Genomic DNA, 57671 nt, shown 5'->3' with positions numbered 1-57671 from the left:
GGAGGCCACCCTCGGCGAGATCTGCGGAGTCCTCCGCGAAGAGTGGGGCGAATACACAGAACCCCCCGTCTTCTGACGACCCCGCGACGGTCCCGCTGCCGCGGGAGGGCCCCGCCTCCTTCCGCCGCAGCGGCGAGCGGCCGAGCGGCGCTGGCCGGCGGTGTCAGCGCGAGCCGCGCTCTTACCGCCGGGCGGGCCCGCGGTGGTCACGCGCCGTCGCGGCGGAGAAGAAGGCGGGACCGTCCCGGGCGGGGTGAGTTGAAGAGCGTCGCTCTTCCTTCCCGCCGCAGCGGCGATCTGCTGAGCGGCGCTGGTCGGCGGTGTCAGCGCGAGCCGCGCTCTTACCGCCGGGCGGGCCCGTCCCGGGCGTGGTGAGTTGAAGAGCTTCGCTCTTCCTTTCCGCCGCAGCGGCGAGCTGTTGAGCGGCGCTGGTCGGCGGTGTCAGCGCGAGCCGCGCTCTTACCGCCGGCCGCGCCCGCGGTGGTCACCCGCCGTCGCGGCGGGAGGAGTTGTCTGTCTCCCCGCCGCAGCGGCACCGCCTGGCGGCGTCAGCGCGAGCCGCGTTCTCGCCGTCGGGCGGGCCCGTCCCGGGCGTGGTGAGTTGAAGAGCTTCGCTCTTCCTTTCCGCCGCAGCGGCGAGCTGTTGAGCGGCGCTGGTCGGCGGTGTCGGCGTGAGCCGCGCTCTTACCGCCGGGCGGGCCCGCGGTGGTCATCCGCCGTCGCGGCGGATAAGAAGGCGGCCCTCACTCCGTGGGCCCCTCCCGGGGGAAGCGGAGGCGGAACAGGGCGCCGCCTTCTGCGGCCTGTTCGGCCGTGAGGGTCGCTTCGTGGGCTCGGGCGATTTGGCGGGCCATGGCGAGGCCGAGGCCGGAGCCGGGGAGGGTGCGGGCCGTGGGCGCGCGGTAGAAGCGGTCGAAGACATGGGGCAGGTCCTCCGCGGCGAGCCCCGGCCCGTGGTCCCGTACGGTCAGCTCCGGCGCCCCGTCGCGCAGCGCCAGGGCGACCTCCACCACCCCGCCCTCGGGGCTGAACTTGGCCGCGTTGTCCAGCAGGTTGGAGAGCAGCCGGGACAGCCGCGCGGGCACGCCCGGCACGGTGCGCCCCGCCACAGCGGGATCCGCCTCGTACGCGAAGGACGTGCGCGGCCAGTGCCCGCGCGCCGTCTCCACCGCGTGCGCGGCCAGCGACGCGAGCGGGACCTGCTCCACGAGCGGCACCGGCTCCTCGTCCCGGGCGAGCTCGATCAGGTCGTTGACCATCGTGGTGACCTCGCGAAGCTGCCGCTGCAGCGCCCCCGCCGCACGGTCGCGCTGCGCGTCCGTCAACCGGTCGGCGCGGGCGAGCAGTTCGGTGTTGGTCCGCAGCGCGGTGAGCGGCGTCCGCAGTTCGTGGGAGGCGTCCGCGACCAGCCGGCGCTGTGCCGTGACGGACTGTTCCAGCGCGCCGAGCATGGTGTTGAAGCTGGCCGCGAGCCGGGTGACCTCGTCCTCCCGCTCCGGAGGGCCGGGCGGCAGCTCGATGCGGTGCGCCGGGTCGCGCGTGGCGGTGATCCGTTCGGCGGCCGCGGTGAGCCGGGCGACGGGGGAGAGGCCCGTACGCGAGACCCAGTAGCCCAGCCCGCCCGCGAGCAGCACGCCCGCGCCGCCGACGACGCCCAGCATCCACGCGGCCTGCCGCACCCCCTGCTGCACGGTGTCGGACCGCAGCGCGACCTGGAGCGCGTGATCGGTGCCGCGGATACGGGTGGTGAGCATCCGCGCGGGATGCCCGTGCACGCTCAACTCGCTGTAGTACGCGTCCCGTTCGCCGGACGCCACCGCGCGGGTGCCGTCGGATACGGGCAGCGGGTAGCCGGACCGCGGGTCGTCGGCCGCGTCGGCCGGGACGATCTGCGAGCAGGCGGGCGCGGCCAGATAGCGGCACTCGGCCGACAGCGCCTGCGGCTGCTCGTCGCGGTGCTGCTGCGTGGCGAGCGTGGCGGACTGCTTGAGGTTCAGCTCCAGTTGGTGGTTCAGCTCGAAGCGGATGACGACGAACGCCGCCGCGCACACCCCGATCACGACCAGGGCCACGGCCGCCGTCGCGACCGCGGAGAGCTGGGTGCGCAGCGGCCGGCGCCGCCGCCAGGCCGGCACCCCGCGCTCCCCGCCGCCGGACCCGCGGGTGCCGCGCGCCACCCCGCTCACGACGTGCTGCCCAGCCGGTACCCGACGCCGTGCACCGTGTGCACCAGCCGCGGCTCGCCGCCCGCTTCCAGCTTCCGGCGCAGATAACCGATGTAGACGGCGAGGGAGTTGGAGTCGGGTCCGAAGTCCCGCCCCCACACCTGCTCCAGCAGCACCTCACGGGGCACGGTCTGCCCGGGGTTCCGCAACAGCAGCTCCAGCAGCGCGCATTCGGTACGGCTGAACTCCAGCTTCCGCCCGTCCCGCCGGCCGCTGCGCGTCTCCGGGTCGAGTTCGAGGTCCCCGTACGCGAGCAGCCCGCTCTCCCCGGGCGTCTCCTGCACGGTACGGCGCAGCAGGGCCCGTACCCGCGCCGCCAGCTCGTCCAGCGCGAACGGCTTCACCAGATAGTCGTCGGCCCCGGCGTCCAGCCCGTCGACCCGCTCGCTGACCGCGTCGAGCGCGGTCAGCACCAGCACCGGCGTACGGTCGCCGACCCCGCGCAGCCTGCGGCAGACCGCGAGGCCGTCCAGTACGGGCATCATCACGTCCAGTACGAGGACGTCCGGTTCCCAGCGCGCCACCACCGTCAGCGCGGACAGCCCGTCGGCCGCGGCCCGCACCTCGTATCCCTCGACGGCCAGCGCGTCCCGCACGGCGGCACGGACCTCCGCGTCGTCGTCGACCACCAGCACCTTCGACCTCGTCATGGGCACAGGCTGTCAAAAGCGTTCTGAGAACCCTCTTATGAGAACGACCACCAGCGTGGCGGCCGTACGGAATCCCCACACACGCGGGCAGCACCGTGGCCCGGCCCGGAAAGGGGCGCGGGGAACTGCGCAAACCACAGGGAAACCGCACCCGCCGAGCTCAACACAGGGGCCGCGGGGACCTGCGCCCAATAAGGGGCGCGGGGAACTGCGCATCCCCCGCAACTAGCTCAGCGCTCAGCGCCCCCGCTCAGCGGGAACGCTGGCCGCAGAGAGACCACTGAGCAGCAGCGTGGTGAAGCGCCGAGCCCACTCCGCGTCCACCGCCTCCGCGCTGACCAGCGAACGGTGCACCACCGCACCGGCGATCACGTCGAAGATGAGGTCGATGATGCGGACGGTCTCCCGCGCGTCGGGGGAGTCCGAGGGCAGCTCCCCGCGCCCCTGGGCCCGCCTCCGGCCCTCCAGTACGAGCCGTTTCTGCCGCCCCACGATGGCGTCCCTGATCCGGTCCCGCAGTGCCGGGTCGTGCGTGGACTCGGCGACGACGTGCATCAGGGAGGTCTTCGTCTCGGGGCGGTCGAGCAGCGCGGCGAAGGACAGCACCACGCCCTCGATGTCGGCCCGCAGGCTGCCCCGGTCCGGCAGCTCCAGCTCGTCGAAGAGCACCGCGACGGCGTCGACGACCAGTTCGCTCTTGCCGGCCCAGCGCCGGTAGAGCGTCGTCTTGGCGACCCCGGCCCGCGCCGCGACATGGCCCATCGTCAGCTTTCCCCAGCCGAGCTCCACCAGCGCGCCCCGCGTCGCGTCGAGGATCGCGTCGTCGGCCTCGGTGCTGCGGGGTCTGCCGGGACGGGACCGGGGCGTGGGGGCTGTGGGCGGGGTGGGCATAAGGCGACCATACCGGCCGGTAGGGGCCGCGCCGTGAGGCGGATCACGTCCCCGGCCCCGGGGGTTCCTTCGCGTCGGCGGGGCGACGGCAGTTACGCTACGACCCGTAGCGGAATGAAGGTGATCATCTCCGCTGCGGCGACAACCACGAGTGCCGGGTGGGGACCCGGCACACAACGCCGCGGGAAAGGGGGAGACTGGTTCCCATGCAGCCACGCAATATGTCCATGAGCGGAGTGGTCGACCTCTCCGCGGTGAAGGCGGCCGGTGAGGCCAAGGAGAAGGCGGAGCAGGCGCGCGCCCGCTCCGCGGACGGGAGCGGTGCCCCCGCTCCCGTGAGCCTGGTGATCGATGTCGACGAGGCGGGCTTCGAGGCGGACGTACTCCAGCGTTCCGCCGAGGTCCCGGTCATCATCGATTTCTGGGCCGAGTGGTGTGAGCCGTGCAAGCAGCTCTCGCCGCTCCTCGAACGCGTCACGCGCGCGTACGGAGGCAAGGTCCTCCTCGCGAAGATCGACGTGGACAAGAACCAGATGCTCATGCAGCAGTTCGGCGTGCAGGGCATCCCCGCGGTGTTCGCCGTGGTCGCCGGGCAGGCGCTGCCGCTCTTCCAGGGGGCCGCTCCGGAGCAGCAGATCCGGGAGACCTTCGACCAGTTGATCCAGGTCGCCGAGCAGCGCTTCGGCATCACGGGTCTGCAGGGTGTCGAGGACGCCGGCGACGGGCAGGCCGAGGCCGAGGCGGAGGAGGAGCCGGCGGAGCCGGAGGACCCCGCGCTGGCCGCCGCCCAGCAGGCCCTGGACTCGGGCGACTTGAACGGTGCGGTGCAGGCGTACAGGAACGTGCTCTCCGACGACCCCGCGAACAGCGAGGCGAAGGTCGGGCTGGCGATGTCCGAACTCCTCGTCCGGGTCTCGGAGTTGGACGAGGTCTCCGCGCAGCAGGCGCGCAAGGACGCGGCGGACGGCCCGACCGATGTCGCGGCGCAGCTGAAGGCCGCGGACCTGGACATGGCCGGCGGCCACGTCGAGGACGCGTTCGGACGTCTCGTGGAGACCGTGAAACGGACTGCCGGAGATGACCGGGAGAGTGCGCGCGTGCGGCTCCTGGAGCTGTTCGAGGTGATTGGTGCGGACGATCCGCGGGTAGTTTCGGCCCGCGGCGCACTGGCGCGAGTGCTGTTCTGAGTCACGGCCGGTCCGTGGCTGCGACGGGTCCGAGTCGTGCTGATATGCAGCGGAAGCTGATGCACAGCAGAACTCAACAGCCTCACGCGACACATTGATTTAGCGACAACAGCGACCGCGTTTTGCCAAAACTTGGCAATCGCGGTCGCTGTTACTCCAAGTAAGGGGCGGTCGGAGCTTTCTCCGGTGTTGTCCGAATGATCCAGCGGGTGTGACCCCTGTGACGGCGACCCTCCGTGCCCGCCCTATGCTGTTCGGCCGCCGGCCGGTTATCTCGCCGTTACTCGTAAGTAACGGAACCCCTTGTGCCCAGCTTCGAGATGGACCACGATCGGCCAAGCTCGGTCCATGGCTCTCAGCCCGGCACCCATCCGGCGCCCCGTGACCATGGGTCCCCACCGAGCGGACCGGCACCCGTACCTGGCAACACCCGCACCGCCGCCGGTCCTTCCGGGCAGGGGGGTCCCCGTCGTGAGACAGGGCCTGTCCGAACAAAGCAGGTTGCGCGAGAGCGTGGCCAGTGGTTGTCGCTCGGGGGTGATCGCCGACAGCTCGGATGAGGCGCCAAGGTGCGCCCCGTACGACGGCGCTCTCCTTCCCGAGGACGTAGCACTTCTCCCATCCCAGGCAGGGAGCGGTCCGTAGAGGAGCGGACCGGACCAGGCCGGAGATGTACGTCCGAGAAGGAGGAAAGGTCATGGAGTCCCTGGCTCGTGGCGGGACCAGATGGAAGCGCTTCGCCGTCGTCATGGTGCCGAGCGTTGCAGCGACGGCGGCGATCGGAGTCGCGCTGTCGCAGGGTGCACTGGCGGCGTCGTTCAGCGTCTCCGGTCAGCAGTTCAAGGTGGCGGCCGACAGGCTGGACGGACAGGGTTTCGTCCAGTACGGCGCGGTCGACAGCACCAAGAAGGGCAAGAAGCCGGTCGCGGTGGTCGGGTTCGAGTCCGCCCAGATCCGCAACCTTTGTCAGTCCGTCGTCGTGCCGGTTCCGGCGTTCGGCGACATGACGATGAAGCTGACGGCCGGCACCTCGGGTCCGAAGGTCGAGGCGAAGAAGCTCTACATCGACGCCGACGACCTCGGCGCGAACGCGACCTTCAACAAGATCGACATTGGTGTCTCCGCGGACGACACCACCAAGGGCCCCGGAACGTCGCCCGGCGACAACTACGCCAAGGGGTCGTTCGCACAGCAGGCGCAGAGCGCGACGTTCACGGACGTCCAGCAGCGTGCCTGGGCGACCACCGCCGGAACGTTCAAGCTCAGCGGCCTCAAGATGGCCGTCAAGAAGGGCAAGCAAGAGTGCTACTGACGCACTCGGGGTCCTTCCAGAAGAACCGCTGACCGTTCGGGCGCGGAGCGGCGGGGGCCGGCAGCCGTCCGGCCCCCTCCGTGTCCGTACGGGAACACCGCTCCAAATGCAAGCAAGCTTCGTGCCAGTCCCGAGGAGCCGTACGACATGAGCGCCGACACGCGACACGGCCTGAAGAACACATTCGGCCAGAAGCGCAGTGAGTTCCGGGCATGGCGCGGTCAGCGCCCGTTCTGGGGCGGCATGCTGACGCTGCTCGCCGGCATCCCCATCATGTGGATCCCCTACCAGAACATCACCCTGGGCTCGCTGACGATCCGGATGTCGACGACCGCGGGCGCCGGTTCGCTGATCATCGGCGTACTGCTGGTCGTCCTCGGCCTGACGATGTGGTTCCAGCCGCACTCACGGGTGTTCGCCGGTATCGCGGCGATTCTGCTGTCCCTGGTGTCCCTGGTCGTCTCCAACGTGGGCGCCTTCATGATCGGCTTCCTGCTGGGGCTGCTCGGTGGTGCGCTCGGTGTCGCCTGGGCGCCCGGCAAGGCCGCGGCACGCGGCGAGGACAGCGGCACGGAAGGCGACGGCGAACCGGAGAGGGCTCCCTCGAGCCCCGTCTACTCCGCGGACTCCGCGCCGGACCTGCCCAAGCGGACCCCCGGCGGCGGTGGCGGCACAGGCCGGAGCACGGGCGCCAACGGTGCCCTGGACGACCTTTCAGTCTTCGGATCGGCTTCGTCGACCGGAGCCGAATCGAACCACGGGAACGGGAGGCACCGTGCCGGGTGACGAGCTGAACGAGGAGGCAGGCGGGTCGGTGAAAGCCGCACCGGACGCCGGCCACGCGAGAACCGGGGCGCGCCACGCCGCCCCCAGGAAGCATCTGCTGAACCGTCTGCACGTACCGGCGGGCAAGGCGATAGCCATCGCGGCGATGCCCTCCGCCGTCCTGATGGGCATGGGGCTCACGCCGCAGCTGGCGAACGCGAAGCCGATGCCCAAGAACCCCTTCAAGTCCGGCCCTTGCGTCTCCCAGGAGGACCGGGAGAACGCGGAGGAGCAGAAGGAGCGGGAGAAGGAGCAGAAGGCCGACGCGGCGAAGGCCGAGAAGGCCAAGGAGGCCGCCCAGAAGAAGCTCGCGGCCGCCAAGGCCAAGAAGGAGCAGGAGCGCAAGGCGGAGGCGGACGAGAAGTCCGGCTCCGGCGACTCGGGCTCCGGCTCCGGCAGCGCGGATTCGGGCACGGCGGACTCCGGCACCCAGGACTCCGGCACCCAGGACTCCGGCACTCAGGACTCCGGTGCTCAGGACACTGAGAAGAAGGACCCGCTGGACCCGCTGGGTCTCGGCGACGCGCTGCACGACACCCTCACCCCGGACGACAAGCAGGACACCCAGGACCAGGAGACCAAGTCCGGTACGGACGCCGCCGGTTCGGCTGACAGCTCCGGTACGGACTCCGGCTCCGGTTCCTCGGACAGCCCCACCAAGCCGGTTGAGGACACCGTCAACAAGGTCGGCGACGGGGTCAAGGACACCACCGACAAGCTGGGCGACGGCGTCAAGGACACGACCGACAAGGTCGGCAAGGAAGTCGGCAAGACGCAGGACAAGCTCCCGGCCGTCGGCGGTGCCAACAAGGCGGACGAGAGCGGCAAGAAGGCGTTCCCGTGCGTCGAGGAGAAGAAGACCGACGGGAAGGACGAGCAGACCCCTGCCACGCTTCCCGACGACCCGTGGACGCTGGAGTCCTCGAAGCTCAGCCTGCACGGCCTGAACTACGAGGGCGTCGTCAACGTCAAGACGGCGAACGGCAGCACGAAGCAGACCCTCAAGTTCACCGCGGACAGCATCGACATCAAGGACCTGCACCAGATCGTGAAGGGTCCCGCCGGCACCAACACCCACGTGCGGACGCCCGAGGGCTCCAACTCCACGGTGGACGGCGGCAAGGTGACGATGTACACCGACCGGCTGCAGGGGAACCTCTTCGGCCTGATCCCGATCGTCTTCGACCCGGAGCACCCGCCGCCGCTGAACGTCCCCGAGGCGATGTTCACCAAGGTGAAGGTCACCCAGGCCGGCCAGTTCGGCGGCAACCTCACGGTGCCCGGTCTGAAGACCACCGTCGAGTAACAGCCCCCGCCCGGCTCCCCGTTCCGGCCTTCCGGAACCCCGGACCTCGCCGGGAGCCGAGAGACGTCAGGGCCCGCCCCGCAATCGCGGGGCGGGCCCTGACGTTCGTCCGCGCCCGTCACCGGGCCGCTGTGCGCCTTACTGCTCTTCGCTGCCCAGGTGGTGGACCCGCACCATGTTGGTGGTGCCGGGGACGCCGGGGGGCGAGCCGGCCGTGATGATCATGGTGTCGCCGGCGTCGTACCGGTGCAGCTTGGAGAGCTCCGCGTCCACCAGCTCGACCATCTCGTCGGTGTGGTCGACGTGCGGCACCACGTACGTCTCCACGCCCCAGCTCAGCGTGAGCTGACTGCGCGTCGACGGGTCGGTGGTGAAGGCCAGGATGGGCTGGGCCGCGCGGTAGCGGGACAGCCGGCGGGCCGTGTCACCGGACTTGGTGAAGGCGACGAGGGACTTGGCGTCCAGGAAGTCCGCCATCTCGCAGGCCGCGCGGGCCACCGAACCGCCCTGCGTACGCGGCTTCTTGCCGGGCACCAGCGGCTGCAGGCCGCGGCCGAGGAGCTCCTCCTCCGCCGCCTCGACGATCTTCGACATGGTCTTGACCGTCTCGATCGGGTACTTGCCGACCGAGGACTCGGCGGACAGCATCACCGCGTCCGCGCCGTCCAGGATGGCGTTCGCGACGTCGCTCGCCTCGGCGCGCGTGGGCCGCGAGTTCTCGATCATGGACTCCATCATCTGGGTCGCCACGATCACCGGCTTGGCGTTGCGGCGGCACAGCTCGATGAGCCGCTTCTGCACCATCGGGACCTTCTCCAGCGGGTACTCCACCGCCAGGTCGCCGCGCGCCACCATGATCGCGTCGAACGCGTCGACGACCTCTTCCATGTTGTTGACCGCCTGCGGCTTCTCCACCTTGGCGATCACCGGCACCCGGCGGCCGACCTCGTCCATGACCCGGTGCACGTCGCGCACGTCGGAGGCGTCCCGGACGAAGGACAGCGCGACCATGTCGCAGCCCATCCGCAGCGCGAACTTGAGGTCCTCGACGTCCTTCTCGGACAGCGCCGGGACGTTCACCGCCGCACCGGGCAGGTTGATGCCCTTGTGGTCGGAGATCACGCCGCCCTCGATGACGATGGTCCGCACGCGCGGCCCGTCGACCTCGATGACCTGGAGCGCGACATTGCCGTCGTTGATCAGGATCGGGTCGCCCTTGGTGACATCGCCGGGCAGGCCCTTATAGGTTGTGCCGCAGATGGTCTTGTCGCCGGCCACGTCCTCGGCGGTGATGGTGAACTCCTCACCGCGGACCAGCTCGACGGGACCCTCGGCGAAGGTCTCCAGGCGGATCTTCGGTCCCTGGAGGTCGGCCAGGACGCCGACCGCGCGGCCGGTCTCCTCGGAGGCCTTGCGGACGCGGTGGTACCGCTCCTCGTGTTCCGGGTGGGATCCGTGGCTCATGTTGAAGCGGGCCACGTTCATGCCGGCCTCGATCAGCGTCTTCAGCTGGTCGTAGGAGTCGACGGCTGGGCCCAGGGTGCAGACGATTTTGGAACGGCGCATAGGGCGATCCTATCGGGTTTGTTTATTAGCGGAACGAAGGGGGGTGAACTGCGTCACCGTACGGCGGACCGTCAGCCGGCGGACTCCTCCGACGGTCCGTCCGCCACCAGGGCGTAGGTCTGCTGTGCGATCTCCAACTCCTCGTCGGTCGGGACGACGGCCACCGCGACCCGTGCGTACTCCGGGGAGATCAGCCGCGGCTCGTCCCCGCGTACGGCGTTCAGCTCACTGTCGACCGCCAGTCCCAGCTCCTCAAGTCCGGCCACGGCGGCTTCCCGTACCGGTGCGGAATTCTCGCCCACGCCCGCCGTGAACGCGATGGCGTCCACCCGGCCGAGCACGGCGTAGTAGGCGCCGATGTACTTCTTCAGCCGGTGGATGTAGATCTCGAAGGCGAGCGCGGCCTGCTTGTCGCCCTCGTCGATGCGGCGGCGGATCTGGCGCATGTCGTTGTCGCCGCACAGGCCGACGAGGCCGCTCTTCTTGTTGAGCAGCGTGTCCACCTCGTCCAGCGACATCCCGGCGACCCGGCCCAGGTGGAAGACCACGGCCGGGTCCACGTCGCCGGAGCGGGTGCCCATCACGAGGCCCTCCAGCGGCGTGAGCCCCATCGAGGTGTCCACGCACTGCCCGCCGCGCACGGCGGACGCCGAGGCCCCGTTGCCCAGGTGCAGCACGATCACATTGACGTCGGCCGGGTCCTTGTCGAGCAGCAGCGCGGTCTTCCGCGAGACGTACGCGTGCGACGTGCCGTGGAAGCCGTACCGCCGCACACGGTGCTCGTCGGCCGTCTCCGTGTCGATCGCGTAGCGCGCCGCGGACTCCGGCATCGTCGAGTGGAAGGCCGTGTCGAAGACGGCGACCTGCGGCAGCCCCGGGTTCAGCGCCTGTGCCGTACGGATGCCCGTCAGGTTCGCCGGATTGTGCAGCGGCGCCACCGGCACCAGCCGCTCGATCTCCGCCAGCACCGCGTCGTCGATCAGCGTGGGCTGGGTGAACTTCAGCCCGCCGTGCACCACCCGGTGCCCGATCGCGGCCAGTTCGGGCGAGTCCAGGCCGAGGCCGTCCGAACTCAGCTCCTCGGCCACGGCCTTCAGCGCCTCCTCGTGGTCCGCGATCCGCCCCGTGTGCTCCCGCTCGGCGCCGCCCGTGGACAGTGGCGTGTGCTCCAGCCGGGACGTCTCCTCACCGATCCGCTCGACCAGGCCGACGGCCAGCCGGGAGCCGTCGGTCATGTCGAGGAGCTGGTACTTCACGGAGGAGGAACCGGAGTTGAGGACGAGGATGCGGGAGGCGCTCACGGGTGTTTCTGCTTTCTTGCGCGGGTGTGGGGGTGTGGGGGACCGGGCGGGCGCGGCTCAGCCGCCGGCCTTCTCGCCCTGGGCCTGGATGGCGGTGATCGCGACGGTGTTGACGATGTCCTGCACCAGCGCGCCGCGCGACAGGTCGTTGACCGGCTTGCGCAGGCCCTGCAGCACCGGGCCCACGGCCACGGCCCCCGCCGAACGCTGCACCGCCTTGTACGTGTTGTTGCCGGTGTTCAGGTCGGGGAAGACCAGCACGGTGGCCTGCCCGGCGACCTTCGAGTCCGGCAGCTTCGTCTTCGCGACCGACGGCTCGACCGCGGCGTCGTACTGGATGGGGCCCTCCACCAGGAGGTCCGGACGCCGCTCGCGGACCAGCTCGGTCGCCTGCCGGACCTTGTCCACGCCGGAGCCGGAGCCCGAGGTGCCCGTCGAGTACGACAGCATCGCGATCCGCGGCTCGACGCCGAACTGCGCGGCGGTGGTGGACGACTGGATGGCGATGTCCGCCAGCTGCTCCGCGTCCGGGTCCGGGTTCACCGCGCAGTCGCCGTACACCAGGACCTTGTCCGCGAGGCACATGAAGAAGACCGAGGACACGATCGACGCGTCCGGCTTCGTCTTGATCACCTCGAAGGCGGGCCGGATCGTCGCCGCCGTCGAGTGCACGGCACCGGAGACCATCCCGTCGGCCAGGCCCTCCTGCACCATCAGCGTCCCGAAGTACGACACGTCCGCGACGACGTCGTGCGCCAGCTCGAAGGTGACGCCCTTGTGGGAGCGGAGCTTGGCGTACAGCTCGGCGAACCGCTCACGCAGCGGCGAGGTCTGCGGGTCGACGGCACGCGCCGTCGCGCCGCCGCCCTCGGCCACCTCGTCGTCGCTCAGCAGCGCCAGATCGATGCCCAGCTCGGCGGACCGCTTCCGTACGGTGTCCGGGTCGCCCAGCAGCGTCAGATCGCAGATGTTGCGGCGCAGCAGCACCTCGGCGGCGCGCAGCACCCGCTCCTCGGTGCCCTCGGGCAGCACGATGTGCCGGCGGCCCGCACGGGACCGCTCCACGAGCTGGTGCTCGAACATCATCGGCGTCACGCGCTCGCTGCGGTTCACCGACAGCAGCCCGGTGAGCCGTTCCGTGTCCACATGGGTCTCGAAGAGGCCGAGCGCGATCTCCGCCTTGCGGGGCGTCGCCGCGGTCAGCTTGCCCTCCAGCGCGAAGAGTTCGGCCGCGGTGGGGAAGGAGCCGGCCGGCACCGACAGCACCGGCGTACCGGGCGCCAGCCGCGACGCGAGCTCCATGGTGCGGGCCCCGGGGGTCTCGTCCAGCGTCAGCAGCACACCGGCGATCGCGGGGGAGCCCGCCGAGTGCGCGGCGAGCGAGCCGACGATCAAGTCGGCCCGGTCTCCCGGGGTGATGACCAGACAGCCCTCGGTCAGCTGCGGCAGGAAGGTCGGCAGGTGCGCGCCGCCGAACACGAAGTCCCGTACGTCGCGGGCCAGTCCGGAGTGATCGCCCAGCAGCACCTCGGCGCCCAGCCGGTCCTTCACCTGGGACACCGTCGGCGCCGACAGTGCCGGCTCCTCCGGCAGTACGTACACCGGCTCCGGCAGCACCTCGTCCAGGCCGCGCACGGCGTCCTGCGCGTGCGCGTCGTTCACACGGTTCGCGATCATCGCCACGACCTCGCAGCCGAGCGAGGTGAAGGCGTGGTGCGCGTTGCGGACCTCGGCGACCACCGACTCGGCGGGCTGGTCCTGGCCGGCCACGACGGGGAGCACAGCGGCGCCGAACTCGTTGGCCAGCCGGGCGTTGAAGGAGAGCTCGTTGGGGAGCTGGGTGTCGGCGTAGTCGGTGCCGAGCACGAGCACCGCCTCGTAGTCCTTCGCCACGGCGTGGAAGCGGTCGAGCAGCCGGGCGAGCAGCTCGTCCATGCCCTTCTCGGCCTGGAGTGCCATGGCCTCGTCATAGCTCATCCCGAAGACGGTGCCGGCCGGCTGTGCGAGCCGGTACCGGCTGCGCAGCAGGTCGTAGAGCCGGTCCGGACCGTCGTGCACCAGGGGCCGGAACACTCCGACACGGTCCACCTGACGGGTCAACAGCTCCATGACTCCCAGCTCGACGACCTGCCGGCCGTCGCTCCGGCCGATGCCGGTCACGTACACGCTGCGCGTCACGTGTGCTCTCCCTCTCTCCGTCGTGGACATCCGTGCGGTGTGGGCGATTTCCCGCACAGGATCACCTGAAAAGCGCCCGTAATGGTGCACCTATACCCTTGACAATACCTGCGCATCTGGCTATATCGCTCGCCTGGTCTCTGACCGGGGCAGTGTCCGCGGAGTGGCCCGGCGGTGCCGGGTGCATTCAAGACGTGAAACAATCCCCCCGGCTCACCACATGGATCAGCAGGCAACTCACCTGGCAGGAGAAGCGAACCCCATGCGTATCGGAGTCCTCACCGCTGGCGGCGACTGTCCCGGTCTGAACGCTGTGATCCGTTCCGTCGTGCACCGCGCCGTGCACGACCGGGGCGACGAGGTGATCGGTTTCGAGGACGGATTCAAGGGGCTGCTCGACGGCCGCTACCGTCCCCTGGACATCAACTCGGTTTCCGGCATCCTCGCCCGCGGCGGCACGATCCTCGGCTCGGCCCGCCTGGAGCGCGACCGGCTGCAGGCCGCCTGCGACAACTCCGAGGAGCTCATCGAGCGGCTCGGCCTGGACGCGCTGATCCCGATCGGCGGCGAGGGCACCCTGACCGCGGCGCGGATGCTCGCGGACGCCGGCCTTCCGGTGGTGGGTGTGCCCAAGACCATCGACAACGACATCTCGGCCACCGACCGCACCTTCGGCTTCGACACCGCGGTCGGTGTCGCCTCCGAGGCGATGGACCGGCTGAAGACCACTGCGGAATCGCACCAGCGGGTCATGGTCGTGGAGGTCATGGGCCGGCACGCGGGATGGATCGCGCTGGAGGCCGGCATGGCGGCCGGCGCGCACGGGATCTGCATCCCGGAGCGCCCCTTCGAGATCGACGACCTGGCCAAGATGGTCGAGGAGCGGTTCTCGCGGGGCAAGAAGTTCGCGATCGTCTGCGTCGCCGAGGGCGCCCGCCCCGCGGTCGGCTCGATGGCGTACCAGAAGGGCACCATCGACCAGTACGGGCACGAGCGGTTCGTCGGCATCGGCAACATGCTCGCCGCCGAGCTGGAGCACCGCCTCGGCAAGGAGGCCAAGCCCGTCATCCTCGGCCATGTGCAGCGCGGCGGTACGCCGACCGCCTACGACCGGGTGCTCGCCACCCGCTTCGGCTGGCACGCCGTGGAGGCCGCGCACCGCGGGGACTTCGGCCACATGACCTCGCTGCGCGGCACCGAGATCGTGATGGCGCCGCTCGCCGATGCGGTGACGGTGCTGAAGACGGTGCCGCAGGACCGGATGGACGAGGCCGAGGCGGTCTTCTAGCCGAAGCGGCTTTCCGGGGCGTGGATTTCCGGGCCTGCGGCCCGCACCTGGCCGGGAAGGCATGGGACCTTGCTGCCGAGTGGTTCCGGGCTGTCAGCCGCTGTCGGGGCGGGGCCTGGCGCGGCGCCAGAAGTGGTCCAGGATTCCCGCGAGGAACTCGCGGCCTGCCGCGCCCGTGTCCTCGGGCGTCCCTGGCGCCTGCGGCGCGCCCCAGTTGAGCGAGCCCGCCGTCGTCGACTGGTAGGAGCCGTGCATCGCGCGGAGCACCGTCTCCAGCTCACGGCGGGGCAGCGGCACCAGCTTGCCGACCGGCCGTACGTACGGCTGCCAGCGTCCCGTGACCGCGCTGCGGAGCAGCTCCGCCAGGTCCTCCGCCTTGCCGGTGAGCTCCAGCAGCACGTCCGGGGGCAGATCGAGGGCCGCGGCCAGGGCGCTCGCCTGCCGGTCGGTGCCGGGCCATTCGCCGGTGGCCTCGGCCTGTTCGTACGTGGCGGTGTCCATGCTCGCCGCGAGGGCCGCGTCGGCCGGTGCGACGCCCTTCGCCAGCCGGTACTCGCGCAGCGTGCCCGGGCTGCCCAGCAGGTCGGCGGGGGAGCACCACAACGCGCCCGCCAGCGCGCCGAGTTCCGTCTCGTCCGGGGCGCCGACGCCCCGCTCCCAGGCGGCGACGGTGTGCGGGGAGACGCGGGTGCCGTACGCGGCCCACATGCCGTACGCGACGTGGCCCGGTGTCAGGCCCAGCTCCTCGCGGAGCCGTCTTGCCGCCGCGGCGTCGAACGGGCTGGGAGCCGGTGTGCCGGCGGAGGTGGTGCGGTCGCGCATCGGCTCACCGTAGGGGCGGAGGCCGTGGCGTTCTACGGTGCGAACAGCCGAAGACGGACGTTGTGGGAATCTCCAGGGGCCGGTGGCCGGATCCGGCGGGTCCGGGGCCGGGTTCAGCCCTTTATCGCGCCGCCCAGGGTGAAGCCCCCGCCGAGCCTGCGGGAGATCAGGATGTAGAGGACCAGCACCGGCGTGGAGTAGAGCAGCGAGAAGGCGGCGAGCTGGCCGTAGACGACGGAGCCGTAGCTGCCGAAGAAGGTGAAGATGCTCACCGACGCCGGGAGTTGGTCGGGGGAGAGCAGCAGCATGAACGGGACGAAGAAGTTGCCCCACATGATCACGAAGCTGTAGACGGCGACGACGGCGACGCCCGGGCCCATCAGCGGCAGCACGACCCGTACCAGCGACTGGAACCAGGACGCGCCGTCCGTCCAGGCCGCCTCCTCCAGGATCTCCGGCACGCCGTCCATGAAGTTCTTCATCAGCCAGACGGCGAAGGGGAGTTGGGACGCGGCGAGGAACAGGGACGTGCCGTACATCGTGTCGATCAGGTTGATCTGCACGAACAGGCCGTAGACCGGGACCATCACGGCGGTGATGGGCAGGCACGTGGTGAACAGGACGGTCAGCAGATACGGGCGGGAGAAGCGCGAGCGGTAGCGGGACAGGGGGTAGGCGGCCAGCGAAGCGCAGACGATGGTCAGCAGGGTCGCACTGCCGCACAGCAGCAGGCTGTTGGCCATCGGGGTGAACGTGATCTCGTCGGTGAGCACCGCGGAGAAGTTGTCCAGGGTGGGGGAGCCGGGGGCGCTGATGCGCACGGTGGCGTGGTCGTCGACGGAGGCGAGGAGCAGCCAGACGAGCGGGACCGCGAACGCGGCCGCCACGGCGAGCAGTCCGGCGTCGGCGGCGAGCCGCTCCCGGGTGCGGCGCTGGAGCACGATCAGACCTCTTCCCGCATCAGACGGAGATAGACCACGGAGAACAGGCCGCCGACCACCAGGAGCAGCAGCGCGACGGCGGTGCCGTAGCCGATCAGGGACTTGTTGAAGGCCTGGTCGTACATGAAGACCGGGAGGGTCTGGCTGCGGTTGCCGGGGCCACCGCGGGTCATGGCCCAGATCAGCCCGAACACCGAGAGCGTCTGCAGGGTGTTGAGCATCAGATTGGTGGCGATGGAACGGCGGATCATCGGCAGGGTGATGTGCCACAGCCGCTGCCGGGAGCCCGCGCCGTCCACTTGCGCCGACTCCGACACCTCCCGGGGGATCTCGGACAGCGCCGCCGAGTAGACCAGCATCGAGAAGGCCGTGCCGCGCCATACGTTCGCGAACGACACGGCGAGGATGGGCACGGTGAACAGCCAGTTCTGGCCGGGCAGATGGAGCCAGTCCAGCACGGCGTTGAGGGTGCCCTGCCGGGCGAAGAAGGTGTAGAGCAGGAAGCCCGCCACGATCTCCGGCAGCACCCAGGCGCTGATGACGATCGTGCCCGTCAGGGTGCGTACCGCCTTCGAGGCGCGCTGCATCAGTGCCGCCAGCGCCAGGCCCAGGGTGTTCTGCCCGATCAGCGACGAGATCAGGGTGAACACCAGGGTGAGGACGACCGCGTTGAGGAAGTCCGGGTCGCCGAAGGCGCGGGTGAAGTTGTCCAGGCCGACGAAGGCCGCCGACTCCTGGCCGGTCAGCTGGAGATCGGTGAAGGCGATGTAGACGCAGTAGGCGATGGGGCCGAGCAGGAAGAGCAGCATCAGCGCCGTGGCGGGGGTGATCGGGAGCCACCGCCACCCGCCCCGGCGGCCGTGCGCCGCCGGGGACTTGGCGGCCGGTGCCGCGGGGCCGGCCGTTTCCGTGGTGTCGAGGGTGCTCACTTGGAGGTGACCGCCCCGCTGGTGATGGAGTTCAGCTGCTGGTCGTACGTCTTCGCCGCCTCGCCCACCGTGCTGTCGCCCGTGGTGACGCCCTCCATGGCCTCGGTGAGGGCCGTGGACACCTGCGGGTAGACGGGCAGCGCCGGGCGGTAGTTGCTGTGCTCGACGCGGTCGGTGAAGAACTTCACGCCGGGCATGGACGACTTGTAGCGCGGGTCGGCCGCGACGTCGTCCCGTACGGCGATCTGGGCGTTGCTGACGCAGAACTCGACGGCGTTCTTCTTGCTCTGGAGCGTCTGGATCAGCTTCCAGGCGAGGTCGGGCTTCTGCGACTTGGCGGAGATCGACCAGGTCCAGCCGCCGGACATGCTGACCTCACCGGGGGCCTCGCCGTTCTGCGTGGGCATCTTGGCGAGGCCCATCGTCTTCTCCCACTCGGGCCACGGGCTGCCGCCGCTCTTCAGCCACTGCTGGCCGAGCCAGGAGCCGTCCAGGTCGATCGCCAGCTTCTCCTGCGGGAGCAGTTCGGTGGGGACCTTCGTCTGGATGGCCGGGCTGAGAGCCTCGTCGACGTCCGGGCCGAGCTTCTCGCCGTACACCGTCTTCACGAAATTCAAGCTGTCCCGGAAGCCCTTGTTGCTCTTCACCCATTTCTTCGACTGCGGGTCGTAGAGCGGGTCCTGGCCGGTGCCGTACAGCAGCATCTCGAAGCCCTGCATGGCGGCCGCCTCGCCGGCGGCCTTTCCGGTGAAGATGTTGAACGGGATGACGCCCGGCACTTCTTTCTTGAGGGTGCGGGCGGCTTTGAGAATGTCGTTCCAGTTCTTCGGCTGCCAGTCGGTGGGCAGGCCCGCTTTCTTGAAGAGCTTCTTGTTGAACCAGAGGGCGCGGGTGTCGGTGCCGTCGGGGATGCCGTACGTCTTGCCGTCCGCCGCCTTGGCCGCGGTCTTCGCCGTGGGCTCGAACCGGTCCCAGGACTTCCACTTGTTCAGGTAGTCGTCCAGCGGGCGCAGATAGCCGCTCTTGATGTCGGAGTTGATGAGGAAGGTGTCCTCGTAGACCACGTCGGGGGTGGTTCTCGGCGAGCGCATCATCTGCTGGAGCTTGGTGTAGTAGTCCTGCGGCGACGCCTTGATCGGGATGAGCTCGACCTTCTTGCCCTTGTTCTCCCGCTCGAACTCCTTCGCCACCTTCTTCACGAAGTCGTCCCGGACGGTGACGTCGGCCTTGGTGTCCTTGTTGAAGGCGATCTTGACGGTGTCCTTGTCGCCGCCGCTTCCTCCGCCGCAGCCGCTGAGCGCGGTCGCGGCGAGGGCCGCTGCGGTGGCGAGGACGAGCGGCGGGGTGGTGCGGCGGCGCGTGGTGCTGTGGCGCGCGGTGCGGAAGGGGGAGCGCACGGGACATGACCTCCTCGGCCACGGCCGGGGGCGGCCCCGCGGGGGGATGGCCGCCGGCCACAGGGGCTGCTGCGTGACCGTACGGTGGCCCGGCGGTGTGACAGGGGTCAATGCCCGTGCAGTGACGCAGCCTGACGTTGTGACAACGTTGTTATTCCCCGGGCGAAACGTGGGCGCGTCGCGGGGTGTCGGGGGTTGCGCAGTTCCTCGCGCCTCTGGGGTTTCCGCACTCCTCGTGCGGGCGTCAGAACTTCCAGCGGTAGCAGAACTCCGGGCGGCCGACCTGGCCGTATTGCGGGCGGCGGTCGGCGCGGGAGGCCGTGACGAGGTGCTCCAGATAGCGGCGTGCGGTGATGCGGTTGACGCCGAGTTCCTCGGCGGCAGTGCTCGCGGTGAGCCCGTCGCCGCCCGACGCGCGGAGCGCGTCCACGACCCGTTCCAGGGTCGGCGCGCTCAACCCTTTGGGCAGGGTGGGCTGTTGGGGCGTGCGCAGCACGGACAGGGCGCGGTCCACATCGGCCTGGCTGCTCACCCGCGCCGAGTCGTCCGCCGTGCTGTTGCGGAACTCCGCGTACTGGAGCAGCCGGTCGCGCAGGACCGCGAACGTGAACGGCTTCAGCACGTGCTGTACGACGCCGAGGGACACGCCCTCCCGTACGACGGTCAGGTCGCGTGCGGAGGTCACCGCGAACACGTCGGTGGTGCTGCCCGCGCCGCGCAGCGCGCGCAGGAGCGCGAGGCCGTTCCCGTCGGGCAGATACAGGTCGAGCAGGATCAGGTCGACGCGCGAACGCTCCAGCGCCCGGCCGGCCTCCGCGCGGGAGTGCGCGATGCCCACGACGGCGAAGCCGGGGACGCGGTCGACGTACTGCGCGTGCGCGTCGGCGGCGACGCGGTCGTCCTCGACGACGAGGACGCGGATGGGTTCGGCCGTCATGTGCGGACCTCCGGCCGTGGTGCGGTAATCGGCAGCCGTACGGTGAACTCAGCGCCGCCGGAGGGGGATTCGGTCACGGTGACCGTACCGCCGTGCCGGCGTGCGGTCTGCCGTACGAGCGCGAGGCCGAGGCCGCGGGGGCCGTCCGTGCCGTGCGGCCCGTCCTTGGTCGACCAGCCGCGCTCGAAGATGTCGTCGACCGCGTCGACGGCGACGCCGGGCCCGTTGTCCGCGACGCGGATGAGCACCTGCGCCTGTTCGGCGCGCACGGTGACGCGGACGGCGGGGCGTACGGGGCGCGCTTCGTCCGCGGGTGTCTCCGCGCCGGCAGGCGCCGACGCCGCGTCTACCGCGTTGTCGAGGAGGTTGCCGAGGATCGTGACCAGGTCGCGGGAGGGCAGCGCTGCGGGGGGTGTCGCGTCGTCCCAGTGCGTGTCCGGGGTCAGCGACAGCTCCACGCCCCGCTCGCTGGCCTGGGCCGCCTTGCCCAGCAGCAGGGCCGCCAGCACCGGTTCGGCGACGGCCGTCACCACCTGGTCGGTGAGGGCCTGGGCCAGCTCCAGTTCCTCGGTCGCGAAGTCCACCGCCTCGTCGCTGCGGCCGAGTTCGATGAGGGAGACCACCGTGTGCAGCCGGTTCGCCGCCTCGTGGGCCTGCGAGCGGAGGGCCTCGGCGAAGCCGCGTACGGAGTCCAGCTCGCCCGTCAGCGACTGGAGTTCGGTGTGGTCCCGCAGGGTCACCACCGTGCCGCGCTGTTCACCGCCCCGTACCGGCGAGGTGTTCACGACCAGCACCCGGTCGGCCGTCAGATGCACCTCGTCCACCCGCTCCTCCGACGCCAGCAGCGCCCCGGTCAGCGGCCGCGGCAGGCCCAGCCGGTCCACCGTGCGGCCCACCGCCTCCCCGGTGAGACCGAGGAGTTCGCGGGCGCCGTCGTTGATAAGGGCGACCCGGCGCTGCCCGTCCAGCATCAGCAGCCCCTCGCGCACCGCGTGCAGCGCGGCCTGGTGATAGTCGTGCATCCGGCCCAGCTCGGCCGCGTTCATCCCGTGAGTGCTGCGCCGCAGCCGCGCGTTGATGACGTACGTCCCCAGCCCGCCGAGCAGCAGCGCCGCGCCGGCGACGCCGATCAGCAGCGCCACCTGCTCACTCAGCTGCTCGCTGATCGTCTCCACGGCGATGCCCGCGCTGACCAGGCCCACGATCCGCTCGCCGTCCCGGATGGGCGTGACGACCCGTACGGACGGGCCGAGCGTGCCGGTGTACGTCTCGGGGAACGTCCGCCCCTGAAGGGCAGGCCGGATATGCCCGACAAAACGCCCACCGATCCGTTCCGGGTCCGGATGCGTCCACCGGATCCCGCGGGTGTTCATGATGGTGACGAACGTGACACCCGTGTCACGCCGCACGTGCTCCGCGTACGGCTGGAGCCGCTCCGTCGGCCGCTTCGCGTCCCGGATCGCCTCCCGTACGGACGGGGAGTCCGCGACGGCCCGCGCCGTCGCGCTCGCCCGGTGCGTGGCGGACTCCTCGGCCTGTAGCCGGTCCGTCACATAAGCGAACACCGCGCACACCGCCACCACCACGGCGACCAGCACCACCTGCATGGCGAAGAGCTGGCCCGCCAGGCTCCTGGGAGGGCGGGGTGAACGGAAACGGGCGCGCATCCGCACAGTTTGCACCTGGAGTTTCCGTGCACGTAATGCACGAAAGCGTGACGGGGGTCACGCCGCGTTGCATAGTCGCCGGGACTCGCGGCGCTGTGGCGGACGCCACGGGGCGAGTCGGAGCCGCACATCGTATACCGCGTGTCGAAGCAATGACGCTGACGCAGGAATGAGGGATCCGCCGTGTCCGAGAAGACACCGTCGCCGGCCGGGGAAGCCGCGAAACCCGCGGGCAAGAAGCGGGACCGCACGCACTACCTCTACATCGCTGTCATCGTGGCGGCGATTCTCGGCATCGTGCTGGGCTTCGCCGCGCCCGATGTGGCGAAGCAACTCAAGCCCATGGGCGAGGGGTTCGTCTCGCTGATCACGATGATGATCTCGCCGATCATCTTCTGCACCATCGTGCTCGGCGTGGGATCCGTACGGAAAGCTGCCAAGGTCGGCGCCGTCGGCGGGCTCGCCCTCGGCTACTTCATGGTGATGTCGGTCGTCGCGCTCGCCATCGGGCTCGTCGTCGGCAACATCCTGGAGCCGGGCGAGGGGATGCACCTCACGGATGCCGCGAAGGACGCGGGCGCCGCGGAGGCCAAGGGTGGTGAGGGACTCGTCGGCTTCCTGGTCGGCATCATCCCGAAGACCATGATCTCCGCCTTCACCGAGGGCGAGGTGCTGCAGACGCTGCTCATCGCGCTGCTCGTGGGCTTCGCGCTGCAGGGCATGGGCAAGGCGGGCGAGCCCGTCCTGCGCGGCATCGGGCACCTGCAGAAGCTGGTCTTCCGCGTGCTCGCCATGATCATGTGGGCGGCCCCGGTGGGCGCGTTCGGTGCGATGGCGGCGGTCGTCGGGGAGACGGGCTTCGCCGCGCTCAAGTCCCTCGCGGTCATCATGATCGGCTTCTATGTCACGTGCGGACTCTTCATCTTCATCGTGCTGGCAACGCTGTTGAAGCTGTTCACCGGAATCAACATCCTCAAGCTGCTGAAGTACCTGGGCCGCGAGTTCCTGCTGATCCTCTCCACCTCCTCCTCCGAGTCCGCGCTGCCGCGGCTCATCGCGAAGATGGAGCACCTGGGCGTCAGCAAGCCCGTCGTCGGCATCACCGTGCCGACCGGCTACTCGTTCAACCTCGACGGCACCATGATCTACCTGACGATGGCCTCGCTGTTCGTCGCCGACGCCATGGACCACCCGCTGACGCTCGGTCAGCAGATCTCGCTGCTCGTCTTCATGTTCATCGCGTCCAAGGGCGCGGCCGGCGTCACCGGTGCCGGACTCGCGACCCTGGCCGGCGGTCTCCAGTCGCACCAGCCCGCGCTGGTCGACGGCGTCGGCCTGATCGTCGGCATCGACCGCTTCATGAGCGAGGCGCGCGCGATGACCAACTTCGCGGGCAACGCCGTGGCCACGGTGCTGATCGGCACCTGGACCAAGGAGATCGACCGGGAGCGGGTCAACCGCGTACTCGCCGGTGAGCTGCCCTTCGACGAGCGCACCATGTCGGAAGAGGAGTCCGACGACTCCGGCGAGGAAGCCGTCGGTGGCGGGAACGACGACGGCCCGCGCGAAGAGGTGCCGCTGAAGAAGGAGGCCGAGGTCTCCCGGAGCGTGAGCGCGTGAAGCGCCGGCGCGCGGCACTCGCCGCCGCCGCCGCGCTCTGCGCGGCAGTGCTGACCGGTCCCGGCGCGACGGCCGTACAGGCCGCCGCGCCGGGCGCCGGGGCCGCGTCCGAAGCCGGTTCCGTACGGGGCGGCAGCCCCGGGTGCGGGTCCAACCCGGGCCAGGCGCCCGGCACTTCGCGGACGCACACGCTCGACTCGGGCGGCAGGGAGCGGAGTTACCGCGTACACCTGCCCGAGGGGTACCGCTCCGACCGGGCCTACCCCGTGGTGCTCGCCTTCCACGGGCAGGGCCGCACCTCGGCGTACATGGAGGAGCTCACCGGCTTCTCCGCCGCGTCCGACGCGATCGCCGTCTATCCGCAGGGAGTTCCCGGTACGGAGGACGGCAAGCCCTCGTGGCAGGGCGCCCCGTACTCGGCGCCCGGCGTCGACGACGTGCGCTTCACGTCCGACCTGATCGGCACGCTGGAGCGCGACCTGTGCGTCGACGGCGAGCGGGTGCACGCGGCCGGCAAGTCCAACGGCGGCGCGTTCGTCGCCCTGCTGGCCTGCCGGATGCCGGAGCGGATCGCGTCGTTCTCCGCGGTCTCCGGCGCGTACTACGCCGATTCCCCGAACCCTTCCGGCCCGCCTGTCCGGCCGGGGGTCCGGGGGTTGTCCCCCGGGGAGACACAGCATCCGCAGGCCGGGCCGTGTGAGCCGCGGCGGGCCGCGCCGGTGCTGACCGTGCACGGCGGGGCCGACACCACGATCCCGTACGCGGGCGACTCTGCGAAGGGGCTGCCGCCGATCCCCCAATGGCTCGCGGAACGCGCCGAGTTGGCGGGATGCGCGCCGCAGTCCCGGGACCGGGACCTGGGTGACGGGGTGACCCGCCGGGCGTGGCACGACTGTGCAGGGCGGGGCGCGCTGGTCCACTACAAGGTCGCCTCGCTGGCCCACGACTGGCCGAGCACGCGGCCCAACCCCGACTCGGACACCCCGTCCGTGCTGGACGCGACCCCCTTGATCCGGCAGTTCATGAAAGAGCACAGCCTGAGGGAGCACAGCCTGAGGGCGCACAGCCCGAGGGAGCACACGCGCGGCGACTGAAAGGCCTCCCCGTCCCGTCGTCGCAGCGCAGGGCCCTGTCCGGGACTCCGGGCAGGGCCCTGCGTCCCTTGTCCCGCGTGTGCGGCTTTGCTATAGATGAAGGCAGGCCCCTGACCGGGCCTGCGGACGAGGGATCAGTACCCGCTCAGCGACAAGACTGGCCATGGAGGGTGAGTCTGTCGTGGCATGGGCCGTACTGATCGTGTCCGGAGTGCTGGAGGCCGTCTGGGCCACCGCACTCGGTGAATCCCGGGGCTTCAAACGCCCCGTCCCGACTGTGATCTTCGCTGTCTCGCTGATCGCGAGCATGGGCGGGCTGGCAATCGCCATGAACTCCCTGCCTACCGGCACGGCCTATGCCGTCTGGGTCGCCGTGGGCGCGGTCCTCACTGCCGTGTGGGCCCTGGTCAGCGGCAAGGAGAAGGCAACCACCGGGCGCGTACTGCTGCTCGTGGGGCTCGTCGGCTGTGTGGCCGGACTGAAGGCGGTGAGCTGAATGGCTTGGATGATTCTCGTCGTCAGCGCGGTGTTCGAGGCCGTGTGGGCGACCGCGATGGGCGCCTCCGACGGCTTCTCGAAGCCCGGGCCCACGATCGTGTTCGCGGTGGGGATAGTGCTCAGCATGGCCGGTCTGGCGCTCGCCATGAAGCGGATCCCGGTCAGCGTCGCGTACGCGGTGTGGATCGGTATCGGCGCGGCGCTCACGGTCGTCTACGCGATGGTCACGGGGGACGAGCCGGCCTCCGTGCTCAAGGGGGTCTTCCTGGCGGGGATCGTGCTTTGTGTGATCGGGCTGAAGTTCGTGAAGACGCGGGCTGGTCGCCGTGACGGGGCTTCCGCGGGCTGAGCGTCCCGCGGGGTGGCGGGTGCGCCGCCTTGTGTGCCCCGCGGGTTTGTCGGGCGGCTGCGGCTTGCGCTGGGGTTTGCGCAGTTCCCCGCGCCCCTGATTGCGCAGTTCCCCGCGCCCCTTGTCGGGGCGCGGGGCTGCGTGCGGTCAGTGGCGGGTTGCGCCTTCTGGCCAGATTCGGTGTACGCGGACCTCGTTGCGGTCCGCGTGGGCCACGACGTCCGCCGCGCCGCCGTACGCGCGGGCCGGGCGGCCGTCCCAGACGGCGAGGAGTTCGTCGACGAGGCCGACGAGATTCTCGTTGGCCAGCATGTCGGCCGTCGGGTTGGACTCGGTGAGCCCCGTGTCATAGACCTTCACGGCCTGCCGCAACAGCTCGTCGTACGTGGTCCGGTGGCGTTCGGGGAGGCTCTCCCGGTACGTACGGGCCGGCACCACGGCCTCGATCTTCCCGCCGTGCTCCAGCACCGCCTCGGCGAACCAGGTGTCCACTCCCTCCGCGAGGCAGGTCACGCCGGTCAGGGTGCCGGGCTGATACTCACGCACGGCCTCGGCCAGCGCCTCCCGCACCAACTGCTCGGTCTTTTCGGGCAGTTCGCGGTGTCCGGTGATCCCCAGCCGCATGAGGTTCCTCCTCGCTCGTTGTTTCGCAGGTCCACGCTACGTGGCGTGGCGCCTTCGTGGGGACGCGCAACCGAGCCTGTATGCAGCGTTGTCGGGCTTGGCCTGGAACGCGGGGCGACAACCGGCCACCGTGCGGCGTCACGCGCCGGGCACGTGCCGGCCGTGCGCCCGCTCCCACGCGCCCTTCAAGCGGACCGGGGCCGGTCCGGGGAGCCCGGGGCCGGATATGAGGAACCGGACACAAAAAAGCCCCGGCGCGAATTGCGGCCCGGGGATTTCTTTCGGTATATTCGATCCTTCGTGACTTCTTCGCCAAGTCACAAAGAATGACGCTGAGTTCACAGCATATACGGGCGGGAGTGACGTTGTCAAACAAGGAATTGCGGCAGGAGCAGGAATTCATCGACCGGTTGTACCGGCGGGTGGACGCGCTGCGCGGGGACACGGAGAACTCCGTCGCCGGGGCGCTGGAGCCGGTGGGCAACGGAATGCAGGCGCGTATCGAGCGGGATGTGCTGGTGGCCGAACGGTCCGGGCTGCTCGCCGCGCTCAACGCCGTCGACGGCGCGCTGTGCTTCGGCCGGATCGACCTCGCCGGGGACGGCCACCACCACATCGGGCGGATCGGCATCCGCGAGGACGACGAGGAGCGCACCCCGGTCCTCATCGACTGGCGGGCACCCGTCGCCCGGCCCTTCTATCTCGCCACCGGGCACACGCCGATGGGGCTGCGCCGCCGGCGGCACATCACCATGCAGGGCCGCGAGGTGCGGGCGCTGCACGACGAGATCCTCGACCTCGGCGACGAGGAGCGCACCGGATACGAGGACCCCAGCGGCGACGCGGTGCTGCTGGCCGCGCTGAACTCCGCCCGCACCGGGCGGATGGGCGACATCGTGCAGACCATCCAGGCCGAGCAGGACCGCATCATCCGCGCCCCGCACCGCGGCGTGCTCGTCGTCGAGGGCGGGCCCGGCACGGGCAAGACCGCCGTGGCGCTGCACCGTGCCGCGTACCTGCTCTACGAGCACCGCGAGGTGCTGGCCCGGCGCGCCGTGCTGATCGTCGGCCCGAACCCGGCGTTCCTCGGCTACATCGGCGAAGTGCTGCCCTCCCTCGGCGAGACCGGGGTGCTGCTCTCCACCCTCGGCGAGCTCTTCCCCGGAACGCGCGCCACCGGGACGGACACTCCGGAGGCCGCCGCCGTGAAGGGGCGGGCCGGCATGGCGGAGGTGCTGGCCGCGGTCGTACGGGACCGGCAGGCGCTGCCCGACCCGGTGATCGCCATCGAGCACGACCGGGACGTGCTGATGCTCGACGACGATCTGGCGCGCGTCGCCCGCGACCGCACCCGCGCCCTGGACCTCCCGCACAACGCGGCCCGCGAGCACTTCGAGGGCCACATCCTCAACACCCTCACCGAGATGGTCGCCGAGCGGATCGGCACCGACCCGTACGACGGCAGCAATCTGCTGGACCCCGCCGACCTCACGCAGATCCGCGACGAGCTCGGCGCCAACGAGCAGGTGCACGCCGCGATCGACCAGCTGTGGCCCGTGCTGACGCCGCACCAGCTCGTGGCGGCCTTCCTGGCGGATCCGAGCCATCTGTCCGAGGAGGACGCGGCGGCACTGCGGCGTTCCGCCGCGCAGGCCGGCGAGTGGACGCCCGCCGACGTACCGCTGCTGGACGAGGCCGCCGAGCTGCTCGGCGAGGACGACCGGGCGCGGCGGGCCACGGAGGAGGCCCAGCGGCTGGAGCGGATCGCGTACGCGCAGGGCGTGCTGGACGTGTCGTACGCCTCCCGTACCTACGAGTTCGAGGACAAGGACGACGAGGACTCCGAGGTGCTCGGCGTCCAGGACATCGTCGACGCGGAGCGGATGGCCGAACGCCAGGAGGAGGAGGACCACCGCACCGCGGCCGAACGCGCCGCCGCCGACCGCACCTGGGCGTTCGGGCACATCATCGTCGACGAGGCGCAGGAGCTGTCGCCGATGGCGTGGCGGCTGCTGATGCGGCGCTGCCCCACCCGGTCCATGACGCTCGTCGGCGACCCGGCGCAGACCGCCGAGGAGGCCGGCGTCGGCTCGTGGAAGGAGATCCTCGACCCGTACGTCGGCGACCGCTGGGAGCACACCCGCCTCGGCGTCAACTACCGCACCCCCGCCGAGATCATGGACGTCGCCGCCGGTGTACTGCGGGCCGAGCACCCGGACTTCGAGCCGCCCGGCTCGGTGCGTTCCACGGGCGAGCCGCCCCGGCTGTGGGAGGCGGACGGCGCCGTGGCGGACACGGTCGCCGAGGCCGTCGCCGCGGCCGCGCCGGACGAGGGACGGCTCGCGGTGATCGCGCCGGCGGACCTGCACGACGCGCTCACGGAGCGGCTGCCCGACGCCGCGCGGGGCACCGATCCCGATCTGACGCGCCCCGTCGTGCTGTTGGCGCCCCGGCAGGCCAAGGGCCTCGAATTCGACGCGGTCGTCGTCGTGGAACCGGCGCACTTCGGCACCAGCGATCTGTACGTGGCGCTGACCCGCGCCACGCGCACCCTGGACGTCGTGCACACCGGGGCGCTGCCGGACGGACTGCACAGCCCGGCGAACGCCCCGTCCGGCGACGCGGGGGTCACATCGGCTTGAACCAGACGGTCGCCAGGGGCGGCAGTACCGGCGTGAGGGACACCGTGCGGCCGTGGGCCGGCACGGTCTCCCGCTTCAGCGGCTCCGGGTTGCGCACGTCGCCGCCCCCGTACCGCAGCGCGTCCGTGTTGAGCACCTCGTGCCACGTCTCGTACGTGTCGGGGATGCCCAGCCGGTACGAAGGGCGGGGCACCGGCGAGAAGTTGGAGACCGCGAGCAGCGGGGAGCCGTCGGCGGCGAAGCGGAGGAACGCGAGGACGTTGTCCTCGCTCGCGTCGCCGTCGACCCAGGCGAAGCCGCCCGGGTCGGTGTCCCGCTCCCACAGGGCCGGGGTGCGCAGATACTCCGCGTTGAGGTCCCGCACCGCGTCCCGTACGCCGCGGTGGTCGGCCTCGGCGGAGTACGAGGGGTCGAGCAGCCACCAGTCCGGGCCGTGGCTCTCCGACCACTCGGCGCCCTGCGCGAACTCCTGCCCCATGAAGAGGAGTTGCTTGCCCGGGTGCGCCCACATGAAGCCCAGATAGGCGCGGTGTCCGGCGCGCTGCTGCCACCAGTCGCCGGGCATCTTGGAGACCAGCGAGCGCTTTCCGTGCACCACCTCGTCGTGCGAGATGGGCAGTACGTAGTTCTCCGAGTAGGCGTACACCATGGAGAACGTCATGTCGCCGTGGTGGTACTTGCGGTGCACCGGCTCCTTGGACATGTACGTCAGCGAGTCGTGCATCCAGCCCATGTTCCACTTGAAGCCGAAGCCGAGCCCGCCGAAGCCGGCCTCGCCGACGTGGTGGGTGGCGCGGGTGACGCCGTCCCAGGCGGTGGACTCCTCGGCCGCGGTGATCACGCCCGGGCAGCGGCGGTACAGGGTGGCGTTCATCTCCTGCAGGAACGCGACCGCGTCGAGGTTCTCCCGGCCGCCGTGCTCGTTCGGCGTCCACCCGCCGTCCTCGCGCGAGTAGTCCAGGTAGAGCATCGAGGCGACGGCGTCCACGCGCAGCCCGTCCAGGTGGAACTCCTCGCACCAGTACACCGCGTTGGCGACCAGGAAGTTGCGCACCTCGCGGCGGCCGAAGTCGAACTCCAGCGTGCCCCAGTCCGGATGCTCGGCGCGCTCCGGGTCGGCGTGCTCGTACAGCGGTGTGCCGTCGAACCGGGCCAGCGCCCACTCGTCCTTCGGGAAGTGCGCGGGCACCCAGTCCATCAGTACGCCGATGCCGGCCCGGTGCAGCGCGTCGACGAGGAACTTGAAGTCGTCCGGGGTGCCGAGGCGTGCGGTGGGCGCGTAACAGCCGGTGACCTGATAGCCCCAGGAGCCGCCGAACGGATGCTCGGCGACCGGCATCAGCTCGACGTGCGTGAACCCGAGGTCCTTCACGTACGCGGGCAGCTGCTCGGCGAGTTCGCGGTAGCCGAGGCCGGGCCGCCAGGAGGTCAGATGCACCTCGTACACGGACAGCGGGGCCTCGTGCGGGGAGCGGTCGCCGCGGTGCGCGAGCCAGTCCGCGTCGCCGGACGACCAGGTGTGCGTGCTGGTGTGCACGACCGACGCGTTCGCCGGCGGGCACTCGGCGCGGCGGGCCATCGGGTCGGCGCGGAGCGAGTGGCCGCCGTCGGCGGCGCACACGTCGAACTTGTACAGCGCGCCCTCGCCGACGTCCGGCAGGAACACCTCCCACACGCCGCACGACCCGAGCGAGCGCATCGGAGAGGCCGTACCGTCCCAGTAGTTGAAGTCCCCGGCGACGCGGACCCCGCGCGCGTTCGGCGCCCACACCGTGAAGCGGGTGCCGGCGGCGCCGTCGTGCGTCATCGGCTGCGCGCCCAGCGCCTGCCACAGCTGCTCGTGCCGGCCCTCCGTGATCAGATGCAGGTCCAGCTCGCCGAGGGCGGGCAGGAAGCGGTACGGGTCGAGGGAGCGCACCTCGTCCACGCCGGGCTTCTCCCCGTACCGGATCAGCAGCTCGTAGTCGGGGATCTCCGGGAGCGGCAGCGTGCCGGCGAAGAACCCCTCGCCCTCGTCGTGCAGTTCACTGCGGAGCCCCTTCGCGAGAACGGTGACGGACCGCGCGTACGGGCGCAGCGTCCTGAACGTCACACCGCCGCGCGTCAGATGGGCGCCGAGGACGCTGTGCGGGTCGTGGTGCGCCCCGTCCAGCAGCCGCCGGCGCTCCGCGGCGGGCACGGGCGGCGCGGGCCGCACTCCGTGACCGCCGGGCGCTGCGGTGTCATCGGCCGTGCGGGGCGCGGGAGTTGCGGGCGCGGGGGCCGGCGGGGCCGACGGGGCCGGCGGGCCCTGCGACGGGTCCGGGGCGCCGGTGTCGTCCGCCGGACCGTCCCCCGCAGCCGCCTCGGGGGAGGACCCGGCCGCGCCGGCCGGTTCTTCAAGGTGTCCGTCAGCGGGGGACCCGTCTGCGGGGGAGGGGAGGAACGTGGAGGGGACGGGGGCGTTCCTGCCCGGGTCGGCCGGGGGCTGGGGGGCGGTCACTGTCAGAACCTCCTGAGAGAGTGCGAGTCCGCCAGGCGGCTGATGGCGGACAGCGGGATGGTGAGCCAGTCCGGGCGGTGCCGTGCTTCGTACAGCACCTCGTAGACGGCCTTGTCGGTCTCGTACGCGCGCAGCAGTGCGTCGCTCTCGCGCGGGTCGGTACCCGCCTCCTCGGCGTAACCGGCGCAGTACGCGTGCCGGTTGGCCACCGCCCACTCCTCCGCGCCGACGCCTCCCTCGCCCTGGCACGCGGCGTAGTCGAAGGAGCGCAGCATCCCGGCGACGTCCCGGACGGGCGGCTGCGGGCGGCGGCGTTCGGCGAGCGGGCGGGCCGGTTCGCCCTCGAAGTCGATCAGCGACCAGCTGCCGTCGGTGTCCCGCAGCGTCTGGCCCAGGTGCAGATCGCCGTGCACGCGCTGCACCCGGCACGGCGCCGTCGTACCGGCCAGCTCCGCGAACGCCTTGCGGAGACCGGAGACATAGGGCCGCAGCGCCGGGACGGCGACGGCCGCCGCCTCCAGCCGTTCGGTCATCCCCGCGGCGACCCGCTCCAGCCGGGGCCGGTCCAGCACGCTCGTCGGCAGCGCGGCGGCGAGCCCCGTGTGCACCTCGGCCGTGGCCCGGCCCAGCGCGTACGCGTCCTCCGTGAAGTCGCGGCCGGTGCCGAGCGCCTCCAGCGCGAGCTGCCATCCGTCGTGGGTGCCGGACAGATACGGCTGCAGCACTCCGAGCGTCATCGGGTCCGGGTGCCCCTCGGCGTCCGCCTCGTACCACGCGGCCGGCGCCGGCACCCGCGACGAGCCCTGCCGGGCCAGCGCGCGCGAGAGTTCCAGATCCGGGTTGATGCCGGGGCTGACGCGCCGGAACACCTTGAGGATGTGCGAGTCGCCGTACACCACCGAGGAGTTGGACTGCTCGGCGGCGAGCGGCCGGGGCCGCGGCCCCGCCGGGATCCGCGCCTCCGGCTCGCGGGAGAAGCGCAGCGGGCCGAGCCGGCCCGGCGTCCGCAGCCGCTCCAGCAGCACCGTCGTCAGCTGCGGATCGTGCAGCGCCTCGTAGACCGTCCTGCCGTGCAGCGGCCCGCCCGAGGCGCGGCCGAGCACGGCGGGCGCCAGCCGGGGCGGCACGGTCTCCCGTACGCCGAGCAGGAGTTGATAGCAGTCCGCGGAGAGTACGGCGTCCTCCTCCCCCTCCGCGGACAGGGGCAGCGGTGACTGCCGCGTCCGCAGCAGCAGATGGAGCAGGCCCGGCGGCGCCGGTGACGGGCCCGCACAGGGCATGAGTTCGGCGGCCGCGACCAGGGTGAACCCCCTGATCGCACGCCCCTTCCCCGCGAACCAGCGCTGCCGCGGCAGCCACTCGGCCAGCAGGGGCGTGAGTGAACTCAGCAGCGCGGAGGCGTTCGGAACCGCGGTAAGGGGCAAGGAACTTTCCGGCATGGCGTCCTTTCCCCGGGCACACGAAAAGGTACGCAGAGTGTCCCGGATTGCGGCATGGGCTGTCCGGCATGGCGGGACGTGTCGAACGAGTATCGACCGTGCGGGCTAGCGGCCCAACGCGCCAGAACGGCACGGGGAGATACGGACAAGAGTGCCCCGGGGCGGGTGAGGTCATGCCACGGCACGCCGCCCCGGAAGCGAACGGTTCAGTGCGAACGGCGCAGCCGGAACCAGTAGAAGCCGTGGCCGGCCAGCGTGAGCAGATAAGGCAGTTCGCCGACCGGCGGGAACCGTACGCCGCCGATCAGTTCCACCGGCACCCGCCCGTTGAACACCTGGAGATCGAGTTCGGTGGGCTGCGGGAACCGCGAGAAATTGTGCACGCACATCACGAGGTCGTCCTCGTGTTCGCGGAGGAACGCCAGCACCGACGGGTTGGACGAGGAGAGTTCGGTGTACGTACCGAGCCCGAACGCCGGGTTCTGCTTCCGGATCTCGATCATCCGGCGGGTCCAGTGCAGCAGCGACGACGGCGAGGACATGGACGCCTCGACATTCGTCACCTGATAGCCGTACACCGGGTCCATGATTGTCGGCAGATACAGCCGTGCCGGATCGCAGGACGAGAAGCCCGCGTTCCGGTCCGGGGTCCACTGCATCGGCGTCCGTACGGCGTCCCGGTCGCCCAGCCAGATGTTGTCGCCCATGCCGATCTCGTCGCCGTAGTACAGGATCGGCGAACCGGGCAGGGACAGCAGCAGCGCCGTGAACAGCTCGATCTGGTTCCGGTCGTTGTCGAGCAGCGTGGCCAGCCGCCGGCGGATGCCGATGTTGGCGCGCATACGCGGGTCCTTGGCGTACTCCGCGTACATGTAGTCGCGTTCCTCGTCGGTCACCATTTCGAGGGTCAGCTCGTCGTGGTTCCGCAGGAAGATGCCCCACTGACAGCCGGAGGGAATCTGCGGCGTCTTGGCGAGGATCTCCGACACCGGGTAGCGCGACTCCCGCCGCACCGCCATGAAGATCCGCGGCATCACCGGGAAGTGGAACGCCATGTGGCACTCGTCGCCGCCCTTTTCGTAGTCGCCGAAGTAGTCGACGACATCCTCGGGCCACTGATTGGCCTCGGCGAGCAGCACGGTGTCCGGATACTGCGCGTCGATCTCCTCCCGCACCCGCTGCAGGAAGTGGTGCGTCCGGGGCAGGTTCTCGCAGTTGGTGCCCTCTTCCGCGTACAGATACGGCACCGCGTCGAGGCGGAATCCGTCGATCCCCAGGTCCAGCCAGAACTTCAGTCCGGAAATCATCTCTTCCTGCACCGCGGGGTTCTCGTAGTTGAGATCCGGCTGGTGCGAGAAGAAGCGGTGCCAGTAGTACTGCTTGCGTACGGGATCGAACGTCCAGTTGGACGCCTCGGTGTCCACGAAGATGATGCGGGCGTCCTCGTACGCCTTGTCGTCGTCCGCCCAGACGTAGTAGTCCCCGTACGGCCCCTCGGGGTCGGTTCTGGACTCCTGGAACCACGGGTGCTGGTCGCTGGTGTGGTTCATGACGAAGTCGATGATGACCCGCATGCCGCGCTGGTGCGCCGCGTCGACGAATTCGACGAAGTCCGCGAGGTCGCCGAACTCCGGCAGGACCGCCGTGTAGTTGGAGACGTCGTACCCGCCGTCCTTCAGCGGGGACTGGAAGAACGGCGGCAGCCACAGACAGTCGACGCCGAGCCACTGCAGATAGTCGAGCTTCGCGGTGAGGCCCTTGAGATCCCCGATGCCGTCACCGTTGCTGTCCTGGAAGGAGCGGACCAGGACTTCGTAGAAGACCGCGCGCTTGAACCATTCCGGGTCGCGGTCCTGGGCGGGCGTGTCCTCGAAAGTGTCGTGGACGGGCTCGTTGACGGTCATAGTGCGGGTGACCCTCCGGTCGGTGAGGACGGTCGCAGGGTGAGGATGTGCGCCGCGGCCGGGGAGGCACCTCCGCCGCCCCCCGGTGTCAGCCGCACATAGTTGTCCCTGCCCCAGTGATAGGTCTCGCCGGTGAGCTCGTCGCGCACCGGGAAGGACTCGGCTCCGCTCGTCTGAGCGGGGGTCAGGCCGAATGTTTCCAAGTCCGGCATGTCCAACGACACCGTCGCTTCGTGGGTGTGGTGTGGATCCAGGTTGACCACCACGAGCACCGAGTCGGTTCCCACCGTCTTCGAATAGGCGAGAACCTGGTCGTTGTCGACCCGGTGGAAGCGCAGTGAGCGCAGGTCCTGAAGCGCCGGATGCCGGCGCCGCAGCCGGTTGAGCGCCGTGATCAGCGGGGCGAGAGACGTACCCGCACGCTCGGCCGCCGCCCGGTCCCGGGGTCGCAGTTCGTACTTCTCGGAGTGCAGATACTCCTCGCTGCCCGCCCGCAGCGGAGTGTTCTCGCACAATTCGTACCCGGCGTAGACACCCCACGTGGGCGACAGCGTCGCCGCCAGCACCGCCCGCGTCTCGAACGCCGGACGCCCCCCTTCCTGGAGGTACGCGTGCAGGATGTCCGGGGTGTTGACGAAGAAGTTCGGACGCATGTACGCGGCCGCGTCGCCGGACAGCTCCGTCAGATACTCCGTCAGTTCCTGCTTGCTGTTCCGCCAGGTGAAGTAGGTGTACGACTGCTGGAAGCCGATCCGCGCCAGCGTGTGCATCATCGCGGGGCGCGTGAACGCCTCGGCGAGGAAGAGGACATCGGGATCGGTGCGGTTGATGTCCGCGATCACCTTCTCCCAGAAGACCACCGGCTTCGTGTGCGGATTGTCGACCCGGAAGATCCGCACACCGCGGTCCATCCAGAAGCGCAGCAGCCGCAGCGTCTCCCGCACGATGCCGCGGAAGGCCGCCGGATCGCCCTCACCCGAACCGTCGGCGCCGCCGAACGCCAGCGGGTAGATGTCCTGGTACTTCTTCGGCGGGTTCTCCGCGTACGCGATCGTCCCGTCGGGCCGGTGCCGGAACCACTCCGGATGCTTCTTCACCCACGGGTGGTCCGGCGAGCACTGCAGCGCGAAGTCCAGCGCCACCTCCATGCGCAGCTCCCGCGCCCGCGCCACGAAGTGCTCGAAGTCCTCGAAGGTGCCCAGGTCCGGGTGGAGCGCGTCGTGCCCGCCGGCCGCCGAACCGATCGCCCACGGCGAGCCCACATCGTGCGGCCCCGCCGACAGCGCGTTGTCGGGCCCCTTGCGGAACGAGTCGCCGATCGGGTGGACGGGCGGGAGGTAGACCACGTCGAAGCCCATCGCCGCGACGGTGTCCAACTGCTCGGCCGCCGTACGGAAGGTCCCCGGCACCGGGGGCCTGCTCTCTTCGACAACGGCCCCCTCGGACCGCGGGAACAGCTCGTACCAGGACCCGAACAGTGCCCGCCTGCGCTCCACTTGAAGCGTCATCGCCCGCGACGTCGACACCATCTCGCGCAGCGGATACCGGTCCAGCACCGCCGCCACCTCCGGCGCCAGCGCGGCACCGAGCCGCGCCGCACCCGTACGGGAGGTGTCGCGGAGCGCGTCCACGGCGTCCAGCACCGCGGCCCGGCCGTCGTTCTTCGGCACCCCGGCGGCGGCGCGTTCGTGCAGCCGGGCGCCTTCCTCCAGGGTGAGTTCGGTGTCCATGCCCGCCGGGACCTTGATCTTCGCGTGCTGCCGCCAGGTGGTGACGGGATCTCCCCACGCCTCGACCGAGTACGTCCACCTGCCCTCGACGTCGGGAGTGACATCCGCTCCCCACCGGTCCGTACCGGGCGCGAGTTCACGCAGCGGAGTCCAGGGGGCCTGGCGGCCCGTGGGACCCCTGAGCACCACGTTGGCTCCGACCGCATCGTGCCCCTCCCGGAAGACGGTCGCGGAGACCTGGAAGGTCTCCCCGACCGCCGCCTTCGCGGGGCGCCGTCCGCAGTCCACGGACGGCCGGACATCAAGAACGGGGATGCGACCGATCATTGGCTCACCTGACACTGGGTACGAAGCGGACGCGGTACCGGGCGGCACCGCGGGCACGGCACCGGACGGCGCCGCGAGAGAGGCCTTTGTCTGGGTATCCGCTCTTTCTACCTGCTCCGCGGGCGACTTACGGGCTGCGGGCATCTGCGCTCCTGTGCGCGTTCACTCGGGTGGGGGGTGGCACGGGTGCGGGTGGCGGCGCGACGGCACCGCGGAAGCCGGCGGGGGACCGGCGGGGACTGCGGGAGAGTGCACGGTGAAGCCTGCCCCGCCACCACGGGACGCCAATCCCGTATGTACGTGAACTACCCGTACGTAGCACGCACTCGGACCCCGCGCGCCGCAATCGGCGGCACGGGGCCTCGGGTGACTCGCCGCGCGAGGCGGCACGCGGATTACGGGACGCGCAGCAGTTTGTTCGGGGAGCCTGGGCCGGGGGTGGTGATGGTGTGGGGTGTGGCGCGGGTCTTGAGGGCCTTGGCCACCTTGGCGGGGGAGGCTCCCGGGTGGCGGGACAGGTAGAGGGCCGCCGCTCCGGCCACGTGGGGGGCCGCCATCGACGTGCCGCTGAAGGTCGTCCGCGCCGTGCTGTTCCTGTGGCCCGCCGAGGTGATGCGCACTCCGGGCGCGAACAGGTCCAGTTTGCCGCCGTAGTTGGACCAGGACGCGCGCCTGTCCCGTGAGTCCGTGGCGCCGACGGTCAGCGCCTCCTTCACCCGCGCCGGTGAGTGGCTGCCCGCGTAGCCGCTGTCGTTGCCGGCCGCGACGGTGTACGTGATGCCCTCGCGCACGGAATTGCGTACCGCCGCGTCCAGTTGGGGCAGCGCGCCGCCGCCCAGGCTGAGGTTGGCGACCGACCCCTTGCGGGCGTGCGCCGTGACCCAGTCGATGCCCGCGATGACCCGCGCGAGCGAGCCCTGGCCCTTCGCGTTCAGCACCCGTACCGGCACGATCGTGGCCCGCTTCGCCACGCCGTACGTCCTGCCCGCGACGGTCGCGGCGACGTGCGTGCCGTGCCCGTTCGCGTCGTTGGCGGTGCGGTCCCGGCCGACGAAGTCCCAGCCGCCCTTGACGCGCCCGCCGAAGTCCTTGTGCGAGGCGCGTACGCCGGTGTCGATGACGTACACCTTCACGCCCTTGCCGTCGCCCTTCGTGGGCGCGTACTTCTTGTTCAGCGGCAGCCGCGCCTGGTCGACGCGGTCCAGTCCCCAGGAGGGCGGGCGTTTCTGCGCGGTCTGCATGCTGACGGTGATGTCCTGCGTGACGGAGGCGACGCCGGGTTCGGCCGCCAGCTGCCGCGCCTGTCCGGCGGTCGCCTCGACCGCGTAACCGTCGAGCGCGGTGCGGTACGTGTGACGTACGGAAGCGCCGTGCCGGTCCGTGAGCCGGGCCCCCGGATGCATGGCGACGATGTAACTCCCGGCGACGGCGGCCGGCGCGCCGGCCCCCAGGACCCGCCCCTCGGCGGCGGATGCCGCGTGCGCGGGCCAGGTCACCGCGCCCAGCACGGCAACGGTGGCGGCGGCACACGCCACCGAACGTAAGGATCTCCCCCTGGAATCGCATGACATACGAGCTCCCCCCCCCCCCCGGGCCGTCACGAATCAGCAGCCATCGCGAACCAGCAGCTTCGTCGCACCGGGAGAACCGCACAAGAGCCGCCGCGGCCGGAGCGGGGTCCGGGTTCCGGGTGAGAGGAGGGATTCCGGTTGGGGGGCTCGCGAGAGTGGATATTGCGGGGAAACGGGGTGAAGGGGAGCAATGTGGGCGGTGAGGGCGTTACCGTCGTAGCCGTGAAGGCCATTCGTCGATTTTCCGTGCGCCCCGTCCTTCCCGAACCGCTCCGTCCGCTGGCCGAGTTGGCGCGCAATCTGCGCTGGTCCTGGCATGCCGAGACGCGAGCCCTGTTCCGTGGCATCGACCCCGCGGGCTGGCAGGCCGCGGGAGGCGACCCCGTACGGCTGCTGGGGTCCGTGCCGCACGCCCGGCTCGCGGAGCTCGCCGGGGACCGCGGGTTCCTGCGCCGGCTGGAGCTGGCCGCGGGGGACCTGAGGGACTATCTGAGCGAGCCCCGCTGGTATCAGGAGGAGAACGGTCAACTGCCGCGCGCCGTGGGCTACTTCTCGCCGGAGTTCGGCATCACCGCCGCGCTGCCGCAGTACAGCGGAGGGCTCGGCATCCTCGCCGGGGACCATCTCAAGGCCGCCAGCGACCTCGGCGTGCCGGTGCTCGGGGTGGGACTGCTCTACCGCCACGGGTACTTCCGGCAGAGCCTGTCAGCCGACGGCTGGCAGCAGGAGCACTATCCGGTGTTCGACCCGGACGAACTGCCCGTGGAGCTGCTGCGGGAGAGCGACGGCGCGCCCGTACGGATCGTGCTGCGGCTGCCGGCGGGCCGCGCGCTCGTGGCACACGTGTGGCTCGCCCGGGTCGGGCGGGTGCCGCTGCTGCTGCTCGACTCCGATGTGGAGGAGAACGCGGCGGGGGAGCGCGACGTCACCGACAGGCTGTACGGCGGCGGCAGCGAACACCGGCTGCTGCAGGAGATGCTGCTGGGCATCGGCGGGGTGCGCGCCCTGCGCGCGTACTGCAGGATCAGCGGCCATCCGGAACCCGAGGTGTTCCACACGAACGAGGGGCACGCCGGCTTCCTCGGTCTGGAGCGCATCAGGGAGCTGGGCCACGAGCCGGGTCTCGACTTCGCCGCGGCGGTCGAGACCGTACGGGCCGGCACCGTCTTCACGACGCACACGCCGGTGCCCGCCGGCATCGACCGGTTCGACAGGGAGCTCGTCGCCCGGCACTTCGGCGAGGACGGCGAACTGCCGGGCGTGGACGCCGAGAACGTGCTGAAGCTCGGCATGGAGACATACCCCGAGGGCGAGCCCAACCTGTTCAACATGGCCGTCATGGGGCTCCGTCTCGCGCAGCGTGCGAACGGCGTCAGCACGCTGCACGGCAGCGTGAGCCGCGGCATGTTCGCAGGACTGTGGCCCGGTTTCGACGCGGACGACGTGCCGATCGCGTCCATCACGAACGGGGTGCACGCCCCCACCTGGGTCGCCCCCGAAGTGCCCGCGGACGTGCACCGTACGACCGACGCGGGACTGTGGTCGCTGCGCAGGTCGCTGCGTGAGCAGCTGGTGCGGGAGGTCCGCACCCGGCTGTACGCGTCATGGCGCCAGCGGGGCGCCTCGCAGGCCGAGTTGGGCTGGGTCGACAACGTGCTCGACCCGGACGTCCTGACGATCGGCTTCGCGCGCAGGGTGCCGTCGTACAAACGGCTGACGCTCATGCTGCGCGACCGCGACCGGCTCATGGAGCTGCTCCTGCATCCGCAGCGCCCCGTGCAGCTGGTCATCGCGGGCAAGGCGCACCCGGCGGACGACGGCGGGAAGCGGCTCATCCAGGAGCTCGTGCGGTTCGCCGACGATCCGCGGGTGCGGCACCGCATCGTCTTCCTGCCCGACTACGGGATGGGCATGGCGCAGAAGCTCTACCCCGGCTGCGACGTGTGGCTCAACAACCCGCTGCGGCCCCTGGAGGCGTGCGGCACGAGCGGCATGAAGGCCGCGCTGAACGGCTGTCTCAACCTGTCGGTGCGGGACGGCTGGTGGGACGAGTGGTACGAGCCGGACTTCGGCTGGGAGGTGCCCAGCGCGGACGGCGCGGCCGCCGAGGACCCGGACCGGCGGGACGACATCGAGGCGTCCGCGCTGTACGAACTCATCGAGGACCATGTGGCGCCGGCCTTCTACGACCGCGGGCTGGACGGTACGGGCGTGCCGGACAGGTGGGTGGAGATGGTCCGCCAGACCCTCACCCGGCTCGGCCCGAAGGTGCACGCCGACAGGATGGTGCGGGAGTACGTGCGCCGTCTGTACGCGCCGGCCGCGCACGCGCAGCGCGAGCTCCGGCCGGACCCGGCACGGGAGTTGGCGTCCTGGAAGGCGCGGGTGCGGGGCGAGTGGCGGCATGTGGCCGTCGACCACGTGGAGTCGGTGCTGCCGGGTGACGCGGTGCCCGCCGACGGCGGCGGCGACGCGCTGGAGCTCGGCTCCGGGCTGACCCTGCGCGTACGGGTGGCCCTGGGAGCGCTGGAGCCCGGCGAGGTGGAGGTCCAGGCGGTGGCCGGCCGGGTGGACGACTTCGACAGGATCGCCGCGGCGGACGCCGTACGGGTGCCGTTGAAACCGGCGGGCGGCCCGGACCTGGAGGGGCGCTGGGTGTACGAGGGGGCGCTGGCCCTGGACCGTACGGGCTCCTTCGGCTACACGGTGCGCATCCTGCCGGCGCACCGGCTGCTCGCCTCGCCCGCCGAGATGGGCCTGCTGGCGGTGCCGCCCGACGAGGGCGCCGAGTCCGGTTCGGGCGAGACGGCGGGAGTGCTGCTGCGCTGACGCCCCGGCGGGCCTCGCTGATGTCGTACGGGAGCCGCGCCCGTCGTGCGGGCGCGGCTCCCCTGAGCGTGCGGCGGCGCCGGGGGCAAGTCCCGGCTGTGCCGGGCTACTTCACCTTGACGGCCGTCCAGGCCGCCTCGACCGTCTTCTTCTCGGTGCTGTCCGCGCCGTACAGGTCCGTCGCCGCCTTCACGGTCGCCTTGCGGGCGGCCGCGTAGTCGGTGGTGGACGTCATGTTCTCGGTCAGCGCCTTGTACCAGATCTTCTCGGCCTTGCCGATGCCGATGCCCTTCACCTTCGAACCGTCGGCCGTGGGCGAGTCGTACTTCACGCCGTTGATCTCCTTCGCGCCGCTGCCCTCGGACAGCAGGTAGAAGAAGTGGTTGGCGATGCCGGACGAGTAGTGCACGTCGACGTTCTTGGCGTCCTCGGACCAGTAGTCCAGCGACTTGCCGTCCTTGCTGGGCTTGTCCATGTAGCGCAGCGGCTTGCCGTCGCCCCGCAGGTCGATCTGTTCGCCGACGAGGTAGTCGGGGACGTCCTTCTTGCCGGCGGTCTTGAACTCGACTGCCGCGGCGAAGATGTCGGAGGTGCCCTCGTTCAGACCGCCGGACTCGCCCTCGTAGTTGAGGTTGGCGGTGGACGAGGTGACGCCGTGCGACATCTCGTGTGCCGTGACGTCGACGGAGGTGAGGGGCTTCTTGTTGCCCTCACCGTCGCCGTACGTCATGCAGAAGCAGCCGTCCTCCCAGAACGCGTTGGAGTAGTTGCTGCCGTAGTGCACGCGGCTCAGCGCGCCCTTGCCGTCGCCGGCGATGCCCGAACGGCCGTGCACCGCCTTGTAGTAGTCCCAGGTGACGGCCGAACCGTAGTGCGCGTCGACGCCCGCTGTCTGGGCGTCGGCCGGTGTGCCGTCGCCCCACTTGTCGTCCTCGTCGGTGAGCAGTTTGCCCTCGCCGCTCTGTCCGCCGTCCAGCGTGTGCGTGTTGTTGCTGCCGCGGTCCTTGTCGGTCAGCGTGAACTTGCCGGACGAGCCGGAGGTACCGAGCTTCACGTCGCCGCTGTACTGGCTCTTGCCGGTGCCCTCCTTGACGCCCTGCACCGTGGCCAGCTTCTTGCCGGTCGACGCGTCGGTGACGGTGTGCAGTTCGTTCGGGGTGCCGTTCTTCTGGGTGCCGCCGGTGACGGTCTCCCAGGCGAGGACGGGCTTCCCGTCGGCCGCCCAGATCACCTTGCGGGGCGCCTCGCTGCCCTTCGCCTGCGGGGTGACGGGCTTGTGCGCAGCGGCCGCCTGCGTCGTACGGACGGCGACCTTCGCGGTGCTGGCGCGGGACGTTCCGGTGTGCTTGCCGGACGCCGACCTGTGCACGACGAGGTCGCCGCCGAGGACGGGCAGACCGTCGTACGTGCGCTCGTAACGGGTGTGCGTGGAGCCGTCGTTGTTCTTGACGACGTCCTTGACGCGCAGTTTCTCCTTGGCGCCCAGGCCGAGGGTGCGCGCGTCGGCCGAGGTGGCCTCGGCGGAACTCGCCTTCTTCATCAGCGCGGTGTGCTGGGAGGCGGACATCGGGGCCGCGGCGGACCCTGAACGGAATGTCGACGGCGGGTCGGAGGGGTTCGCGCCTGCCGTGCCGGCGGTGACGCCCGCCGCGACGAGTGCGCCCGTGACGGCGAGCGCTCCGGTTATCCGTCCTGCGCGCTTGCGTGTGCGGGTTCTCGCGGTGGTGCGCATGCTGGTGCTGCGTGTCACTCGGTGGCTCCTTCTGCCGTGGGGGCCGGGCGGGCACAAGGGGAAGGGCGCCGCCCGGGCAGAACTGCGGAACGGTTGTGCGAGTGTGCTGTGTGCGTATGGTTCTGGTGTGTGCGCCGGAAGACTGCCATTCCCGGCGTGTGCATGTCACTGATTCGGCGTGAACAACCCGCACGTTGGCCGGATTTCGTTCGTTCACACGGAAGCCGCGCCCGCAATGCGGACGCGGCTCCCTCTGTGCTGCCGACGGCGTCAGCGCGCCGGTGTCAGATGTGCGGCGTCAGATGAGCCGGCGTCAGGCGGTGGGCCGGGCGCCCACGTTGACGGCCGCCCAGGCGTGCGCGACGCCCTTGTACTGGGCGCTGTTGGTGCCGTACAGGTCGGCCGCCGCCTGCAGCGTGCCGGTGCGCGCCGCCGCGTAGTCGGTGGTCGTGGTGAAGCGCTCGGTCAGCGCCTTGTACCAGATCTTCTCCGCCGCGGCCCGGCCGATGCCGGTGACCGGCTTCCCGTCGGACGTGGGGGAGTTGTACGAGACCCCGTTGATCACCTTCGCGCCGCTGCCCTCGGACAGCAGGTAGAAGAAGTGGTTGGCGGGACCCGACGAGTAGTGCACGTCGACGTTGCCGACGCCCCGGTACCAGGAGTCCTTCGACTGGCCGTCCTTGCTGGGGCGGTCCATGTAGCGCAGCGGGGTGCCGTTGCCGTTGATGTCGATCTTCTCGCCGACCATGTAGTCGCCCACGTCGGTCGAGTTGTTCGCGGCGAACTCGACGGCGGCGGCGAAGATGTCGGACGTCGCCTCGTTCAGACCGCCCGACTCGCGGCTGTAGCGCAGCCCCGCGGTGGCCGACGTGACGCCGTGCGACATCTCGTGGGCCGCGACGTCGATCGACGTGAGGGGCTTGGCGTTGCCGGTGCCGTCGCCGTACGTCATGCAGAAACAGGAGTCCTGCCAGAAGGCGTTGACGTAGTTGTTGCCGTAGTGCACCCGGCTGGTCGCGCCCACGCCGTCGCCGCGGATGCCGCTGCGGCCGTGCGTGCTCTTGTAGTAGTCCCAGGTGAGTGCCGCGCCGTAGTGCGCGTCGACGCCGGCTGTCTGGGTGTTGGACGGCGTGCCGTCGCCCCACATGTCGTCGGCGTCGGTGAACAGGGTGCCGGTCCCGGAGGTCGCCCTGTTGAGGTTGGTCGTCTTGTGGCCGCCGCGTGCGGAGTCGGTCAGCGTGTACTGGCTGCCGGACTGTGCGGTGCCCAGGGTGACCTTGCCGCTGTACTGGCTGGTGCCCGTTCCCTCGTGCACGGCCTGATAGTTGTGCAGCTTCTTGCCGGTGGCCGCGTCGGTGACGGTGTGCAGTTCGTTCGGGGTGCCGTCCTTCTGCGTGCCGCCGGTGACGGTCTCCCAGGCGAGAACGGGCTTCCCCTCGGCCGCCCAGACGACCTTGCGGGGCGCCTTGCTGCCCTTCGCCTCCGGAGTGGCCGGCTTGTGCGCGGCGGGTGCGTCGGCCGTACGGAGGGAGAGCGCGGCGGACGTGGCCTTGGCGACGTTCCGGACGGCGCCGTCCTTGCCGGCCTCGACCACCAAGTCGCCGCCCAGGACGGGGAGTCCGCCGTACGTGCGCTCGTAGCGTGTGTGGGTGGTGCCGTCCGCGTTCTTGACGACGTCGCGGACCTTGAGGGCTTCCTTGCCGCCCAGCTTCAGCGCGTCGGCCGTCGCCGCCTCGGCGGCGTCGGCCTTGCCTATGAGCGCGGCGTGCTGGGCCGGGGACAGCTTCACGGGGAGGGCGCCCGGGTCGGGCTTCGCGGCCGGCGCCGCCGGTGCGGCGGTCGCCTGTGCCTGGACGCCGAGGGCGAGCAGTGCGGACGCGGCGACGAGCGCGGTGGCGGCGGTCGCGGCGGATCTCTTGCGGGGCAGGTTTCTCACGCGTCACTCCTTCTGCGGGGCTGGTGCAGAACTGGTGGAGCCACCCGGCGCGGCGCATGTGGCGCGGCGGGCCGGGGCAGTGCGTGGGGGGTGGGGTGCTGCCGTGCGCGGCGAGGGAAGAGTGGCACCGATGGGTGCTCCGCGGTACGGGGGCGTCGTCAAGTTGGCCGGAAGCCGTCCGTTGTCCGAAATCCGCGTCCGCTCACCGGACGGTTCGGGACGGCGCAGAGCGCCACGGGACGGCCGCCGTACGGGCCCGCTGCCGTACGGGCGTCACGCCAGACTGTCCTCCCAGGCGCCGTTCAGCGCCGCGAACCGTCCGTTCCCGGAGGCCAGTTCAGCCGGTGCGCCGTCCTCCACGACACGGCCCGCCTCCATGACGAGCACCCGGTCGGCCACCCGTACCGTCGACAGCCTGTGCGCGATCACGACGGCCGTACGTCCGTGCAGGACTGTCGCCATCGCCCGCTGTACGGCACGTTCGCCGGGCACGTCGAGCGACGAGGTCGCCTCGTCGAGGATCAGTACGCCGGGGTCGGCCAGCAGGGCCCGGGCGAAGCCCACCAGTTGGCGCTGCCCGGCGGAGATCCGCCCGCCCCTTTTGCGTACGTCCGTGTCGTAGCCGTCGGGCAGCGCGGTGATGAACTCGTGCGCCCCGATGGCTTTTGCGGCCTCCTCGATCCGTTCGCGCGAGGCGTCGGGCCTGCCGATCGCGATGTTGTCCGCGACCGTTCCGGAGAACAGGAACGCCTCCTGGGTGACCAGCACGACGGCCTGTCGCAGCGTGGCGCCGTCGAGGTCGCGCAGATCGACGCCGTCCACCAGGACCCGGCCCGCCGTCGGGTCGTAGAACCGCGCCAGCAGTTTCGCCAGGGTCGACTTGCCGGCGCCCGTCGCGCCGACGACGGCGACCGTCTCGCCCGCCGCCAGCTCCAGATCGCAGCGCGGCAGCACCTCGCCGCCCGTGCGGTAGCCGAAGCGCACCGCGTCGAAGTGCACGTGCCGGCCGGGCTGTTCGCTTGGACGCGCGGGCAGGGTGCGCGGCCGTACGGGCGCCGGTACGGACGGCGCCTGGGCCAGCAGCCCCGCGATCTTCTCCAGCGAGGCGGCGGCCGACTGGTAGGAGTTGAGGAACATGCCGAGCCGGTCGATGGGGTCGTACAGCCGCCGCAGGTACAGCACGGCGGCCGCGAGCACGCCCAGCGCGAGCCCGCCGGAGGCGACCCGGTACGCGCCCCACACCACCAGCGCGGCGACCGCCGTGTTGCCCGCCAGCCGGGACAGGAAGACGTACCGGCCCATCTCCAGCGTGACGCGGCTGTTCGCGTCCTCGTGCCGCGAGTTGAGCTCGGCGAACGCCGCGTCGTTGGCCCGCTCCCTGCGGAACGACTGCACGGGACGGATGCCGTTCATGGTCTCCGCGAACTTCACGACGACCGCGGCGATCGCGGTGGACCGGCGGCGCGAGACCCGCAGGGAACGGCGCCGGTAGTCCCGTACGAGCAGGGCCAGCGGGACGAAGGACAGCAGCGCGGCACCGCCCAGACCGACGTCCAGCCAGCACAGCAGCACACCGATGTAGACGGTGGACAGGATGAGGGCGAGGAGCTCCTGCAGCCCGTCGTTGAGGAGCTGCCGCAGCGCCTCGACGTCCGTGGTGGCGCGCGAGATGAGCCGTCCCGACGTGTAGCGGTCGTGGAAGTCGACGCTGAGGGCCTGCGCGTGCCGGTGGATGCGCTGCCTCAGGTCGAGCAGCGCGTCCTGGCTGATCCGGGCCGAGGCGCGGGTGAAGGCGTACTGCAGGACGCCCGCCGCCAGCGCGCAGCACAGACAGGCCGCGGCGACGGCGAGCAGCGGCCCGTGGTCGCCGCGCGCCCGGAGCGCGGGCACCGCGCGGTCCAGGGCGAGTGCCACGAGCAACGGGCCCGCCTGCGCGGCGGCCTGCTGGAGCAGCAGCAGAACGGCGGCTACGGCGACCCGGCGGCGGTGCGGGCGGAGCAGTTCGCCGAGCAGCCCGCGCGCCGCGCCCCGGGGAGCGGGCAGCCGGTCACGGTCGAACGGGTCGCCGTCCGGGCCCGGTTCGGTCTGTGCGTCCTGTCCGGCCTGCCCGTCCTGTCCGGCCCCGGGCGGCGCCGTGGCCGGGGCCTTGCCGTCGGGGGGTTCGTCCTCGTCGTCGTGCCCGGCGGGCCGTACAGCGCTGCCGCTCGTCACCGTTCCCCCTCACTCCCGCTCTCGCCCGCCGGGGTGCCGTCTCCGTCTGCCGTGCCGTCGCCGTCCGTCTCGCCGGACATCAGGTGGCGGTACTCCGCGTTGTCGCGGAGCAGTTCGGCGTGCGTGCCGACAGCCGTGATGCGGCCGCCCGACAACAGCGCGACCCGGTCGGCCAGTTGCACGGTGGACGGCCGGTGGGCGACGACCAGTGCGGTGGACGCCGCCAGTACGTCGCGCAGCGCCGCCTCGACGGCCGCCTCCGTGTGCACGTCCAGCGCGGACAGCGGGTCGTCGAGCACCAGGAAGCGGGGCTGCCCGACGACCGCACGGGCCAGGGCGATGCGCTGCCGCTGACCGCCCGACAGACTGAGGCCCTGCTCGCCGACCTGCGTACGGGCGCCGTGCGGAAGGGCGCTCACGAAACCGTCGGCCTGTGCGACGCGCAGCGCGCGCACGGCGTTCTCGGGGCCGTCCGTGTCCGAACCGCCGCCTCCCATCCGTACGTTGTCGTCCACCGAGGCGGAGAACAGCGTCGGCTCCTCGAAGGCGACCGCCACCCGGGTGCGCAGCGCGGCGCGCGGCATGGTCGCGATGTCCGTGCCGTCCAGCGTGATGTGCCCGGACGTCGCCTCGTACAGCCGCGGTACCAGCGCCGTCAGCGTGGTCTTGCCGCTGCCGGTGGCACCCACGAGGGCCATCGTCTCGCCCGCGCGGACGTGCAGGTCGACGCCGTCCAGCACGGGCGGCGCACCGGGCGGCGCGTCCGGGTAGCGGAAGCCGACCTGCTCGAACCGCAGCCCGTCGGCGCCCTGCCGGTGCGGCCGTCCCTCGCGCACGTCGTCCGGTACGGGCGCGTCCATCACCTCGAAGTAGCGGTCGGTGGCGGTGGCCGCGTCGTTGCTGATGGCGAGCAGGAAGCCGAGGGACTCGACCGGCCAGCGCAGCGCCAGCGCCGTCGACAGGAACGCCACCAGCGTGCCGGCGGAAAGCTGCCCGTCGGCCACCCGCACGGTGCCCAGCACCAGCGCGCCGCCGATGGCGAGTTCCGGCAGACAGACCACCACCGACCAGATGGCCGCCAGCAGCCGCGCCTTGTGCAGTTCGGTGCCGCGCACCCGCTCGGCGTCCCTGCGGAACGCGCGCGCCTGACTGCGGTGCCGCCCGAAGCCCTTGACGATGCGGATGCCGAGAACGGTCTCCTCGACGTTCGTGGTCAGATCGCCGAGCTGGTCCTGCGCGGTGCGCGCCGCCAGCGAGTAGCGCATCTCGAACGCCGTGCAGAGCGCGACCAGCGGGAACAGCGGCGTGAGGATCACCAGCCCCAGCGTCCACTCCTGCGCGACCAGCACGCCGTAACCCACCACGATCGTCGCCCCGTTGACGACCAGGAACGTCAGCGGGAAGGCGAGGAACATCCGCAGCAGCTGAAGATCCGTCGTCCCGCGGGACAGCAGCTGGCCGCTGGACCAGCGGTCGTGGAAGACGACGGGAAGCCGCTGCAGCCGGGCGTACAGATCGCGGCGCAGTGCGGCCTCGACCCCGGCGAGCGGCCGGGCGATGAGCCACCGGCGCATCCCGATCAGCACCGCCTCGGCCAGGCCGAGCACCAGCAGCAGCGCCCCGCCCAGCCACACCCCGCCGCCGTCCCGGGCCGCGACCGGGCCGTCGACGATCCACTTCAGGACCAGCGGCACCGCAAGTGCCGTACAGGAGGCGGCGATTCCCACCGCGCCGGCCGCCGCCAGCCGGCCCCGGACGGGCCGTACGTACGGCCACAGCCGTAACAGCGAACGCACCGCGGACCGCCGCCCGCCCTTCCGGTCCGGTCTGCCACCCATCCGTCCGACAGTACGGAGGACCATCCGGCCCCACATCCGGTTTTCGGCGCCGGAGAGCCGGCCGCTCCCGGCCGCGGGCCGCACCGCGTTCCGTTCAGCCGAGGACGCGCAGCAGCTGGACGGAGCGGGGCGGCAGCGGCAGCGCCTCGCCCGCCGTGTGCCGGGTGCCCGGCGGCGCCGACTGGTCCTCCCGCGCCGTGTCGGCGAGTAGTTCGTACGCGGCGCCCCAGCGTGCGTCGGGCAGCCGGAAGGAGCCCTCCTCCGCGCCGGCGTGCAGCACGCACAGGAAGCTGTCGTCGCGTATGGGGACGCTCTTCGCGTCGCGCTGCGGAATGTCGCGGCCGGACAGATACATGCCGAGGGACCCGCTCGGCGCGAACCAGTCGGACTCCGTCATCTCCTCCCCGCCGCCCGTGAACCACGCCAGATCGCGCAGCCCTTCGGCACCGTGAGCCCGCCCGGAGAAGAACGCCTTGCGGCGCAGCACGGGGTGCTCGCGCCGCAGCCGCACCAGGCGGGAGGTCAGAGCGAAAAGTTCACGCCATTCCGCGGAGTCCAGCAGCGACCAGTCCACCCAACTCGTCTCACTGTCCTGGCAGTACGCGTTGTTGTTGCCGCCCTGTGTGCGCCCCATCTCGTCGCCGGCCACCAGCATCGGCACACCCGTCGACAGCAGCAGTGTGGTCAGCATGCTGCGCAACTGCCGCCGCCGCAGGGCGCACACCTGCGGCTCGTCCGTCTCGCCCTCCGCACCGCAGTTCCACGCCCGGTTGTCGTCCGTGCCGTCCCGGTTGCCCTCACCGTTCGCCGCGTTGTGCTTCTGCTCGTACGACACGAGGTCGCGCAGGGTGAACCCGTCGTGCGCGGTGACGAAGTTGACGGACGCGTACGGACGGCGGCCGCCCCACGCGTACAGGTCGCTCGACCCCGACAGCCGGTAGCCGAGGTCCCGTACGTCCGGCAGCGCGCCCCGCCAGAAGTCCCGCACGGTGTCGCGGTAGCGGTCGTTCCACTCGGTCCACAGCGGAGGGAACGCGCCCACCTGATAGCCGCCGCTGCCCACGTCCCACGGCTCGGCGATCAGTTTCACCCGGCGCAGCACCGGGTCCTGCGCGATGACCGCCAGGAACGGCGACAGCATGTCGACGTCGTGCATCGAACGGGCCAGCGCCGACGCGAGGTCGAAGCGGAAGCCGTCGACGCCCATCTCCTGCACCCAGTAGCGCAGCGAGTCCGTGATGAGCCGCAGCACGTGCGGCTGGACGACGTGCAGTGTGTTGCCGCAGCCCGTGTAGTCGGCGTACCGGCGCGGGTCGTGCTGTCCCAGCCGGTAGTAGCCGCGGTTGTCGATGCCGCGCAGCGACAGGGTGGGGCCGAGCTCGCCGGCCTCCGCGGTGTGGTTGTAGACGACGTCGAGGATCACCTCGATACCGGCGGCGTGCAGGGCGCGCACCATCCGCTTGAACTCGCCCACCTGCTGACCGCGCGTCCCCGTCGCGGCGTACCCGGCGTGCGGTGCGAAATAGCCGACGGAGTTGTAGCCCCAGTAGTTGCGCAGCCCGCGGCGCAGCAGATGGTCCTCGTGCGCGAACTGATGCACCGGCAGCAGCTCCACGGCCGTGACACCGAGTTGCCGCAGATGGCCCACGGCCGCCGGGTGCGCGAGCCCCGCGTACGTGCCGCGCAGCTCCTCGGGGATGTCCGGATGGCGCATCGTGAACCCGCGCACGTGCAGCTCGTACAGCACGGAGTCCGGCCACGGGGTCTTCGGTCTGCGGTCGTCGGACCAGCTGTCCTCGTCGTGCACGACGACACCCTTCGGCACGTACGGCGCCGAGTCCCGCTCGTCGCGCACCGTGTCGGCGAGCTCCTGCTGCGGCCAGTCCCGCACATGCCCGTACACCTCGGGCGGCAGCGCGCCGAACTCCCCGTCGACAGCGCGCGCGTACGGGTCGAGCAGCAGTTTCGCCGGGTTCCAGCGGGCGCCGGTCCACGGGTCCCAGCGGCCGTGCACCCGGTAGCCGTACCGCTGCCCCGGCGGCACGCCCGGGACGAAGCCGTGCCAGATCTCGTGGGTCAGTTCGGGCAGCGGACAGCGGGTCTCCGTACCGTCGTCGGCGAACAGGCACAGCTCGACGGCCTCGGCACCGGCCGCCCACAGCGCGAAGTTCGTGCCCGCCACACCGTCGGGGCCGTTGTGGTGCCGGGCGCCGAGGGGCTCCGAACTGCCGGGCCAGACAGTCCTTCCGGCATCCGCTCCGGAGACGGCTGCCGCGGCGGCCGGTGCCGTGGGGACCGGCTCCGCCCCGGCGGGCACGGCCGGTGCGGGCCGTGCCGGCGCGGGGTGGCCGTTCGGCCCGGCCGGCCGCAGCGCGGCGTGGGCCCCGGACCCGCCGTCGGCCGGGACCGCGGCCCCCTGCTCAGGTGCGTGCGACACGTGACTGCCTCCCGCGGCTCGCGGCTGCTCTGCCGTCCTGCCTGCCATTCTTCCCGAACGGGACACCGCCCTCACACGCGTGATCGATTCGTTTCCCTTGTGCGCCACGGTCGTTGGTCTCCCCGACAGCGATCCCCGGGTGATCCTGCGGGGGCGACGGCGGGGCGATGAAGGCGAAAGTGACGAAGAAGGCGACCTGGGCCAGGCTGTGTTCGGTGCTCGTGGCGGGGCTGTGCGCCCTGACGGCGGGCTGTGCGACGGACGGTGACGACGCGGAACCGCCGGAGCGGGCCATCCGGGTGACCCCGGACGACGGCACGCGGGAGGTACGGGCCTCGGCTCCGTTGCGGGTGTCGGTGGCGGAGGGCCGGCTGGAGCGGGTGCGTGTCGTCCGCGAGGGAGACGTACGGGACCGGGCGCTGCGCGGGAGGCTCTCGGACGACGGCCGCACGTGGCAGCCCGCCGCCGGACACCGCACGCTCGCGCTCGCCGGCCGGTACACGGTCGACGCGGTCGCCCTCGACGGCGACGGACGGCGCGTCGCCCGGCACAGCAGCTTCACCACGTACGTTCCCGAGCACCGTTTCATCGGTTTCTTCACGCCCGAGAACGGGCAGCGGACCGGTACCGCGACGATCCCGTCCATCGACTTCAACCGGCCCATCGGGGACCGGCCCGCCGTCGAACGCGCCATCCGCGTACGGACGAGCCCGCACACCGAGGTGGCCCCGCACTGGTTCGGCCGCTCGCGGCTGGACTTCCGGCCGCGCACATACTGGAAGCCCGGCACGCGGGTGGCGCTCGACCTGCGGCTGCGCGATGTGCAGGGCGCACCCGGCTCGTACGGCGTCCAGCAGAAGACGGTGCACTTCACGATCGGCCGCGACCAGCGCAGCGTCGTCGACGCGGCCGCCAGGACCCTCACCGTGCGCCGTGCCGGCAGGGTGGTGCGGCAGTTCCCGGTCACCGCGGGGGACGCGGGGAACCCCACGTACAACGGCAGGATGGTCGTCTCCGAGAAGTACGACGTGACCCGGATGAACGGGCAGACGGTCGGCTTCGGCGGCGAGTACGACATCGACGACGTGCCGCACGCCATGCGGCTCACCGACAGCGGCACCTTCCTGCACGGCAACTACTGGGCGCCCAAGGGGACGTTCGGTTCCGCCAACACCAGCCACGGGTGTGTCGGACTGTCCGACACGAAGGGCGGCAGCCCGGTGTCGCCTGCCGGGCGCTTCTACAACAGCTCACTGGTCGGCGATCTGGTCACCGTACGGGGCTCCGACGAGACGACCGTGCGGCCGGACAACGGGCTCGGCGGCTGGAACATGAGCTGGCACGCCTGGAAGGCCGGATCTGCCCGGACCTGACCCCCGCGCCCCGCCGTCTCGCTGCCCCGGCCGCCCCCGCTGACCCGAACTGACCCTTCTTGTCCGGTCCTTACTGTTCCTGGCCGGTCTCCACTCATCTCCCCGAAACCGCGACGGAACGGTGACACATGCGGGGGAGACCCTGTCGGCGCTGTGTGGTTATCTGACGGGGAAGAGGGAGCAGTGAGACGGCGGCGAGGTTGCCCGCCGGTGTACGGCACACGACCCGGGGGCGCACACGGGTGCGCGCATTCCGTGTGAGGGGAGCGGTCCGTGGTGGATCCGAAGTCCATCGCCAGGAGCAAGTGGCAGCTCGTGACGGCGCGCGGTGACAGCAGGGCGCAGGTGATAGGCGGTTCGGCCGCCGGTCTCGTGGTGCTGGCCGTCGTCCTGCTGCTGGTCCTCACCACCTGCGGAGGCGGCAGCAGCGGAGCCGACGACGGCGGAGGCAAGCGCCCCGCCGGCGCGGACGGCGAGCTGAAGGGCCCGTCCGACGCCGCGATACGCATAGCGCCCAAGGACGGCGCCGACGACGTCGCGCCCACCGGAGCCCTCGAAGTGACCGCCGACAAGGGCAAACTGACCGAGGTCACCGTGAAGGACGAGGACGGCAAGGCCGTCAAGGGCGGGATCGCCGGGGACGGCGCCTCCTGGAAGCCGGAGAGCCACCTGGCGACCGGCACCTCGTACACCGTCGACGCGCGCGCCACCGACGGCAAGGGCCGGAAGGCCGGCAAGAGCGCGGAGTTCACGACGCTCACCCCGAAGAACCCCCTGGTCGGCCGCTTCACCCCCGAGGACGGCGACAAGGTCGGCGCGGGCATGCCGGTGTCGATCGAGTTCAACCGCCCCGTGCAGGACCGGGCCGCCGTGGAGAAGGCGATATCCGTCACCGCCGACCCCGAAGTCCGCGTCGAGGGCCACTGGTTCGGCGACCAGCGCCTCGACTTCCGGCCCGAGGAGTACTGGAAGAAGGGCACCGAGGTCACCCTCGACCTGGGCCTGGACGGCGTGGAGGGCGACGACGGGGTGTACGCGACGCAGGACAAGCGCGTGCAGTTCACCGTCCAGCGGCACCAGGTCAGCGTCGTCGACGCGAAGACGAAGAAGATGACCGTCACCCGGGACGGCAAGAAGATCAAGACGGTGCCGATCACCTCGGGCGAGCCCGCGCATTCCACGTACAACGGCCGGATGGTCATCAGCGAGCGGCTGAAGAAGACCCGGATGGACGGCGAGACGGTCGGATTCGGCCGGAACGAGGAAGCCGGCGGGTACGACATCAAGGACGTCCCGCACGCCATGCGGCTCAGCACCTCGGGGACCTTCATCCACGGCAACTACTGGAACCCGGAGTCCACGTTCGGCAAGGCCAACGTGAGCCACGGCTGCGTCGGGCTCTTCGACCTGCGCGGCGGCGGCTCGAAGACGACCCCGGGCGCCTGGTTCTTCCGCAACTCGATCGTCGGCGACGTCGTGGAGATCAAGAACTCCAAGGACACGACGGTGCAGCCGGACAACGGCCTGAACGGATGGAACATGAGCTGGTCCAAGTGGACCGCCGCGCAGTGACCGCGGGAGGAGGCAGTGACCGCCGGGCGGACAGGCCATAACCTGCCCGCATGACTGTGAACTTCGAGGTCGCCGAGGGCGTGGCCACCGTCCGTCTCGACCGTCCCCCGATGAACGCGCTGGACACCGCCACCCAGGACCGCATCCTGGAGCTGGCGGGCGAGGCGAGCGCCCGCGACGACGTACGCGCCGTCGTGCTGTACGGCGGCGAGAAGGTGTTCGCCGCGGGCGCGGACATCAAGGAGATGCGGGAGATGGACCACGCCGCGATGGTCGCCCGCTCCAAGGCGCTGCAGGACTCCTTCACCGCGGTCGCGCGCATCCCGAAGCCCGTCGTGGCCGCCGTGACCGGCTACGCGCTGGGCGGCGGCTGCGAGTTGGCGCTCTGCGCCGACATCCGCATCGCGGGGGAGGGCGCCAAGCTCGGCCAGCCCGAGATCCTGCTGGGCCTCATCCCGGGCGCCGGCGGCACCCAGCGGCTCTCCCGGCTCGTCGGCCCGTCCCGGGCCAAGGACCTCATCTTCACGGGCCGTCAGGTGAAGGCACCGGAGGCCCTGTCGATCGGCCTGGTGGACCGCGTGGTGCCGGACGCCGAGGTGTACGAGCAGGCGCACGCGTGGGCGGCGCGGCTGGCGGCCGGGCCCGCGATGGCGCTGCGCGCGGCCAAGGAGTCGGTGGACGCGGGTCTGGACGCCGGCATCGACACGGGGCTGACCGTCGAACGCAACTGGTTCGCCGGGCTGTTCGCCACGGAGGACCGGGAGACGGGCATGCGCAGCTTCGTCGAGGAGGGCCCGGGGAAGGCCAAGTTCCGCTGACGGAGCCCGCACACGGCGCGGTGCGCGGGCGGCCCGAACGGTGCCCGACGCCCCGGCAACTCTTCTTTCGGGTGGGGTGGTTGGGGGTGGCGGGAAAATGCGCCGCCTGCGCGCCCCACCTTGTGGGGGACTCAGCCCCACCTTAAGAAAACCCTGTGCGGAGCCCCTTGATCGCCCGTGGTGAGGGCGCACCTACCGGCAGTCACCGCTGGTCAGCGGCGTACGACGGGGTGTGCGCTGCCCTCGGCATATGCGTGACGGCGGGCGTGGAAGGGGATCTTCCGCAACGACGGATTGGCCCGAACGGCTCCCTGATCTCCCGGTCGGCGCCATGATGGTGGCCATGGCGGGTCAGGGAGATGTGGCGAGCGTGACCGAGAGAGCTCCGGAGGGCTCCGGCGACATGACGGGGAACGGCGCCGCGAGCAAGGTCCTCGAACTGGTCGGCGATCCGACCGCCGAGGAGGTCCGCCTTCCCAACCGCCCCGAGTCCGCGAGCACGGCCCGCCGTCTCGCCCATGTGGTCCTGCGGGAGCGCTGGTCGATGCCCGCGCCGTCGGCGGAGAACGCCGTCCTGCTGGTGTCCGAGCTCGTCGGCAATGCCGTACGGCACACGGGCGCGCACGTGTTCGGCCTGCGGATGCTCCGCCGGCGCGGCTGGATCCGCATCGAGGTCCGCGATCCGTCACGAGGGCTGCCCTGTCTGCTGCCGGTGGGCGAGATGGACACCAGCGGCCGCGGGCTGTTCCTCGTCGACACGCTCTCCGACCGGTGGGGCGTCGACCTGCTGCCCCGCGGCAAGACCACCTGGTTCGAGATGCGCCTCGCGGACCACTGAGCCCCGCCCCGCCCGCCGCTGACGAGGGCTCAGGCTGACGCGCTCTCAGGAGCCGTGCCGCGCCGCCCTTGTGGCGCCCCGCATCCCTCGTGCGTGTCCTCATGCCCCCTGTATTGCCAGAGGCGCTGGAATGCCCCATTTTCCTGGACTACGGTATGTATGCACGCGAATACGTACCGTTCTTACTCTGTGGCTGGTGGTTTCTGTGGCGGCGCACGCCTCTCGTCCGACGTCCCCCGCCCGGCGCGCGCTGGTGCGCGCCGGGCTGCTCGCCGGTCTCGCCGGCGCCGCGCTCGGCGCGGGCGGCGCGGCCACCGCGAGCGCTGCCGAGCCAGGGGGCCCCGCGTCCGCGCCGGAGGCCCAGGAGATGCCGGGCGCCAAGGAGGTCAAGGAGGGCATCCTCGGGTCCGCACAGGGCCTCGGAGCGGCTGCCGACGGCGGCCTCGGCGCGGTGAAGGAGCTGCAGCTCAACCCGCTCGCCAATACGGGCGTCGACCCGCTGGACAACGGAATCGGCGCCCAGGTCGCGGACTTCAAGCCGGTGAACACCCGGCTGGTCACCGAGTCGCTGGCGCGCGGCGCCTCGCTCGACGAACTGCCCGTCGTGGGCTCCGTGACGGAGCCGCTGCCCGGCTGACCTGCCGCCGCACAGCCCGTCGCGACAGCGCCCCGCCAACCGCACTCCGGTGGCGGGGCGTTCTCGTGCGACATCGCCGTACGGGAGCGTCCGCGGGCGCAAGCAGCGCCGGGGCAGCCGGGGACGTACGAGGGCCGGGACGCACGAGGGCCCGGGGCGAGTTCTCGACTCGCCCCGGGCCCCGCATGGTCCTGCCGTGCCCGCCGGCCGGTGGCCGACGGGCAGGTGCGCCGGATCAGTTGTTGCCGGCGCCGTTCTCGCCGAGAACCGGAACGTCCTCGAGGACGTGCGACAGCGGCGCGTCGCCCTGGGACTGGTTCGAGTTCTCCGCGCACTGCTGCTGCTGCTGCTGGGACAGGATCGGGATGTCCTGGACCGTGATCGGGATCAGGCCGACGACGGAGCCGACGTTGAGCTTCTGCGGCAGGCCGATGCAGGGCTTGTTGAGCGAGCCCTGGACGAGCGCCATCTGCGGGCTCATGTCGCCGTGGGTGGCCTGGTTGCCGTAGGCCTGGCTGGCGCCGGCCCCGTTCTGCGAGGCGCCGGGACCGTACTCGCCGGTGTCCGAGTCGGCCAGCGCCTGGGGGGCCGCCATCGCCGAAACGCCGACGATGGAAACGGCGATGGTGGCCGTCGACAGCATCTTCTTCATCATGGTGACTTCTTCTTTCCTATACGGCGTGCGTAACTCAGCCCGGAGGCAAAAGGAACAACTGGCGCCACGGAGTTGAGTTATCCGGATTCACCCGATCGGATCCCGGAACTACCCGGCCGGGTCAGTGTCATTCCCCGCCCAGCAGGTGCCGGCCGGCATTCTTCGGTCCGCTCCCGGCAAGTCCCGTGGCCGCGTTCTTCAGGGAATCGGTCAGCGGACCGTCGACACCCACCGGAGCCTCCTCCAGGATCGCGTCCTCGAGGGGGTGTTCCTGCAGGGCCTCCTGGAGTCCGTTGTCCAGGCTGAAGTTCGGGCCGTCGGCACCGGCGGCGTAATTGGAACCGGGGGTGCCGGCGAGAGCCGGAGATGCCGAGCCCAGTGCCAGCATGGATCCGACAATGACCGCGGCGGACTTCGCATACTTCATGGGTTTCTCCCGGGGCGCGTTCGCAGGGCTTCGACTTCGTTGTTCTCAACGAGCGTGCGGTGCGCTGGAAACGGCACCGGAGGGAAACAGGGGGAACGGCCCCGGTGCAGGACCTGTTCCGATGCGGGAACTCTCCCGAAGAAATGGCCCCGGAGTACGGCTGCTTACTCCGGGGCCACGTCGGGAGGAACTGCCCCGCTTACGGCGAACCGCGTCAGTCGCTCACGCAGGTGTTGCCGAAGGCCGGGTTCAGCAGCCCGATGACGTCGATGGTGTTGCCGCAGACGTTCACCGGAACGTGCACCGGAACCTGGACGTTGTTGCCGGAGATGACGCCGGGGGAGCCGGCGGCACCGCCCGAGGCGCCGGAGTCGGCCATGGCCGGGGCGGCGGTGCCGAGGGCCATCAGGGTGCCCGCGGCGAACGCGGCAGTCTTCATGTACTTCATGTTTTGTACCTTTCCGCTGCGGAGCGGTCGGTGACACGTCCTCGTGCCGCCGGGCACCACGTGCCCGGATTCTCCGCTGCAGCTAGTTGTAAGGAGGAACTCGGCCGTGCCGCACGAGGCGGGGCGGAAAACCGCCGCCAACTCACCCGTGTGACACGGATTTGTTTGTCGTACGAGTCATATGACCCGTGAAACGACGTCAGTTGTTGCCGGCACCG

General features: G+C 71.0%; 44 protein-coding genes and 1 riboswitch (2 of these 45 cut by a window edge). Of the genes, 17 read left to right on the top strand and 27 right to left on the bottom strand.

Annotated elements, in window-relative coordinates; translation table 11 throughout:
* Positions 1 to 76, top strand: the end of a protein-coding gene (icmA, locus tag AC3AGO_RS12310) for a coenzyme B12-dependent isobutyryl-CoA mutase large subunit (protein ID WP_487820209.1). It extends 1625 nt beyond the left edge of the window; 76 of the gene's 1701 nt are visible here — the last part of the coding sequence; its start codon lies beyond the left edge, outside the window; the stop codon is at positions 74 to 76.
* Positions 77 to 743: 667 nt separating this feature from the next.
* Here the strand turns inward: icmA and AC3AGO_RS12305 are convergent.
* The 3 genes from AC3AGO_RS12305 to AC3AGO_RS12295 form a co-directional block, all read right to left on the bottom strand.
* Complete coding sequence (locus AC3AGO_RS12305) at positions 744 to 2186, bottom strand: sensor histidine kinase (protein WP_487820208.1); 1443 nt, start codon at positions 2184 to 2186, stop codon at positions 744 to 746.
* On the bottom strand, positions 2183 to 2875 hold the full coding sequence (locus tag AC3AGO_RS12300; RefSeq protein WP_487820207.1) for a response regulator transcription factor: 693 nt from the start codon (positions 2873 to 2875) through the stop codon (positions 2183 to 2185). The genes AC3AGO_RS12305 and AC3AGO_RS12300 overlap by 4 nt, the downstream gene beginning before the upstream one ends.
* A 237-nt stretch (positions 2876 to 3112) precedes the next feature.
* Positions 3113 to 3766, bottom strand: a complete 654-nt coding sequence (locus AC3AGO_RS12295) for a TetR/AcrR family transcriptional regulator (protein ID WP_487820206.1) — start codon at positions 3764 to 3766, stop codon at positions 3113 to 3115.
* 206 nt (positions 3767 to 3972) lie between these two features.
* On the opposite strand from AC3AGO_RS12295, the gene AC3AGO_RS12290 reads away from it, so the two are divergent.
* From AC3AGO_RS12290 to AC3AGO_RS12275, 4 genes are all read left to right on the top strand, one after another.
* Positions 3973 to 4953 (top strand): tetratricopeptide repeat protein, encoded by a 981-nt coding sequence (locus tag AC3AGO_RS12290; RefSeq protein WP_487820205.1) that lies wholly within the window; start codon positions 3973 to 3975, stop codon positions 4951 to 4953.
* Positions 4954 to 5650: 697 nt separating this feature from the next.
* On the top strand, positions 5651 to 6265 hold the full coding sequence (locus tag AC3AGO_RS12285) for a DUF6230 family protein (RefSeq protein WP_487820204.1): 615 nt from the start codon (positions 5651 to 5653) through the stop codon (positions 6263 to 6265).
* Between the two features lie 147 nt (positions 6266 to 6412).
* Positions 6413 to 7051, top strand: a complete 639-nt coding sequence (locus AC3AGO_RS12280) for a DUF6114 domain-containing protein (protein ID WP_487820203.1) — start codon at positions 6413 to 6415, stop codon at positions 7049 to 7051.
* Positions 7041 to 8396, top strand: a complete 1356-nt coding sequence (locus AC3AGO_RS12275) for a hypothetical protein (RefSeq protein WP_487820202.1) — start codon at positions 7041 to 7043, stop codon at positions 8394 to 8396. Before AC3AGO_RS12280 ends, AC3AGO_RS12275 begins: the two co-directional genes overlap by 11 nt.
* A 138-nt stretch (positions 8397 to 8534) precedes the next feature.
* Here AC3AGO_RS12275 and pyk read toward each other — a convergent pair whose 3' ends face one another.
* The 3 genes from pyk to pta all read right to left on the bottom strand — a co-directional run bounded on the left by pyk (position 8535) and on the right by pta (position 13441).
* On the bottom strand, positions 8535 to 9962 hold the full coding sequence (gene pyk, locus AC3AGO_RS12270; protein ID WP_487820201.1) for a pyruvate kinase: 1428 nt from the start codon (positions 9960 to 9962) through the stop codon (positions 8535 to 8537).
* 71 nt (positions 9963 to 10033) lie between these two features.
* On the bottom strand, positions 10034 to 11263 hold the full coding sequence (locus AC3AGO_RS12265) for an acetate kinase (RefSeq protein ID WP_487820200.1): 1230 nt from the start codon (positions 11261 to 11263) through the stop codon (positions 10034 to 10036).
* A gap of 57 nt (positions 11264 to 11320) precedes the next feature.
* Complete coding sequence (gene pta / locus AC3AGO_RS12260) at positions 11321 to 13441, bottom strand: phosphate acetyltransferase (protein ID WP_487820199.1); 2121 nt, start codon at positions 13439 to 13441, stop codon at positions 11321 to 11323.
* Positions 13442 to 13703: 262 nt separating this feature from the next.
* Here pta and AC3AGO_RS12255 point away from each other — a divergent pair, with 262 nt between their 5' ends.
* Positions 13704 to 14729 (top strand): 6-phosphofructokinase, encoded by a 1026-nt coding sequence (locus tag AC3AGO_RS12255; protein WP_487820198.1) that lies wholly within the window; start codon positions 13704 to 13706, stop codon positions 14727 to 14729.
* A 93-nt stretch (positions 14730 to 14822) separates the two neighbouring features.
* On the opposite strand, the gene AC3AGO_RS12250 is transcribed toward AC3AGO_RS12255, so the two are convergent.
* The 6 genes from AC3AGO_RS12250 to AC3AGO_RS12225 form a co-directional block, all read right to left on the bottom strand.
* On the bottom strand, positions 14823 to 15551 hold the full coding sequence (locus AC3AGO_RS12250) for a helix-turn-helix domain-containing protein (protein WP_487820197.1): 729 nt from the start codon (positions 15549 to 15551) through the stop codon (positions 14823 to 14825).
* Between the two features lie 113 nt (positions 15552 to 15664).
* Entirely contained in the window at positions 15665 to 16495 is an 831-nt protein-coding gene (locus AC3AGO_RS12245; protein WP_487824630.1) for a carbohydrate ABC transporter permease, read from the bottom strand.
* Entirely contained in the window at positions 16495 to 17421 is a 927-nt protein-coding gene (locus AC3AGO_RS12240) for a carbohydrate ABC transporter permease (RefSeq protein ID WP_487820196.1), read from the bottom strand. Before AC3AGO_RS12240 ends, AC3AGO_RS12245 begins: the two co-directional genes overlap by 1 nt.
* Positions 17418 to 18818, bottom strand: coding sequence for an extracellular solute-binding protein (locus AC3AGO_RS12235; protein ID WP_487820195.1), 1401 nt, complete (start codon positions 18816 to 18818; stop codon positions 17418 to 17420). The genes AC3AGO_RS12240 and AC3AGO_RS12235 overlap by 4 nt, the downstream gene beginning before the upstream one ends.
* A gap of 244 nt (positions 18819 to 19062) precedes the next feature.
* Positions 19063 to 19755: a response regulator gene (locus AC3AGO_RS12230; RefSeq protein WP_487820194.1), complete on the bottom strand. Its 693-nt coding sequence runs from the start codon at positions 19753 to 19755 to the stop codon at positions 19063 to 19065.
* Complete coding sequence (locus AC3AGO_RS12225; RefSeq protein ID WP_487820193.1) at positions 19752 to 21422, bottom strand: sensor histidine kinase; 1671 nt, start codon at positions 21420 to 21422, stop codon at positions 19752 to 19754. The genes AC3AGO_RS12230 and AC3AGO_RS12225 overlap by 4 nt, the downstream gene beginning before the upstream one ends.
* A gap of 183 nt (positions 21423 to 21605) precedes the next feature.
* On the opposite strand from AC3AGO_RS12225, the gene AC3AGO_RS12220 reads away from it, so the two are divergent.
* From AC3AGO_RS12220 to AC3AGO_RS12205, 4 genes are all read left to right on the top strand, one after another.
* Positions 21606 to 23042, top strand: a complete 1437-nt coding sequence (locus AC3AGO_RS12220) for a cation:dicarboxylate symporter family transporter (protein ID WP_487820192.1) — start codon at positions 21606 to 21608, stop codon at positions 23040 to 23042.
* Positions 23039 to 24136 (top strand): CE1 family esterase, encoded by a 1098-nt coding sequence (locus AC3AGO_RS12215; RefSeq protein WP_487820191.1) that lies wholly within the window; start codon positions 23039 to 23041, stop codon positions 24134 to 24136. The genes AC3AGO_RS12220 and AC3AGO_RS12215 overlap by 4 nt, the downstream gene beginning before the upstream one ends.
* Before the next feature lie 101 nt (positions 24137 to 24237).
* A riboswitch (guanidine-III (ykkC-III) riboswitch) is annotated at positions 24238 to 24302 on the top strand.
* Positions 24300 to 24632 carry a DMT family transporter gene (locus AC3AGO_RS12210; protein WP_487820190.1) on the top strand — a complete coding sequence of 111 codons (333 nt, stop codon included), beginning with the start codon at positions 24300 to 24302 and terminating at the stop codon, positions 24630 to 24632. It overlaps the preceding riboswitch by 3 nt.
* Complete coding sequence (locus tag AC3AGO_RS12205) at positions 24633 to 24983, top strand: DMT family transporter (RefSeq protein WP_487820189.1); 351 nt, start codon at positions 24633 to 24635, stop codon at positions 24981 to 24983.
* Positions 24984 to 25130: 147 nt separating this feature from the next.
* On the opposite strand, the gene AC3AGO_RS12200 is transcribed toward AC3AGO_RS12205, so the two are convergent.
* Complete coding sequence (locus tag AC3AGO_RS12200; protein WP_487820188.1) at positions 25131 to 25607, bottom strand: hypothetical protein; 477 nt, start codon at positions 25605 to 25607, stop codon at positions 25131 to 25133.
* 326 nt (positions 25608 to 25933) lie between these two features.
* On the opposite strand from AC3AGO_RS12200, the gene AC3AGO_RS12195 reads away from it, so the two are divergent.
* Entirely contained in the window at positions 25934 to 28249 is a 2316-nt protein-coding gene (locus AC3AGO_RS12195; protein ID WP_487820187.1) for a HelD family protein, read from the top strand.
* On the opposite strand, the gene glgB is transcribed toward AC3AGO_RS12195, so the two are convergent.
* From glgB to AC3AGO_RS12170, 5 genes are all read right to left on the bottom strand, one after another.
* On the bottom strand, positions 28236 to 30731 hold the full coding sequence (gene glgB / locus AC3AGO_RS12190) for a 1,4-alpha-glucan branching enzyme (protein WP_487820186.1): 2496 nt from the start codon (positions 30729 to 30731) through the stop codon (positions 28236 to 28238). The two genes, AC3AGO_RS12195 and glgB, sit on opposite strands and share 14 nt — an antisense overlap.
* Before the next feature lie 2 nt (positions 30732 to 30733).
* A complete protein-coding gene (locus AC3AGO_RS12185) occupies positions 30734 to 32170 on the bottom strand; it encodes a maltokinase N-terminal cap-like domain-containing protein (RefSeq protein ID WP_487820185.1) in 1437 nt (478 codons plus the stop codon).
* 206 nt (positions 32171 to 32376) lie between these two features.
* The gene (treS, locus tag AC3AGO_RS12180) at positions 32377 to 34074 is read right to left on the bottom strand and encodes a maltose alpha-D-glucosyltransferase (protein ID WP_487820184.1); all 1698 of its coding nucleotides are present in this window, start codon (positions 34072 to 34074) and stop codon (positions 32377 to 32379) included.
* A complete protein-coding gene (locus AC3AGO_RS12175) occupies positions 34071 to 36131 on the bottom strand; it encodes an alpha-1,4-glucan--maltose-1-phosphate maltosyltransferase (RefSeq protein WP_487820183.1) in 2061 nt (686 codons plus the stop codon). Before AC3AGO_RS12175 ends, treS begins: the two co-directional genes overlap by 4 nt.
* A gap of 395 nt (positions 36132 to 36526) precedes the next feature.
* Complete coding sequence (locus AC3AGO_RS12170; RefSeq protein ID WP_487820182.1) at positions 36527 to 37666, bottom strand: S8 family peptidase; 1140 nt, start codon at positions 37664 to 37666, stop codon at positions 36527 to 36529.
* Positions 37667 to 37924: 258 nt separating this feature from the next.
* Between AC3AGO_RS12170 and glgP the strand changes: the two genes are divergently transcribed.
* The gene (gene glgP / locus AC3AGO_RS12165) at positions 37925 to 40531 is read left to right on the top strand and encodes an alpha-glucan family phosphorylase (protein WP_487820181.1); all 2607 of its coding nucleotides are present in this window, start codon (positions 37925 to 37927) and stop codon (positions 40529 to 40531) included.
* 106 nt (positions 40532 to 40637) lie between these two features.
* Here the strand turns inward: glgP and AC3AGO_RS12160 are convergent, their stop codons facing one another.
* The 5 genes from AC3AGO_RS12160 to glgX all read right to left on the bottom strand — a co-directional run bounded on the left by AC3AGO_RS12160 (position 40638) and on the right by glgX (position 50685).
* Positions 40638 to 42263 (bottom strand): M4 family metallopeptidase, encoded by a 1626-nt coding sequence (locus AC3AGO_RS12160; protein WP_487824629.1) that lies wholly within the window; start codon positions 42261 to 42263, stop codon positions 40638 to 40640.
* A 313-nt stretch (positions 42264 to 42576) separates the two neighbouring features.
* Complete coding sequence (locus tag AC3AGO_RS12155; RefSeq protein WP_487820180.1) at positions 42577 to 44199, bottom strand: M4 family metallopeptidase; 1623 nt, start codon at positions 44197 to 44199, stop codon at positions 42577 to 42579.
* Between the two features lie 273 nt (positions 44200 to 44472).
* Positions 44473 to 46410 carry an ABC transporter ATP-binding protein gene (locus AC3AGO_RS12150; protein WP_487820179.1) on the bottom strand — a complete coding sequence of 646 codons (1938 nt, stop codon included), beginning with the start codon at positions 46408 to 46410 and terminating at the stop codon, positions 44473 to 44475.
* A complete protein-coding gene (locus AC3AGO_RS12145) occupies positions 46407 to 48248 on the bottom strand; it encodes an ABC transporter ATP-binding protein (RefSeq protein WP_487820178.1) in 1842 nt (613 codons plus the stop codon). The genes AC3AGO_RS12150 and AC3AGO_RS12145 overlap by 4 nt, the downstream gene beginning before the upstream one ends.
* Positions 48249 to 48342: 94 nt before the next feature.
* Positions 48343 to 50685, bottom strand: coding sequence for a glycogen debranching protein GlgX (gene glgX, locus AC3AGO_RS12140; RefSeq protein WP_487820177.1), 2343 nt, complete (start codon positions 50683 to 50685; stop codon positions 48343 to 48345).
* A 167-nt stretch (positions 50686 to 50852) separates the two neighbouring features.
* Between glgX and AC3AGO_RS12135 the strand changes: the two genes are divergently transcribed.
* The 5 genes from AC3AGO_RS12135 (at position 50853) to AC3AGO_RS12115 (ending at position 55923) form a co-directional block, all read left to right on the top strand.
* Positions 50853 to 52058 carry a L,D-transpeptidase gene (locus tag AC3AGO_RS12135; protein ID WP_487820176.1) on the top strand — a complete coding sequence of 402 codons (1206 nt, stop codon included), beginning with the start codon at positions 50853 to 50855 and terminating at the stop codon, positions 52056 to 52058.
* A gap of 276 nt (positions 52059 to 52334) precedes the next feature.
* On the top strand, positions 52335 to 53630 hold the full coding sequence (locus AC3AGO_RS12130; RefSeq protein ID WP_487824628.1) for a L,D-transpeptidase: 1296 nt from the start codon (positions 52335 to 52337) through the stop codon (positions 53628 to 53630).
* A 50-nt stretch (positions 53631 to 53680) separates the two neighbouring features.
* Positions 53681 to 54448, top strand: coding sequence for an enoyl-CoA hydratase/isomerase family protein (locus AC3AGO_RS12125; protein ID WP_487820175.1), 768 nt, complete (start codon positions 53681 to 53683; stop codon positions 54446 to 54448).
* A gap of 403 nt (positions 54449 to 54851) precedes the next feature.
* Positions 54852 to 55286: an ATP-binding protein gene (locus tag AC3AGO_RS12120; protein ID WP_487824627.1), complete on the top strand. Its 435-nt coding sequence runs from the start codon at positions 54852 to 54854 to the stop codon at positions 55284 to 55286.
* A gap of 196 nt (positions 55287 to 55482) precedes the next feature.
* Complete coding sequence (locus AC3AGO_RS12115) at positions 55483 to 55923, top strand: hypothetical protein (RefSeq protein WP_487820174.1); 441 nt, start codon at positions 55483 to 55485, stop codon at positions 55921 to 55923.
* A 235-nt stretch (positions 55924 to 56158) separates the two neighbouring features.
* On the opposite strand, the gene AC3AGO_RS12110 is transcribed toward AC3AGO_RS12115, so the two are convergent.
* The 4 genes from AC3AGO_RS12110 to AC3AGO_RS12095 all read right to left on the bottom strand — a co-directional run.
* A complete protein-coding gene (locus AC3AGO_RS12110; protein ID WP_487820173.1) occupies positions 56159 to 56578 on the bottom strand; it encodes a rodlin in 420 nt (139 codons plus the stop codon).
* Positions 56579 to 56705: 127 nt separating this feature from the next.
* Entirely contained in the window at positions 56706 to 57005 is a 300-nt protein-coding gene (locus AC3AGO_RS12105; RefSeq protein WP_487820172.1) for a hypothetical protein, read from the bottom strand.
* Between the two features lie 214 nt (positions 57006 to 57219).
* The gene (locus tag AC3AGO_RS12100) at positions 57220 to 57453 is read right to left on the bottom strand and encodes a chaplin (protein WP_487820171.1); all 234 of its coding nucleotides are present in this window, start codon (positions 57451 to 57453) and stop codon (positions 57220 to 57222) included.
* Between the two features lie 199 nt (positions 57454 to 57652).
* A protein-coding gene (locus AC3AGO_RS12095; protein WP_487820170.1) for a rodlin crosses the window boundary here: on the bottom strand, positions 57653 to 57671 show its final stretch. It continues 392 nt past the right edge of the window; 19 of the gene's 411 nt are visible here — the last part of the coding sequence; its start codon lies beyond the right edge, outside the window — the gene reads right to left on this strand; its stop codon occupies positions 57653 to 57655.

It is taken from the genome of Streptomyces sp. BL1, from assembly GCF_057628045.1.
This window is presented reverse-complemented; position numbering and strand designations above follow the sequence as displayed.

Coding starts and splice junctions, on each gene's coding strand:
- AC3AGO_RS12300 (WP_487820207.1), bottom strand. CDS start 2,875: ATGACGAGGTCGAAGGTGCTGGTGGTCGACGACGACGCGGAGGTCCGT.
- AC3AGO_RS12295 (WP_487820206.1), bottom strand. CDS start 3,766: ATGCCCACCCCGCCCACAGCCCCCACGCCCCGGTCCCGTCCCGGCAGA.
- AC3AGO_RS12290 (WP_487820205.1), top strand. CDS start 3,973: ATGCAGCCACGCAATATGTCCATGAGCGGAGTGGTCGACCTCTCCGCG.
- AC3AGO_RS12285 (WP_487820204.1), top strand. CDS start 5,651: ATGGAGTCCCTGGCTCGTGGCGGGACCAGATGGAAGCGCTTCGCCGTC.
- AC3AGO_RS12280 (WP_487820203.1), top strand. CDS start 6,413: ATGAGCGCCGACACGCGACACGGCCTGAAGAACACATTCGGCCAGAAG.
- pyk (WP_487820201.1), bottom strand. CDS start 9,962: ATGCGCCGTTCCAAAATCGTCTGCACCCTGGGCCCAGCCGTCGACTCC.
- AC3AGO_RS12255 (WP_487820198.1), top strand. CDS start 13,704: ATGCGTATCGGAGTCCTCACCGCTGGCGGCGACTGTCCCGGTCTGAAC.
- AC3AGO_RS12250 (WP_487820197.1), bottom strand. CDS start 15,551: ATGCGCGACCGCACCACCTCCGCCGGCACACCGGCTCCCAGCCCGTTC.
- AC3AGO_RS12230 (WP_487820194.1), bottom strand. CDS start 19,755: ATGACGGCCGAACCCATCCGCGTCCTCGTCGTCGAGGACGACCGCGTC.
- AC3AGO_RS12225 (WP_487820193.1), bottom strand. CDS start 21,422: ATGCGCGCCCGTTTCCGTTCACCCCGCCCTCCCAGGAGCCTGGCGGGC.
- AC3AGO_RS12210 (WP_487820190.1), top strand. CDS start 24,300: ATGGAGGGTGAGTCTGTCGTGGCATGGGCCGTACTGATCGTGTCCGGA.
- AC3AGO_RS12205 (WP_487820189.1), top strand. CDS start 24,633: ATGGCTTGGATGATTCTCGTCGTCAGCGCGGTGTTCGAGGCCGTGTGG.
- AC3AGO_RS12200 (WP_487820188.1), bottom strand. CDS start 25,607: ATGCGGCTGGGGATCACCGGACACCGCGAACTGCCCGAAAAGACCGAG.
- AC3AGO_RS12195 (WP_487820187.1), top strand. CDS start 25,934: ATGACGCTGAGTTCACAGCATATACGGGCGGGAGTGACGTTGTCAAAC.
- AC3AGO_RS12185 (WP_487820185.1), bottom strand. CDS start 32,170: ATGCCGGAAAGTTCCTTGCCCCTTACCGCGGTTCCGAACGCCTCCGCG.
- treS (WP_487820184.1), bottom strand. CDS start 34,074: ATGACCGTCAACGAGCCCGTCCACGACACTTTCGAGGACACGCCCGCC.
- AC3AGO_RS12175 (WP_487820183.1), bottom strand. CDS start 36,131: ATGATCGGTCGCATCCCCGTTCTTGATGTCCGGCCGTCCGTGGACTGC.
- AC3AGO_RS12160 (WP_487824629.1), bottom strand. CDS start 42,263: ATGCGCACCACCGCGAGAACCCGCACACGCAAGCGCGCAGGACGGATA.
- AC3AGO_RS12145 (WP_487820178.1), bottom strand. CDS start 48,248: ATGGGTGGCAGACCGGACCGGAAGGGCGGGCGGCGGTCCGCGGTGCGT.
- AC3AGO_RS12135 (WP_487820176.1), top strand. CDS start 50,853: ATGAAGGCGAAAGTGACGAAGAAGGCGACCTGGGCCAGGCTGTGTTCG.
- AC3AGO_RS12125 (WP_487820175.1), top strand. CDS start 53,681: ATGACTGTGAACTTCGAGGTCGCCGAGGGCGTGGCCACCGTCCGTCTC.
- AC3AGO_RS12120 (WP_487824627.1), top strand. CDS start 54,852: ATGACGGGGAACGGCGCCGCGAGCAAGGTCCTCGAACTGGTCGGCGAT.
- AC3AGO_RS12110 (WP_487820173.1), bottom strand. CDS start 56,578: ATGATGAAGAAGATGCTGTCGACGGCCACCATCGCCGTTTCCATCGTC.
- AC3AGO_RS12105 (WP_487820172.1), bottom strand. CDS start 57,005: ATGAAGTATGCGAAGTCCGCCGCGGTCATTGTCGGATCCATGCTGGCA.
- AC3AGO_RS12100 (WP_487820171.1), bottom strand. CDS start 57,453: ATGAAGTACATGAAGACTGCCGCGTTCGCCGCGGGCACCCTGATGGCC.